The 57,087-nt window shown below is 29.9% G+C and carries 41 protein-coding genes and 1 riboswitch; of the genes, 18 read left to right on the forward strand and 23 right to left on the reverse strand.

Going from position 1 to position 57,087, the window contains the following annotated elements:
• Positions 1–223: 223 nt before the first annotated feature.
• The 6 genes from ABNK64_RS06050 to ABNK64_RS06075 all read right to left on the reverse strand — a co-directional run bounded on the left by ABNK64_RS06050 (position 224) and on the right by ABNK64_RS06075 (position 5,427).
• Entirely contained in the window at positions 224–1,132 is a 909-nt protein-coding gene (locus tag ABNK64_RS06050; protein WP_349763805.1) for an autotransporter outer membrane beta-barrel domain-containing protein, read from the reverse strand.
• Between the two features lie 9 nt (positions 1,133–1,141).
• Positions 1,142–1,855 carry a Bax inhibitor-1/YccA family protein gene (locus tag ABNK64_RS06055; RefSeq protein WP_349763806.1) on the reverse strand — a complete coding sequence of 238 codons (714 nt, stop codon included), beginning with the start codon at positions 1,853–1,855 and terminating at the stop codon, positions 1,142–1,144.
• A 21-nt stretch (positions 1,856–1,876) separates the two neighbouring features.
• Entirely contained in the window at positions 1,877–3,478 is a 1,602-nt protein-coding gene (locus ABNK64_RS06060; RefSeq protein ID WP_349763807.1) for an NAD(P)/FAD-dependent oxidoreductase, read from the reverse strand.
• Positions 3,479–3,587: 109 nt separating this feature from the next.
• Positions 3,588–3,860, reverse strand: a complete 273-nt coding sequence (locus ABNK64_RS06065; RefSeq protein WP_349763808.1) for an HU family DNA-binding protein — start codon at positions 3,858–3,860, stop codon at positions 3,588–3,590.
• 70 nt (positions 3,861–3,930) lie between these two features.
• Positions 3,931–4,362 carry a tyrosine-type recombinase/integrase gene (locus tag ABNK64_RS06070; RefSeq protein WP_300389521.1) on the reverse strand — a complete coding sequence of 144 codons (432 nt, stop codon included), beginning with the start codon at positions 4,360–4,362 and terminating at the stop codon, positions 3,931–3,933.
• 207 nt (positions 4,363–4,569) lie between these two features.
• Positions 4,570–5,427, reverse strand: a complete 858-nt coding sequence (locus ABNK64_RS06075; protein ID WP_349763809.1) for a putative outer membrane beta-barrel protein — start codon at positions 5,425–5,427, stop codon at positions 4,570–4,572.
• Positions 5,428–5,527: 100 nt separating this feature from the next.
• Here ABNK64_RS06075 and eutH point away from each other — a divergent pair, with 100 nt between their 5' ends.
• Together eutH and ABNK64_RS06085 are read left to right on the forward strand one after the other, a co-directional pair.
• Positions 5,528–6,625, forward strand: a complete 1,098-nt coding sequence (eutH, locus tag ABNK64_RS06080; protein WP_349763810.1) for an ethanolamine utilization protein EutH — start codon at positions 5,528–5,530, stop codon at positions 6,623–6,625.
• Between the two features lie 272 nt (positions 6,626–6,897).
• The gene (locus ABNK64_RS06085) at positions 6,898–7,818 is read left to right on the forward strand and encodes a homoserine kinase (RefSeq protein ID WP_349763811.1); all 921 of its coding nucleotides are present in this window, start codon (positions 6,898–6,900) and stop codon (positions 7,816–7,818) included.
• A gap of 41 nt (positions 7,819–7,859) precedes the next feature.
• Here ABNK64_RS06085 and pcp read toward each other — a convergent pair whose 3' ends face one another.
• Genes pcp through ABNK64_RS06100 form a run of 3 tightly spaced genes read right to left on the reverse strand, consistent with a single transcriptional unit; the run spans position 7,860 to position 10,104 of the window.
• Positions 7,860–8,501 carry a pyroglutamyl-peptidase I gene (pcp, locus tag ABNK64_RS06090; protein ID WP_300343084.1) on the reverse strand — a complete coding sequence of 214 codons (642 nt, stop codon included), beginning with the start codon at positions 8,499–8,501 and terminating at the stop codon, positions 7,860–7,862.
• A 21-nt stretch (positions 8,502–8,522) separates the two neighbouring features.
• The gene (locus ABNK64_RS06095) at positions 8,523–9,437 is read right to left on the reverse strand and encodes a DUF979 domain-containing protein (RefSeq protein WP_349763812.1); all 915 of its coding nucleotides are present in this window, start codon (positions 9,435–9,437) and stop codon (positions 8,523–8,525) included.
• Positions 9,430–10,104, reverse strand: a complete 675-nt coding sequence (locus ABNK64_RS06100) for a DUF969 domain-containing protein (protein WP_349763813.1) — start codon at positions 10,102–10,104, stop codon at positions 9,430–9,432. Before ABNK64_RS06100 ends, ABNK64_RS06095 begins: the two co-directional genes overlap by 8 nt.
• Positions 10,105–10,274: 170 nt before the next feature.
• On the opposite strand from ABNK64_RS06100, the gene ABNK64_RS06105 reads away from it, so the two are divergent.
• Positions 10,275–11,219: a hypothetical protein gene (locus tag ABNK64_RS06105; protein WP_349763814.1), complete on the forward strand. Its 945-nt coding sequence runs from the start codon at positions 10,275–10,277 to the stop codon at positions 11,217–11,219.
• Between the two features lie 70 nt (positions 11,220–11,289).
• Here ABNK64_RS06105 and fusA read toward each other — a convergent pair whose 3' ends face one another.
• Complete coding sequence (gene fusA, locus ABNK64_RS06110; RefSeq protein WP_349763815.1) at positions 11,290–13,350, reverse strand: elongation factor G; 2,061 nt, start codon at positions 13,348–13,350, stop codon at positions 11,290–11,292.
• Between the two features lie 96 nt (positions 13,351–13,446).
• On the reverse strand, positions 13,447–14,661 hold the full coding sequence (locus tag ABNK64_RS06115) for a class I SAM-dependent methyltransferase (protein WP_291255180.1): 1,215 nt from the start codon (positions 14,659–14,661) through the stop codon (positions 13,447–13,449).
• 158 nt (positions 14,662–14,819) lie between these two features.
• Between ABNK64_RS06115 and ABNK64_RS06120 the strand changes: the two genes are divergently transcribed.
• Positions 14,820–16,949 (forward strand): heavy metal translocating P-type ATPase, encoded by a 2,130-nt coding sequence (locus tag ABNK64_RS06120; RefSeq protein WP_349763816.1) that lies wholly within the window; start codon positions 14,820–14,822, stop codon positions 16,947–16,949.
• A gap of 41 nt (positions 16,950–16,990) precedes the next feature.
• On the opposite strand, the gene ABNK64_RS06125 is transcribed toward ABNK64_RS06120, so the two are convergent.
• The 7 genes from ABNK64_RS06125 to ABNK64_RS06155 form a co-directional block, all read right to left on the reverse strand.
• Entirely contained in the window at positions 16,991–18,163 is a 1,173-nt protein-coding gene (locus ABNK64_RS06125; protein WP_349763817.1) for a dicarboxylate/amino acid:cation symporter, read from the reverse strand.
• 240 nt (positions 18,164–18,403) lie between these two features.
• A complete protein-coding gene (locus ABNK64_RS06130) occupies positions 18,404–19,126 on the reverse strand; it encodes an ABC transporter ATP-binding protein (protein WP_349763818.1) in 723 nt (240 codons plus the stop codon).
• Positions 19,126–19,917 carry an ABC transporter ATP-binding protein gene (locus ABNK64_RS06135; RefSeq protein WP_300343101.1) on the reverse strand — a complete coding sequence of 264 codons (792 nt, stop codon included), beginning with the start codon at positions 19,915–19,917 and terminating at the stop codon, positions 19,126–19,128. Before ABNK64_RS06135 ends, ABNK64_RS06130 begins: the two co-directional genes overlap by 1 nt.
• The gene (locus ABNK64_RS06140) at positions 19,907–20,881 is read right to left on the reverse strand and encodes a branched-chain amino acid ABC transporter permease (protein ID WP_349763819.1); all 975 of its coding nucleotides are present in this window, start codon (positions 20,879–20,881) and stop codon (positions 19,907–19,909) included. Before ABNK64_RS06140 ends, ABNK64_RS06135 begins: the two co-directional genes overlap by 11 nt.
• Positions 20,882–20,891: 10 nt before the next feature.
• The gene (locus ABNK64_RS06145; RefSeq protein WP_300389542.1) at positions 20,892–21,776 is read right to left on the reverse strand and encodes a branched-chain amino acid ABC transporter permease; all 885 of its coding nucleotides are present in this window, start codon (positions 21,774–21,776) and stop codon (positions 20,892–20,894) included.
• Between the two features lie 72 nt (positions 21,777–21,848).
• Positions 21,849–23,000 (reverse strand): ABC transporter substrate-binding protein, encoded by a 1,152-nt coding sequence (locus ABNK64_RS06150; protein ID WP_349763820.1) that lies wholly within the window; start codon positions 22,998–23,000, stop codon positions 21,849–21,851.
• Positions 23,001–23,488: 488 nt separating this feature from the next.
• Entirely contained in the window at positions 23,489–23,971 is a 483-nt protein-coding gene (locus ABNK64_RS06155; RefSeq protein ID WP_349763821.1) for a toxin-antitoxin system YwqK family antitoxin, read from the reverse strand.
• Positions 23,972–24,263: 292 nt separating this feature from the next.
• On the opposite strand from ABNK64_RS06155, the gene ABNK64_RS06160 reads away from it, so the two are divergent.
• Both ABNK64_RS06160 and ABNK64_RS06165 read left to right on the forward strand, forming a co-directional pair.
• The gene (locus ABNK64_RS06160; protein ID WP_349763822.1) at positions 24,264–25,781 is read left to right on the forward strand and encodes an ABC transporter substrate-binding protein; all 1,518 of its coding nucleotides are present in this window, start codon (positions 24,264–24,266) and stop codon (positions 25,779–25,781) included.
• A 24-nt stretch (positions 25,782–25,805) separates the two neighbouring features.
• A complete protein-coding gene (locus ABNK64_RS06165; protein WP_291255223.1) occupies positions 25,806–26,834 on the forward strand; it encodes a M42 family metallopeptidase in 1,029 nt (342 codons plus the stop codon).
• A 58-nt stretch (positions 26,835–26,892) separates the two neighbouring features.
• Here ABNK64_RS06165 and ABNK64_RS06170 read toward each other — a convergent pair whose 3' ends face one another.
• The 4 genes from ABNK64_RS06170 to ABNK64_RS06185 form a co-directional block, all read right to left on the reverse strand.
• Positions 26,893–38,700 (reverse strand): autotransporter domain-containing protein, encoded by an 11,808-nt coding sequence (locus ABNK64_RS06170; protein ID WP_349763823.1) that lies wholly within the window; start codon positions 38,698–38,700, stop codon positions 26,893–26,895.
• A gap of 19 nt (positions 38,701–38,719) precedes the next feature.
• A complete protein-coding gene (locus ABNK64_RS06175; protein ID WP_349763824.1) occupies positions 38,720–39,106 on the reverse strand; it encodes a hypothetical protein in 387 nt (128 codons plus the stop codon).
• Between the two features lie 105 nt (positions 39,107–39,211).
• Positions 39,212–39,287, reverse strand: a riboswitch (cyclic di-GMP riboswitch).
• Between the two features lie 121 nt (positions 39,288–39,408).
• A complete protein-coding gene (locus ABNK64_RS06180) occupies positions 39,409–40,143 on the reverse strand; it encodes a toxin-antitoxin system YwqK family antitoxin (RefSeq protein WP_300389264.1) in 735 nt (244 codons plus the stop codon).
• Between the two features lie 3 nt (positions 40,144–40,146).
• Entirely contained in the window at positions 40,147–40,383 is a 237-nt protein-coding gene (locus tag ABNK64_RS06185) for a hypothetical protein (RefSeq protein WP_349763825.1), read from the reverse strand.
• A 216-nt stretch (positions 40,384–40,599) separates the two neighbouring features.
• On the opposite strand from ABNK64_RS06185, the gene ABNK64_RS06190 reads away from it, so the two are divergent.
• The 9 genes from ABNK64_RS06190 (at position 40,600) to ABNK64_RS06230 (ending at position 49,084) form a co-directional block, all read left to right on the forward strand.
• Positions 40,600–41,742 carry an aminotransferase class V-fold PLP-dependent enzyme gene (locus ABNK64_RS06190; protein WP_349763826.1) on the forward strand — a complete coding sequence of 381 codons (1,143 nt, stop codon included), beginning with the start codon at positions 40,600–40,602 and terminating at the stop codon, positions 41,740–41,742.
• 138 nt (positions 41,743–41,880) lie between these two features.
• Positions 41,881–42,861, forward strand: coding sequence for an AAA family ATPase (locus ABNK64_RS06195; RefSeq protein WP_349763837.1), 981 nt, complete (start codon positions 41,881–41,883; stop codon positions 42,859–42,861).
• Positions 42,862–42,870: 9 nt separating this feature from the next.
• Positions 42,871–43,677 carry a DUF58 domain-containing protein gene (locus ABNK64_RS06200; protein ID WP_349763827.1) on the forward strand — a complete coding sequence of 269 codons (807 nt, stop codon included), beginning with the start codon at positions 42,871–42,873 and terminating at the stop codon, positions 43,675–43,677.
• A 1-nt stretch (position 43,678) separates the two neighbouring features.
• Positions 43,679–44,392, forward strand: coding sequence for a hypothetical protein (locus ABNK64_RS06205; RefSeq protein WP_349763828.1), 714 nt, complete (start codon positions 43,679–43,681; stop codon positions 44,390–44,392).
• On the forward strand, positions 44,385–45,344 hold the full coding sequence (locus ABNK64_RS06210; protein WP_349763829.1) for a VWA domain-containing protein: 960 nt from the start codon (positions 44,385–44,387) through the stop codon (positions 45,342–45,344). The genes ABNK64_RS06205 and ABNK64_RS06210 overlap by 8 nt, the downstream gene beginning before the upstream one ends.
• Positions 45,345–45,358: 14 nt before the next feature.
• A complete protein-coding gene (locus ABNK64_RS06215) occupies positions 45,359–46,327 on the forward strand; it encodes a vWA domain-containing protein (protein ID WP_349763830.1) in 969 nt (322 codons plus the stop codon).
• Positions 46,317–47,270: a hypothetical protein gene (locus ABNK64_RS06220; RefSeq protein WP_349763831.1), complete on the forward strand. Its 954-nt coding sequence runs from the start codon at positions 46,317–46,319 to the stop codon at positions 47,268–47,270. The genes ABNK64_RS06215 and ABNK64_RS06220 overlap by 11 nt, the downstream gene beginning before the upstream one ends.
• A gap of 13 nt (positions 47,271–47,283) precedes the next feature.
• Complete coding sequence (locus ABNK64_RS06225) at positions 47,284–48,903, forward strand: BatD family protein (protein WP_349763832.1); 1,620 nt, start codon at positions 47,284–47,286, stop codon at positions 48,901–48,903.
• On the forward strand, positions 48,893–49,084 hold the full coding sequence (locus ABNK64_RS06230) for a DUF4250 domain-containing protein (protein WP_291255202.1): 192 nt from the start codon (positions 48,893–48,895) through the stop codon (positions 49,082–49,084). Before ABNK64_RS06225 ends, ABNK64_RS06230 begins: the two co-directional genes overlap by 11 nt.
• Positions 49,085–49,163: 79 nt before the next feature.
• On the opposite strand, the gene ABNK64_RS06235 is transcribed toward ABNK64_RS06230, so the two are convergent.
• The gene (locus ABNK64_RS06235) at positions 49,164–50,297 is read right to left on the reverse strand and encodes a helix-turn-helix domain-containing protein (RefSeq protein ID WP_349763833.1); all 1,134 of its coding nucleotides are present in this window, start codon (positions 50,295–50,297) and stop codon (positions 49,164–49,166) included.
• Positions 50,298–50,466: 169 nt separating this feature from the next.
• Between ABNK64_RS06235 and ptsG the strand changes: the two genes are divergently transcribed.
• The 3 genes from ptsG to ABNK64_RS06250 all read left to right on the forward strand — a co-directional run bounded on the left by ptsG (position 50,467) and on the right by ABNK64_RS06250 (position 56,990).
• On the forward strand, positions 50,467–51,954 hold the full coding sequence (gene ptsG, locus ABNK64_RS06240; protein WP_349763834.1) for a glucose-specific PTS transporter subunit IIBC: 1,488 nt from the start codon (positions 50,467–50,469) through the stop codon (positions 51,952–51,954).
• 280 nt (positions 51,955–52,234) lie between these two features.
• A complete protein-coding gene (locus tag ABNK64_RS06245; protein ID WP_349763835.1) occupies positions 52,235–54,055 on the forward strand; it encodes a DUF2207 family protein in 1,821 nt (606 codons plus the stop codon).
• A gap of 298 nt (positions 54,056–54,353) precedes the next feature.
• Positions 54,354–56,990 carry an autotransporter family protein gene (locus tag ABNK64_RS06250; RefSeq protein ID WP_349763836.1) on the forward strand — a complete coding sequence of 879 codons (2,637 nt, stop codon included), beginning with the start codon at positions 54,354–54,356 and terminating at the stop codon, positions 56,988–56,990.
• Positions 56,991–57,087: the final 97 nt, after the last annotated feature.

Consider the following 57,087-nt stretch of genomic DNA (forward strand, 5'->3'; position numbering starts at 1 on the left):
ATTTACAATGGATTTTTTTATTTAAAACAGTAACTTTTTAAACGACAACTTCTTCATTTTTATTATACATCAAACAAAAAGCCACCTAGTCCATATAGGTAGCTTCCCAAGGGTTGTTTGAACAACATATTATAGCAAAACATAGTGTTATTGTCAAGAAAATAGTAAAAAAAGAGATGATTATAGTAAAATAAAGTTACTAAAGTCATCTCTTTTTTAATTCTTAAAAATTATGTGATAGAGTTATAGAGAACATGTCATAGTAATAGTTTTTATTTAGAAAACTACTATAGCCTACACCTATTAAGAAATCTGGCTTAAGAAAATATCCAAGTTTTATGTTAAAGGCTCCAGTATCTCTTCCTAGATCTAAGCTTTTAACTCTATAATTAGTATCATTAAGTTTTATATCACTTCTATTGGCAAAATCATATATCCATTCACCTGACATAGTTAGTAAAAACTTTTCTTTTATCTCTTGTGTGTAAGAAATTCCCAAAGTGCTACTTCCTATGTATTCATTACTATTTTTAATATTGTTATGAGCCTTCATTGTATATTGATTCCAATCAAAAGCTACATATGGATATAGTATAGATTTTTCATTAATAGAGTAAAAATATCCACTCTCTATTCCCAAAGAGTAATTTTTATCTCTATATTTATAGTTATTATAGATATTCTTACTCTCATTATATCCAGCCCTACCAATAATTAACCAATTATCAATATTTTTTCCAACATAATAATCTATTCCATAAGTTCTCACTTTACTATTTTCTCTATCATATTCTAATTTAGATTTTAAATAGTCAAGATTTACTCCTAAATATACATCTGGATTTGAAATAAGATTACTATTTGTTCCCATAGAAAATCCTTTTGTTTTAGAATTGAAAGAGGTATTATCACTCTCATATTTATTCTCTATTTCACCAATATACTCTAGGTATTGATTGCTTCCACTATATCCAGCTCTATCAAGTTTTTTAAAAATTATACTCTTTCTAAACTGCTCTTTTCCTCTATTACTTAAAATTTTACTATGAATCTCACTCATATTATTGAGATTCTCTTGAGAAAAACTCAAAGATTGCAATAGGAGAAAAGAGAAAACTAAACTTTTTTTCATAAACAACTCCTAATTTCTTTTCTTACCGAAGATTCTTAATAGATATAGGAATAGATTTATAAAGTCTAGATATAGATTTAAAGCTCCAATTATTCCCATTTTTTCAACCATCTCATCATCATTATTTCCAGCAATCTCATAAGCTATATATTTTATTCTGTTGATGTCAAAAGCAATTAGACCAGAAAATATAACAACTCCAAGTATTGTTCCTGCCCAATAAAGAAGTGGAGCACCTATAAATAAATTAATTAATGAGATAATAATAATAGTTATAAGTCCTGTCATTAAAAATTTACTATATTTAGTTAGATCCTCTTTTGTTGTATAACCATATATTCCAATTACAACAAACATTATTACAGTTACTCCAAGAGTATAAAGTATTGATATTGGATGAAAAACAAAAGCTAAACTTGAAAATAGAATTCCATTCATCAATGAATAAATAAAAAATACAAGTCTTGCAGTTGTAGATGACATCTTATTAATTCCAAGACTTAAGAAGAATACAAGTGCCATTTCAGCTATTGCTATCACTTTAAAATATGATGCTAGTGTGTATACTAATTCTTGATTAAAAAAGAATACATAGATAGGAACTAATGTAGTTATAACTAACCCTCCTATCATATTCAAAAATACCTTTCTTATAAATGAGTTACTAACTTCTGTATCCATCTCATTATAAGATACTCTTCCTTCATAATTGTTCAAGTTCATTTGAATCAACTCCTTTATTGTTTAAAAATATATTATACTACTATCTTTAGGTTTTGTAAAAGCTAAATCTATGATTTTTAGTCCATCTACAGCAGCACTAACTATTCCACCAGCATATCCAGCTCCTTCTCCAATGGGATATAATCCATCTATATTAACTGATCTTCCAATAACATCTCTAACTATTCTAACAGGAGCAGAAGTTCTTGTTTCAGGAGCTATAAGATTAGCACGCTCTGAAATAAATAGTGGATTTTTACTCCAATACTCAAATGCCCCCCTCATATTTTCAACTATTACCTCTGGGAAAAGATTATTTAAGTTGTATGAAGTTTTTTTCATTTCAAAACTACTTTCAATTTGGTGTGAAGTTTTTCTATTATTCATAAAGTCCATTACATTTTGATAAAGTGCACCATATCCTTGTCCAAGTTCATATGTCTTTCTTTCTAATTGCTCTTGGAATTCCATTCCGGAAAATAGGTGACCTCCAAAATCATTTTCTTTTATTCCAACTACAATTGCTGAGTTAGAAAATTTACCATCTCTTTGAGAGTAGCTCATTCCATTTACAAGTGAACTATTTTCTTCTGAAGCTGCATTGACAATAACACCACCAGGACACATACAGAAAGAGAATACTCCTCTCTCGTCAGCTCTATTATTATATGTAACGTTGTAAGTTGCCGCTCCTAAAAGTTCATTCCCAGCAAATTTACCATATTGCATCTTATCAATATCTTCTCTCAAGTGCTCAATTCTAGCACCAATAGCAAAAGGCTTACTCTCCATATGGACTCCGATTTGATTTAACATTCTATATGTATCTCTAGCAGAGTGTCCAGTAGCCAAGATAATATTATTGAAGTTATAAAACTCCTTCTCTCCAACCTCATTTATTACATCAGCACCACATACTCTTCCATCTTTAAGATGTATTTTTTCCAGCTTGCAATTAAAGTAGAAATCTCCACCCATAGCCTTTATTTTATTTCTAAGAGTTTTAACTATTTCTTTTAAAATATCTGTTCCCACGTGAGGCTTATAATCCCAAAGTATATTCTCAGGGGCACCACACTCTACAAAAGTTTCAAAAACTTTATCCATATATTCACTTTTTATTCTAGTGTTAAGCTTTCCATCAGAGTATGTTCCAGCTCCACCCTCTCCAAATTGTATATTAGAATTTTGATTAAAAATTGATGAATGTACGAATTTAGCAGTAGTTATATCTCTTTTATCAACCTCTTCTCCTCTTTCAAATACCATTGGAGTATATCCATATTCAGCTAATCTCAATGCTGCAAATAATCCAGCAGGACCAGCTCCTATAACAGCTACAGTTGTTCCTTTGCTATACAATGGTTCTCTATCCTGTTTTACAATCTCCTGTGCATAGCTTACATTTTTTAAATTTGAGATATCTATAGCTTTTTTTAATTCCACCTCTAAGTTATAGATAAGCTTGATATCACTTTTTTTTCTACTATCTATTGATCTTTTATTCCAAATAATCCCTTTTATATTCTCCCTTTTTATACCTCTTTTAATAATCTCTTTCATTATCTCTTTATCTTGATCCTTCACTAAAGAAATAATTATATTATTAACATTTACTCTCAACTTATCACCTCTTACTAAATTTTTACTAGGTTTTATATGTAGAAATTATAGCATAAAAAAAGAAAATACTAAAGAAAAAACCTGCTAAAAAACAGGCTTTTTCAAAATTCTATTTAATTTTATCAGCTAATAATTTTCCAACTTTAAATTTAACAACTTTTTTACCTTCAATTTTCATTAACTCTTGAGTTTGAGGGTTTCTAACATCTCTAGGTGCTCTATCTACAACCTCCCATTTACCCCAACCTACAAACAATACATCCTCTCCTTTAACCAGTGAATCTTCAACACTGTCAAGAAATAAATTTATATATTTCTCAGCCTCTTTTTTAGATATATCCCCTTTTGCAGCATATAATTCAATAAATTCTTTTTTAGTCATAGTAATTCCTCCTTAATAGGTATCTGTTAATATTATATATACTACTTAAATGCTATTTTGTAAATAGATTTTAAAAAATTATTTTAAAAGAACTTGATGCCATATTGACTTCATTATCTGATATTCCTAAATATCTCTGTGTAACCGAGATTGAAGAGTGATTTAATAATCTTCTAACCAATTCTATATTGTAATTATTATTTACATATTGTAAATGAGCATAGGTTTTTCTAAAACTATGAGTTGATAGTCCATAAATTTTTAAAATCCTTCCTATTTTATTGAGATATCCTTGAATCCATCTAACACCTAAAGTAAATATCTTATCTTCATGGTCTATATTATTTTCAATACAGTAAGACTCTATTATTTGATAGACATCTATATTTATCTGTCTATGCTGAATTTTATTGGTTTTCTGCTCTCTTATATTCAGGTAGCTATGGTTTATGTTTTTTCTTTTTAAAGAGAGTACATCTCCTATTCTTAATCCTGTATTCAATTGAATTAAAATTATCAGTTGTATCTTAGGATTGGGACGAATTTTTATCTCCTTACTCCTATATCCATTTCTGCATAAAAAAAAATCTGTTCTAATTCCTCATTACTCAATGATCTTGTTGTCATATTTCTATTTCTCCTTATAAATTATAAATGATATTTATATCATACATCATTTTCTAAAAAATGTATACTATAAAAGTCAAAATTATATATCCAATTTATAATCTACAGAAAAAGTTATTCTCGAATCATCTTGAGTAGAGTCTTTTTTCTCATATGCATCTTTGTTTACTTGATACATTAGATCTAAAGAGAATTTATCAAACTCCATTCCTCCACCTATACCGTAATAAAGACCATTTTGAGTTTTATTTTCATATTCTCTATTTTGAGTATAATCACCTATGGCATAACCTAAATTCAACTTTAAATATTTAACACTCTCCTCATCTTTAGCAATCTTATATTTTCCTATAGCATATACAGGAGTGTGTGACAATACTTCAGTATTTTGTTTTCTCTCATCACCATTATAGTATTCATCATTTTCATAGGCAACTCCCACTCCAAACTCTAAATTATCTATTAACTTATCAGATGTTATCTCTGTTGAAGTTACCTTTCCTCCATAACTATCATTACTTTTATCTGAAAACTCATATTTATCTAAAGTTTCTTCTAAACTTTGAAAAACTCCATCACCTGAGTTTTTTTCGGCATTGATTGAATATAGAGTATTGCTATTTATTTCAACTTCATTTTGTGGGAGAGGTGAGTCTTTGGATTCTGAGATTATCTCCTTTAATCTAGCTTCACTAATTATTGGAACACTCTCATTTGATATACTATCTTCCGATTCTTCCTCCTCTATAACCTGCACTATATCTTCATCTCTTTTTTCCTCTTCTATCTTTTTTATCTTTCTATTTTCTAAAGGTTGCTTTTTTATCACTTTAGTCATCTTAAAATCACTAGAAGCTTCTAAAGGTACAACCTCTTTAAATTCCCCGTAACTATTTTTTACTACTAAAACATATAGATATAGTATAATTAGATTAATCATATTATCACCATCTTGTTTTGTAATTCTCCTAATTTGATTATAGCATTTTTTTTTAAAATATTATATAATGAATAGAAAATATTTTTAGGAGGATTGATTTGTGAGTGTTAATAACATAATAATTTATATTATGGTCTTTTTTATGTTTGTTGGAGCCATAGACAGAGTTTTTGGAAATAAACTTGGATATGGACAAAAATTTGAAGATGGAATTATGACAATGGGGACATTAGCATTAGCTATGCTGGGAATAATCTCCTTTTCTCCTGTGATAGCATCTTTTTTAAAACCAATTATTACCCCTTTTTATAAAATAATTGGAGCTGATCCAGCTATGTTTGCTGGAACTATCTTAGCGAGTGATATGGGAGGATATATTCTTTCACAAGAGTTGGCTACTTCTCTTGAAGGAGGGCTATTATCAGGGCTATTTCTTAGTGCTACAATGGGAACAACTCTCTCTTTTACTATTCCTATAGCCTTAAATCTAGTGGAAAAAAGTGATGAGAAATATCTATCAAAGGGGATTCTTGCTGGAATATCAACAATTCCATTAGGATGTCTTATAGGGGGAATCGTTGCAGGATTTTCATTAAAACTTCTATTTTTTAATTTGATTCCTATTATCTCATTTACTATTGCTATATGTTGGGCTTTAATGAAATTTCCTAAAGGAGTTGCAAAAGGATTCTTTATTTTTGGGAAGTTTATGTTTATCTTAACAACTTTTGGACTAGCAATTCAGATTTTAGAAACTTTAACTGGAGTTGTTTTAATAAGAGGAATGCTTCCTATAATGAGTGGAATAGAAACTGTAGGAAGTATTGCAATAACTTTAGCTGGGGCTTTTCCCATGTTATATTTTATAACTACAGTATTTACTAAACCACTAATGGCTATTGGTAAGATATTTAAAATCAATGAAAAATCCACTGCTGGTTTGATAGCTTGTTTAGCCCACAATATTCCAATGTTTAAGATTTTAAAAGATATGGATGAAAGAGGAAAATTGCTAAATATAGCCTTTTCTGTAAGTGGAGCTTTTGTTTTGGGAAGTCACTTAGGGTTTACAGCTGGGATCGACAAAGATTTGGTATTTCCAGTTATGATTTCTAAATTAGTTGGGGGTATATCTTCAATGTTTGTAGCTAATTATATATATAATAAAGAGTTTAAATATAAAAAACATCTAAATTAAAAATATTGATTAAAGAATAAGCAATATTAGGGTATAATATTATCATAAATATTTAAATATACATTGACAATTGTATAATTGTATGATAGGATAATATCGTAGAACAATGACAGTTTGTTTCTAATACCCATGATTCACAGACGTGAATAAAACCCATATGACCCTAACTTACCCATGGTTAGGGTTTCCCTATTTTTTGGAGAAAATATTTTTGAGTAATTAATAACCTTAAAAATGATAAGATAGTAGTGAGTATATTATTGGAGGATAAAATGGCAGTTTATACAAAATTTTCATTAGAGGATATAGAGGATATATTAATTAATTATAGATTAACCCTTAGAAATTATCATATGATAAAAAATGGAATACTCAATACCAACTACTATTTGGAGTGTTTAGAGGGTAGGTTTATTTTGAGAATCTTTGAAGGTGGTAGGAAGTTTGAACAGGAGGAAAAAGAGTTAGAATTTCTTTTGGATATAAAAGAGATTATTCCATGTTGTGTTCCAATAAAAACTGTTGAAAATAAAAATTATATAGTGAAAGCTAATAAAATGGTAGCCATCTTTAAGTTTATAGAGGGAGAACCAATTAAGATAGTTAATGAAAAATTATTAGTGGAGATTGGAGAGTATTTAGGAAAATTACACAGATATTCATATGGAAAACTTTTGATTAGAAAATCAAGAATAGATATGGAGAATTACTATAATAAGATTGATTTTAATTTCATTCCTATTTCAGCAATGGAAAAAATTAAAATTAGATCACTCTATGAAGAGGTTAAACACTTTGATTTTTCCAAGCTTCCAAGTGGAGTTATCCACAATGATATCTTTCCAGATAATGTATTTATTAAAAATGGAAGTATAGTAGGAATTTTAGATTTTAATGAATCACAAACAGCTCCGTTTATCTATGATCTAGCTATCGTTATCAATTATTGGATCAGAATAAATAATTTTAATAAACAAACAGAGGAAAGATATATAGAGGTTTTTATAAATTCATATGAAAAATATAGAAGGTTGGAGTTACAGGAGAAAAGAGCATTGAATAAAGCCTTAAAAAAAATGGCAATAACTTTTATTCTTTTAAGATTTGACAAATTTATTATACAAAATTTAGAAGGAGTTTTAATTGAGGATAAAAACTATACTCAATTACTACCACTCTTAAAATATTATTAATAACTAAGAAAAAAGGAGAGCAAGGCTCTCCTTTATGTTTACTAGAACTCTTTTCCACCAGATATTTTAAGGTCAGTTTCATTGTTTATAACTGCTTTTATACAAGCTTCAAGTCCTCTAGTTATTGTATTTAAATCCATATACGGGGTATTTTTCTTATCTAACACTTGCTCTGTTATGTAAGGAACGTGTATAAATCCACCTCTTGTAGCTAAGTTCTTTTTATTTATATAGTAAAGTAATGAGTACATAATGTGGTTACATACATAAGTTCCAGCTGTATTAGAGATAGCAGAAGGAATTCCAACTTTCTTTACCTCTTCTACCATTGCTTTTATAGGTAGTGTTGAGAAATAAGCGTTCTCTCCATCTTCAAATACCTTTACATCAACAGGTTGATATCCGTTATTATCTGGGATTCTTCCATCATCTAAGTTGATAGCTACTCTCTCTATTGAAAGCTCAAATCTTCCTCCAGCTTGTCCTACACAAATAACAACATCAGGGTTAATTGCATCTATATTTTCAAATAGTTTTTCAGCTGATTTTTTAAAGACTGTAGGTATTTGTAATTTAATTATCTCTGCTCCTTCAATCTCATCTTTTAAACCTTTTACAGCTTCCCAAGCTGGATTTATCTTCTCTCCTCCAAATGGATCAAAACCAGTTATTAATACTTTCATCTATTTCCTCCTCGTAATATATTAAAAAGCTAGTAAGTACATCAAAATAATATGTAAAATTAAAAGTGTTCCAGCTATTGGAGCTTGTACTAAGATAACCCCATTTTTATTCTCCATCTCTAGAATAGAGGCAGGAACAACGTTAAAGTTTGCTGCCATTGGAGTCATAAGTGTTCCACAATAACCAGCTGTCAATCCTAGAGCTCCTACAACTGCTGGATCAGCACCTAGATTAATAACAAAAGGGATTCCAATTCCAGCTGTAATTACAGCAAAAGCGGCAAAGGCATTTCCCATTATTATAGTAAATATTGCCATAGCTAGACAGTATCCTATTACACCAAATAATCTATTTCCATCTGGGATAATTCCACCCATAATTCCTGCAACTACCTCTCCTACCCCTGCTTTAGCAAATAGAGCACCTAAAGCACCTAAAAGCTGTGGAAGAATTACACTTGGTCCCATCTGTTGTAACATTCTAGCTGAATCATAAGGAATATTTGTTACTTTCTCTTTTGTAAAAATAATAGTTAATATCAATGAGATAATAGCTCCAATTCCCAATCCAATTATACCACCAAGAGTTGTAAACTGTGCTATTGAGAAAGCTATAACCCCTATAGAAAGAGCTGGTATAAATATCTTATTTCCGATTTTTTTCTCTTGAGCTACTCTATACTCATCACTACTATTTTTCAAACTTCCCAAACTTACATTTTTAGTAGCTGTAAGAGCTCCCATTACCAATAGTGATGCCCCTACTAGAGTTGGATTCATATATGGACCAGCCATAAAAATTACTCCAAATATAGTCCAAAAGATGAAACTTCCAATTTTTTTAGGATTTCCAGGATCTTTTATAGCATAGATTCCACAAGTTATTAAAACTATTCCACATAAAACATACATTAATTCAAGAAGTACATTATTCATTAGCATTCACCTGCTTTTTTGCAATTTTTTTATCAAACATATAGTTTCTTATCCCTGCTAAAACTATAGCCATTATAGCCATAGGAAAACTTGCCTTAGCAATGTTATAAGCCTCTAAACCATTAATTCCTAACTCTTGGAATGTTCCCATAATCAATAAAACTCCTGAAGAAGCAATGAATACATTCTGTCCATAGAAGTTACTATAGTTTTCCATACTATTGGCTAAACTTTTTAACTCCTCATCTAACTCTTTACTAAGTTTACCATTTTTCTCAGCAGCTCCTTTTGCCATTGGATAAACAAGTGGTCTTATAAACTGAACATGTCCTCCCAATCTTAAAGATAGTGCAGCAGCTATAGTTCTGATAATAACATAAACTGTTAATACCTTTCCACAAGTAGCCCCTTGTAACATAGCTATACACTTAGCAGCTCTCTCTCTTAAACCATTTCTTTCTAGTAATCCTACTGTTGCTAGAGTTAAAAGTAAGATAGTCATATATCTAGTAGATATAAATGCATTCCCTAAAATACTTAAAATTTCTAAAAAATCAATAGATGACACTAATCCTGTAGCTATTCCAGCTAGTAAAACAACCATAATAGTATCTAATTTTAAACTAAACCCTATTATAATTAATAGAATACCTATTAATTTAATCATATTAAACCCTCCTAATCATTTATTTAGTAAATATCAATTACAATTATATAATAAAACTTTAAAATAGTAAATAGTTGAAATTATAGAAAAATTCATATTTTAATTTTTTCAAAAAGATGTTAGAATGTTATAGTAGGTGATTTTAATTATATTTATAGAGGTTAATTGGAATGAATGGTAAAAAATTAAAAAAAATAGCTTTGTTAACTTATGAAAATTTTGAAAGTGAAATTCAAAATATACTACTAAATAGCAATGTAGAATATTTAGTTATGCTTTATTTTACTTCTAATATGGCTAAGAATACTATCTTGTTGGAGAATACCAAAAAATATTTTTTTAATAGTTTAAAGGATATCTATATGAAAAATATTGTGATTATCTCACAAAAAGAGTATTTGGCAAATGATATCTGTGTAAAAGGGATAATTGTTCCAAAGGATATGCTGAGCTTTGATTATTTTAAGTTTACTTTAGTCTATGAAAATACAGATTATAACAGCATAGATGACTTTTTAAAAGAGAATGCTTCTAAATTTAATTACAATTTAGATCTATATAATGAAAACTCCTCTTGGATATATTTTCAAAATAAAACAGGTATTCTAATTATAAATAAAGATACGAAAAATGAGATTTTAAAAAATTATCATAAGGTTAAATTTTTTACTCCAGAGATCATATTAGCTGTACTTGGTGAGGGATATGATGAAGAGATAATAAAATTATTAAAATTAATTGGTGCAGATGCCCATATAACTATAGGCTTTATCAATAAAATGGCAATTCCCTATACAAAAAGAACAGATAGTTACTTCTTTATTGAAGATAGTAACTTTGAGCAATTAGGTAGGGAGTTTATCAATGAGTTTCTAAATTTAAAGAGCTATCCCAATGGTATAGTGGAGTTAAAAAACTTTTTAAATATTCCAGATAAAAATTTTGAAGCTGATATGAACTATGATGAAGAGAGAGAGATCAATAAAAAAGAGATAAAATATTATAGCTTAAAATTAAAAAATGGTGACTCATTAAAGAAAGAGTTACTCTTAAATAATAATGAATTAATTTTTAATACAGGATTGGCAAAAAAATATCTATTAAAAAAATTATAGATAAAATAACTGTATTATATATAAAAAAACTTCAAGAGTTAAATAAATAACCCTTGAAGTTTTTTATCAATTAATCTTTTTTTCTATTGGCAATAATTTTTTGTGCTAAAACATCAGGCACTTCTTCATATCTAGAGAATTCAAATGAAAACTCTCCTCTTCCCTGTGTCATAGCTCTTAAATCCAAAGCATAGTTTAATACTTCAACTTGAGGAGCTTCAACATTCAATATGTGTTCTCCATAGCTATTGTGATCCATTCCTAGTATTCTACCTCTACGTTTATTCATATCTCCCATTACATCTCCAAGATAGATCTCTGGAATAGTAATCTTCATTGAGATAATAGGTTCTAATAACACTGGTTTAGCCTCTTCAATTCCCTTTTTAAAAGCTAAAATTGCAGCTTGTTTAAATGAAATCTCATTGGAATCAACTGGGTGATAAGAACCATCATAAAGAGTAGCCTTAAAGTTAATTACTGGATAACCAGCAAGAGTTCCCTTCTCTTTGGCTTCTAACAATCCTTTTTCAACTGCAGGAATAAATGATTTAGGAACAACTCCACCATGAATATCATCTATAAACTCAAACTCTTTATCACAGTGTTCAAACTTGATAAATACATCTCCATACTGTCCAGCTCCACCAGATTGTTTTTTATGTTTTCCTTGGACAGATGAGCTTCCTTTTATAGTCTCTCTATATGATACGATAGGATCATTTAGTACAGCATGTACACCAAACTTATTTTTTATTTTACATATGATTATGTATAGATGCTTTTCTCCTTGTCCACCAATTAGTAGTTGTTTAGTTTCGTGGTTTCTATATACTTTAAATGTAGGGTCTTCTTCCATCATTTTTTGTAAACAAGTACTTAATTTCTCATCATCTGCTTTTTCAGCAGGTTCAACTCCAGAGTAGAAACAAGCTTTTGGAAAATCAATCTGTGGATACTCAATAGGGTTATCCTTGTCACATAGAGTATCTCCTGTTTGTGTATATTGAAGTTTTGTAGTAGCTCCAATATCTCCAGCTGTAATTTCAAGAGCATCTTCCTGTTTATTTCCTCTTAAGAAAAATATTTGAGATATCTTCTCTTTCTTATTCTTATTGATATTTAGAACTTCCATATCTTTCTTCAATACACCAGAATTAACTTTAAATAGAGTGATCTTTCCAATAAATGGGTCCACTAATGTTTTGAAAACAGTGGCAGAGAATGGCTCAGCTTTATCAACCTTTCTAAAGCACTCTTCTCCTGCTGGATTTTTACCTACTCTTACTCCATCAAACATCTCATTAGGTAGTGGCATATAGTCATTTATCATTTTGAAAAGGGTATGTATTCCTATTCCTTGCATAGCAGATCCAACTATTACAGGAACAACATCTCCATTTACAACTCCTTTATGTAATCCTCTTTTGATCTCTTCTATAGTAAACTCTTCTCCATTGAAGTATTTTTCCATCAACTCTTCATCAGTTTCAGCAACAGCCTCCATCAAAAGATTTCTAACTTCAGAAACATCCATAAAATCAGGGATAGGTCTATCTTCGCACTCTCTTCCATTAAATATTCTGCTCTTCATTTCTATAATATTAACAAAACCTTTAAACTCCTCTTTCTCTCCTATTGGAACACAGAAAGGAGCTATTTTCTTTCCAAACTTCTCTTTTAATTCGTAAAGTAATTTTTCATAGTTGATATGTCCTTTATCCATCTTGTTTAGATAGATAATTCTTGGTTGTTTTTTCTCTTCTAAAATTCTCCAAGCTTTTTCAGCACCAACTTCAACTCCTGATGTAGCATCTAAAACAATAACAGAACTACCAGATACTCTAACAGCAGATTCAACCTCTCCAACAAAATCGAAATATCCTGGAGTATCTAAAAAATTATATTTTCCCTCTCCATACTCAATAGGGATAACAGAAGTATTGATAGAAAAGACTCTTCTAATTTCCTCTTTATCATAATCAGACACAGTATTTCCATCTTCAACACTACCCATCTTATTGATAGTCTTTGAGATGTATAGTAGAGCTTCAGTAAGAGTAGTTTTACCACTACCTCTATGTCCTAAAAGTGAGATATTTCTTATCTTTGCAATTTCATAATTCTTCATAGTAACGCCCTCCTGATTTTATTGTAGTTGAGTTCTGTATCTCAATACTTGTATATAGCTGATAAAGTGCAATAAGTCAAGAGGGGAAATTAAAAATTAATTATATTTTATTAAAAAATATGGAGATAACAACTCATCAAGAATTGGTTCAATACCTAGATACTCTTTAAATGTTCTATATTCATTATATTTTTTCTCTAGGCTCTCCTTCGATACCTTCTCCTTTATGGCTTTTATCAATATATTTTTAGGAGTATGCTCCATATCTATAAACTCCATAACTTGAGTTCTAAATCCACAAAGCTCTAAAGCTTGGGCTCTAAAGGCATCAGTAGCTAGAGAGGTAAACTTTTCAAATAGTATACCATGTTTACCTATTGTATTCTCCTTTAGGAAGAAATTTGAGTTTTTATTTTTACTCATCTTCTCATTAAATTCATGTTGGCAACAAGGTACAGCAAGAATTGCCTTTGCTCCCAATTCTAACCCCTTTAATAGAGCGTAATCAGTAGCATTATTACAAGCGTGTAATGAGAATATTAGATCAACATTTTGAAGTTTGTCAAAGTCCTTAATATTTCCTGTTAAAAACTCTAAATTATCACACTCTAATTCGTTAGCAATTCTATTACACTTGTCCATTACATCTTTTTTTAGATCTAACCCTATGATCTCATATGTAAAATCCTTAATATTTTTTAGATAATGATGTAGAGCAAATGTCAAATAAGATTTCCCACAACCAAAATCTACTACTTTGATATGTGTATCAATTAATTTTTTTGACTGCATCTCTCTTATTGTATCATCAATAAATTCAAGATATTTATTGATCTGTCTAAATTTATCATATGAGTTTTTAAATACCTTTCCATCTTCCCCCATTACACCTAGTTTTATAAGGAAAGGAACTGGCTTCCCATCTTCAATTATATATTGTTTCTTTTTATTGTGCTCCAAAGATACAAGGTTTTTACTGTTTTTACTCTCTTTTATATTGTAGTCACTCTTTCCTTTTAGGATTTGGTAATCTGCACCTTGTGAAACAATTAGAATTTGTTTAAATTCTTCCAATATTTGAGAGAATTTAGGTAAAAATTCGCAATAACAGATATTTTCGTGATAAGCTTTATTATCTTTAAAACTTTCTAGTTGTATAAATATCTCATCTTTTATGAGAATAGGTTTTAAATTTATTTTTTTAATTTTATATTTTTTATCCACAGGATTTGAAACTGTAGCTTTTATAAAACTATTTTTTTCTACTAAATCCTTTAATAGATTTTCAATATATGCTCTATCTTTTTTCATTCTTCTACCACCTCAATTATGCTTATATTATATCTTAACATAGGGAATAAAAGTTGTCTATGTTTTATAGAAAATTTCTTGACAAACTAAGTAATCTATGATAAATTTTAAATATAGGGTATAGGGGTATAAAGTATAGAGAAGAGAGGACGATAATAATGACAAAAGTAGAATATGAAGTTAAGAATCTTGATTGTGCTGGTTGTGCAGGTAAGATTCAGCATAAAGCTAGTACAATGGCTGGTGTTTTAAATGCTAATTTAGATCTTTATAAAAAAAGATTTGTATTGGAGATTGATGATCTCTTTGAAGAAGAATTATTTCTACATCAGATCAATTACTTTGCCGATTCAATAGAACCGGGAACAGAGATATTAAAAATGGCAGAGTATGATGAGGAAGAGGATCTAAAGAGAAGAAAAGAGGAAGAAAGAAAAGCAGAGCTACAGGAGAAAAGAGAGAAGATAGCTCTAATTGCTGGAGGAACTCTTTTTATTGGAGCTATACTTTTAGGTAATCTATCAATACAGTTAAAACTAATACTATCTATTATAGCCTATATAATTTTAGGTGGAGATGTAGTTTTAAAATCTTTTAAGAATATAACTAAAGGAAACCTAATGGATGAAAACTTCTTGATGACAATAGCCACATTTGGAGCTTTCTATATAGGAGAGCATACAGAGGCTGTTGGAGTTATGCTTTTTTACAAGATAGGGGAATATTTCCAAGATAAAGCTGTTGCAAATTCAAGAAAATCAATTGAAAAATTATTGGATATAAGACCAGATTATGCAAACCTTAAAAACGAAAAGGGTGAAGTTGTAGTAATCTCACCTAAGAAATTAAAAAAAGGTGATATTATAGTTATAAAAGCTGGGGAAAAAATCCCTGTTGATGGAGTTGTCATAAAAGGAGAGAGCACACTTAATACTTCAGCTCTTACTGGGGAATCACTTCCAGTAGAGGTGGGAGTAAATAGTGAAATCTTAAGTGGTAGTATCAATGGTTCAGGTGTATTAGAAGTAAGAGTAAGTAAGATATTTGCTGATTCAACTATCAGTAAAATTATCTCAATGGTAGAAGATGCAAGTAATAAGAAGGCTGAATCAGAGAAGTTTATTACAAAGTTTGCTAGATATTACACTCCAATTGTTGTTATCTCTGCTATTGTAGTAGGAGCTATTCTTCCACTATTTTTAGGAAACTTTAATACTTGGTTTGGAAGAGCCTTAATATTTTTAGTTATCTCTTGTCCATGTGCATTGGTATTATCTGTACCACTTACTTTCTTTAGTAGTATTGGTCTAGCTTCAAAATATGGTATCCTAGTAAAGGGAGGAAACTATTTAGAGGCACTTACAGATGTAGAAGCTATTGTATTTGATAAGACAGGAACTTTAACAAAGGGAAAATTCAAAATAGATAAAATTGAGAGTGAAAATTATTCAGAAAAAGAGTTGTTAAAAGTAGCACAAATTGGGGAGTATTATTCAACACACCCAATAGGAAAAACTATTCTAGCACAACTAGATGATGATATTGATGAAGCATATATTGAAGGATATAAAGAGATGAGTGGTTTCGGTGTAATTGCTTACTATGATGGTAAAGAGATATTAGTTGGAAATCATAAGTTGATGAGAGAGTATAATATTAAAGCTGATGAGAGAGAGTATCCAGGTACTGTTATCTATATAGCACAAGATGGAGAGTTTTTAGGATATATCTATATCTCTGATGAGATAAAAGAGGATTCTGAAAAGACTATTAAAGAGCTTTCTAGATTAAAAATAGATAGCTATATGTTAACTGGTGATAGTAAAAAGATTGGTGAAATGGTTGGAGAAAAGATAGGAATGAAGAGAGAAAATATTTTCACACATCTTTTACCACAGGATAAGGTAAGTAAACTTCAAGAGATCATAAAGAGATCTAAGAAGAAAGTTATATTTGTTGGGGATGGAATAAATGATGCACCTGTTCTTTCAATAGCTGATATAGGAGTAGCTATGGGAGGAGTTGGAAGTGATCTAGCTGTAGAGACTGCAGATGTTGTTATAATGAAAGATGAACCTTCTAAAATAGTAGAGCTTTTAAAGATTGCCAATATTAATAAAAAGGTAGTTATTCAAAATATAGTTTTTGCACTTGGAATAAAAATCTTAGTTATGATATTAGGTGTTTTAGGATTTGCTAATATGTGGATGGCTATATTCTCAGATGTAGGTGTTTCTCTTCTAGCTGTATTAAATGCTTCTTTGGGAGTAAAGAGATATATGAAATAAAAAAAAGCTGATAGAAAATTTTCTATCAGCTTTTTAAATATCTATTTTCTTTCTAATTTAAATCCAGCTAATTTATTAACTATTATTGCAATAGCACCATCACCAGTAACATTACAAGCAGTACCAAAACTATCTTGAGTTAGATATAGAGCTATCATAAGAGAAGTCAACTCTGGACCAAATCCTAACATACTCTCTAACAATCCAAGAGCAGCCATTACAGCTCCACCAGGAACTCCAGGGGCAGCTACCATTGTAACACCTAACATTAGAATAAATCCAAACATTCCAGAGAAAGTTATTGGCATACCATTTAACATCATTACTGCCATAGAACAACTTACTAAAGTGATAGTACTTCCTGATAGGTGTATAGTAGCACATAGTGGAATAGTGAAATCTGCTATACCATCATTTACTCCATTAGCTTTTGTTTGATTTAAAGTAACAGGAATAGTTGCTGCAGATGATTGAGTACCAATAGCTGTAAAGTATGCTGGTAACATTCTTCTTATTAGTGCAATTGGATTTCCTCCTGCCAAGCTTCCAGCTATTGTATATTGTACTAATAGAATTACATAGTGAAGTACGATTATAATACCAAATACTTTTGCAAATACAGACATTATTTTTACAATCTCACCAGCATATGTCATATTAGCAAATATACCAGCTATATATAGTGGTAAGAATGGAATTATTATCTTAGTAATTATCCCTTCTACTATTGTTTGTATCTCATTCATAAAGTTTTTAATAGTGTTTCCCTCAACTATTGCTATACCAATTCCTAAAATAAATGCCATTAAAAGAGCTGTCATAACTCCCATAATAGGTGGCATATCTACACTTATATATCCTTTTAATAGTCCAGCTTCTGGGTTATTTCCAGATATCATATCTCCAGCTTTAGGTAAAATTTTTGTCAATAAAACAGAGTTAGTAAAATATGCTAAGCTTCCAGCTATAATTGTAGATCCATAAGCAAGAACTGTAGTAATTCCTAATAGTTTTCCAGCTTTTTTCCCTAAATCTCCAATTCCTGGGGCAACAAATCCTAAGATAATTAATGGAATTACAAATTGTAAGAAGTTACCAAAAATACCATTAAAAGTTACCATAATTCTCAAAAGAGGAACGTTACCAACTTTTCCTAAAATAATACCAACTATTAACCCTAATATAAGTCTTGGTAGTAAACCTAATTTTTTCATACCCTTCCACTCCTTCTTATTACGTTGTGTACAAATAATAGTTTAACTTATTTGAGATCATAATATTCAATTTCTAGAAATTTAGTCTGTAATTATAACATCCGATCGAGTAAGCTAATTATACTATTATTTTTTTATTAAGTCAACTACTAGACCTATAATTTTTTAAAAAAATTTACTTTTATATAAATAAATTCATTTTTTTAGAATCTAATCATCAAATTTTTGGTACTTTTTTACCTAAGCTCCTAGATAAGCTTTCTTTACATTGACATCATTCAATAGATCTTCTGATTTTCCCTCTATTGTAATTTTTCCTGTTTCAATAACATAGGCATAGTCAGCTACAGATAAAGCCATTTTAGCATTTTGCTCTACCAATAATATAGTTACTCCAGCTTCTTTTAATTTTTTTATTACAGAGAAGATCTCTTTAACAAATAGAGGGGAAAGTCCCATAGAGGGTTCATCTAAAATTAGTAGTTTGGGTCTGCTCATAAGAGCTCTTCCCATAGCTAACATCTGTTGTTCTCCACCAGATAGTGTTCCAGCTAGTTGATTTTTTCTCTCTGCCATTCTTGGAAATACCTCATAAAATTTAGCTCTATCTCTCTCAAGATTCTCTGGGGTGTCATTAACTGTAAAGGCTCCCAATTTTAAATTATCTTTAACAGGAAGTTTTGCAAAGACTCTTCTCCCTTCAGGCACTTGTGCAATTCCCATTTGACAAATTTTATGACACTCTACCTTAGTTATCTCCTTCCCTTCAAACTTGATTTTTCCCTCTCTTGATTGAATAAGAGCAGATATAGTTTGTAGAGTAGTTGTTTTCCCAGCTCCATTTGCTCCTATAAGAGAAACAACCTCTCCCTTTTTAACTTTTAACGAGATTCCTTTTAAAGCGTGAATATTATCATAATAAACATGTAAATTTTCAACTTCAAGCATTAAATCTTTCTCCATTATACTTCCTCCTCAAATTCATCACTATCTTTTCCTAAGTATGCAGTTACAACTGCTGGATCATTTACAACTGTCTGTGGATCTCCACTTGCTATGATTGTTCCATGATCTAGAACTATCAATCTTTCACAGATTCCCAATACCAACTTCATATCGTGTTCAATTAAAAGAATAGCAATTCCAAACTTATCTCTTATCAATTTAATTGTATTCATAAGCTCATCTGTTTCTGTTGGATTCATCCCAGCAGCTGGTTCATCTAAAAGTAAGACCTTTGGATTTGTAGCCATAGCACGAGCTATCTCTAATTTTCTCTGTTGTCCATATGGAAGGCTTCCTGCAGGATGGTCTGCATACTTATCTAAATCAAAAATCTTTAAAAGTTTAAGAGCTTTTTTCTTAGCTATTTTCTCTTCTCTCCAAAATCTCATTAGACGAAAGATTCCTGTAAATACTCCGTATTTCATATTGAAATTATTAGCAACTAAAACATTTTCTAGCACACTCATATTTTTAAAAAGTCTGATATTTTGGAATGTTCTAGCTAACCCTTTTCTCACTAATTTATGAGTAGGTGTTTTCTTAACTATCTCTCCATTAAAAGTATATGTTCCAGAAGTAGCTGAATACACTCCTGTCAAAATATTAAAAACTGTTGTCTTTCCAGCTCCATTTGGACCAATAAGTCCAACTAGCTCCTTCTCTCTCAACTCTAAATTAAAATCACTTACAGCTCTTAAAGCTCCAAAATTTATGTTAATATCTTTAGCATGTAGAATTCTATTTTTCATTTGTTGTCCCCCTTCTAGTAATAAATCTCTCAACAAACTTTGAAATTCTAAACTCCTTACGTCCCAATAATCCAGTTGGACGGAAAATCATTGTCAATATCAATAGTAGAGAGTAAACAATCATACGATAATCTGAAAACTCTCTTAAAGCTTCTGGCAATATAGTTAAGACAATAGCTGAAAGAATAGATCCTGTAAAGCTTCCCATTCCTCCCAATACCACCATAACCAATATATTTATAGAGTAGTTAAAATCAAACTGTCTAGCTCCTAAGATTCCAAGGTTATGAGCATATATTCCACCAGCAACTCCAGCGAAAACAGCTGAAACTGTAAAAGCAAACGTCTTATAATAAGTTGTGTTAATTCCTGAAGCTCCACTGGCAATCTCATCATCTCTAATAGCAAGTATAGCTCTTCCGTGACGACTTGTCATCAATGAGAACATCATCATTACACAGATAACCATAACAATGTAGATGATACCAAATTTATTAAAACGAGGGATTCCTCTAAGTCCCTGTGCTCCACCAGTAAAATTAAAATACTCTATTAAAACTCTGATAATCTCTCCAAAAGCAAGTGTTATAATTGCAAGATAGTCACCATTAAGTCTCAAAGCTGGGATTCCAATTATAATTCCAACTATACCTGCTACAATACCACCAAGTATTAGAGCTACCAAATACCCAGGTAATCCGTCTAACAATCCTGTCTTAGCAAAAAGAGCTGCTGCATAAGCACCTATTGACATAAATCCAGCATGTCCAATTGTAATCTGTCCAAGACAACCAACTGTTATATTCAAACTAACTGCTAAAATTATATTTATACAAATGAAAATCATAACTGTACTTTGATATCTCGAGATAACTCCATTACTTATTAATGTAGTTAGAAAAAAATATCCAATTACTACCAATACTAAAGTTAAGATATAACTCCATTTTTTTGTTCTATCCATTGTTCTCCCCCTAAACTTTCTCTTTTAAATTCTTTCCAAACAATCCTGTAGGCTTAACTAATAAAACAACAATTAAGATCATAAATACAAAGGCATCAGCTAATTGAGATGATAGATAAGCTCTTGTTAGACTTTCTACTACTCCCAAAATGAATCCTCCTACAACAGCTCCAGGAAGAATTCCAATACCACCAAGAACAGCAGCAATAAAAGCTTTTATTCCAAGCATTGATCCCATAAGTGGCTGAACTTGTGGATAAGCTGATACATATAGTACTGAAGCAATAGCAGCTAGTCCACTACCAATAGCAAAAGTAAGTTGGATAGTACTATTTACATTTATTCCTACAAGTTTAGCTGCTCCATAATCCTCACTAGTAGCTAACATTGCCTTTCCATATTTTGTTTTTTTCATAAAATACTGTAATCCAATAGATAGAATTAGAGTTACTACAATTGTGACAACTGTACCATAGTTTAGATAAAGTTCTCCAAATCTAATAGGTTCCTGTGTAAAAACTTTAGGGAAAGCTCTAGTATTTGGAGTGAAGATCTTCATAAAAAGATTTTCTAATAATAGGCTTACTCCTATGGCTGTGATTAAGTTAGAGATTCTTGGTGAATTTCTAAGTGGTCTATAAGCAATTCTCTCTGTTAACATTCCCAATACAACACATATAACAATAGCAGGTACTACTGTAAGCCACACGGGTAATCCCATTCTTGTAAAAACTGGAATACTAAATAGAGAAACATATGCTCCTACCATAATGATATCACCATGGGCAAAGTTGATAAGTTGTGCTATTCCATAAACCATAGTATAACCAAGTGATACTAGTGCATAAATACTTCCTATTTGTAAACCGTTGATAATTTGCATCATAAATTCCATTTTTTCTCTCCTCTCAAGATCTACTTGGGGAACTTGGAGTTAAACTCCAGTTCCCTCAAGCTTTTTTTATTTTTAGTTTGGTTGAATTACAGAATCAAAAGTGTATTTACCATTAACAATTTTTAAAACTGTAACTGCTTTAACTGGGTTATTTTTATCATCAAATTTAAGGTGTCCTGTAACTCCATCAAAGTCACTCTCTTTAATTGCTTTTACAATAGCATCTTTATCAGTTGATCCAGCTTTTTCAATTGCATCTTTCATTAGATAAGCAGCATCATATGATAAGGCAGAGAAAGATGATGGATCTTCATTGTACTTCTCTCTATATGCTTTTAAGAATTTTTGTACTTTTTCACTAGGATCATCTAATGAGTAATGGTTAGTGAAGTAACTGTTCTCAATAGCTCCATATGCTGATGGATCCAATGCCTTTGCTACACCATCCCAACCATCTGGTCCAATTAGAGTTGCTGTAAGTCCAACCTCTCTAGCCTGTGTTGAGATAAGTGCTGCCTGTTCATAGTAATCTGGAATAAGTAGTACATCTGGATTTGTTGCTGCAACTTTAGTAAGTTGTGCTCTAAAATCTTTATCTCCCTCTGCATATCCCTCTTTAGCAACAATGTTTAATCCCAATCTATTAGCCTCTTCAACAAAAGCTTTTGTTACTCCATCTGAGTGGTCACTAGAGTTATTTACTAAGATAGCTACTGCTTTAGCACCTAAATTATTTTTAGCTAAGTTTGCTAAGATAACTCCTTGATATGGGTCAGTAAAGCAGATACGAAATACATTAGGACCAGCTTCTGTAATATTGAATTGTGTTCCTGTTGGTGTGATCATTGGCATATTATCTTGAGCAGCAACTTCTGCAATTGCAAGTGTAGGTTTTGATGGAGCATCTCCAATAAAAGCTACAATTCCTTCATCAACTAATCTATTATAAGCTGTAATCGCTTCTGTTGAATCTCCCTTTGAATCTAAAACTGTAAATTCTACTTGCTTACCTAAAATTCCTCCATTTTTATTGATCTCTTCCATAGCTAACTTTGCACCGTTTGTTGCTGTTACTCCATAGATAGCTAATGGTCCTGTCAATGGTGATGTAGAACCAATTTTTAATGTTTCACTCTCTTTTGGAGCTGTAGTTGTCTCCTTTTCTCCTCCACAAGCTGTGATCAGTAGTGATAGTCCTAGAAGCATTGTTGTTAATTTTTTCATTTTGAATCCCCCTTATAATCTTAATTAATTTTTATTTTTGTTTGTTAAAAAAGTATCTTTGTTATTAATAATTGTACAATTTTTTTAGTTATAAAAAAAACAGCCTAATTAGGCTGTTATTAATCAATGAAATATAGATTCACTCTATCAATTAATTTATATAGTAATGGATATAACTATACTATTAGCCTAACATAATTTTTTGTATATGAAAATAAACTCATTATTATTTGTATGAGTGATATTATACATATGACAAATATTATTATGTTAAGTGTAAACATAGTTATTTCCTCCTTCTTCAATTACTTTTTTAACTTGTTGTAATGAAGTATACTCCTAAACTAAAAAAAAATCAAGCTATTTTTTAATTTTTTTTTATGAAGGAAAAAAATACTTCTTATACCTATATTTTTTTATAATAGTACTAAATTTTTAATACTCAATTTTCTATAATTGAACACTGTTTCAAAAGTTACTACTGTAATTTAGTTAAAAAGATTATTTATTTTATTTTTTAATTTTTCAGTATCAACTAGATATTGTTTTACATCTTTTAACTCTCCATTCTCATATACCTCAGTAAGAATAAGCTTTTTATCCTCTGTGTATCTATCCCAATTTCCATTTTTCTTACCATTTAAAAACTCTCCAGTATATGCTATCTCTCCATTTCTGTGATAAGAGTAATATTTACCAATAGGCTCTCCTAATTTATAATCAATCTTATCCTCTATTTGTCCATTTTCATAATAATATACCTGCTCTCCATCAAACTTTCCATCTTTGAATTTCTCTACAAGTTTCTTTTGTCCATTACTGTATTTGTCAACAACTTTTCCAGTGAATGGAGTATCTGCGTTTACTGTATATACAATTCCATTTCTTACCTGTTTTTGAGAGTAATCTATCTCCTTAGCACAACCTGTTAAAGCTAATATAATAAGTGATGCAATAGCTAATTTTTTCATAATATAACCTCCAACTATTTATGTAACAACTTATTGTAACATATTTTTTTAGATATAGTATATTAAAACTTGATAATTTGGCAAAAGTTTTATAAAATAGGTATTATACAGTGTTGTAATATCTTGATAGTTGAGATATTCTCTTCTTACTTTTTCATAATTAATACTAAAATTACAATACTTTTGTACTTATATATATTCAGTAAAAAAAAGATATATATTTTTTATATTTTTAAAAATTAATTTTCAAGAGTAGTATATATCTAAGATGCATATGTAAGGGGGTATTTTTATGAAAAAGTTTGTATTATTTATGTTAGGGCTCTCTATTTTTATTACTGGTTGTGGAAGTGATAAAGATAAAACAGAGGAAAAATTGACTAAAGAAGTTATTGTCTCACAGGGATCAAAGCCTAAAAGTCTAGATCCTAATATGTATAATGAGATTCCTGCATTAACTATTACAGAACAAATTTTTAACACATTACTTAGGGTTGATGAGAATGGAAATATTGTTCCAGAGTTAGCAGAGTCTTATGAGTATATCACACCTACTGAACTTGTTATTAAATTAAAACAGGGGATAAAATTTCATAACGGGGATACTTTAACAGCTAAAGATGTTGTTTTCAGTATCAATAGAATGTTGAGTAAACCTGCTAGTAAAATAATGATTGATGCTATTTCAAAGGTAGAAGCAGTAGATGATAATACTGTTAAGATAACTCTATCAAAAACATCATCACCACTACTATTTGGATTGGCACACCCATTAACTGCTATCTTAAATGAGAGAGATACAGTTGCCAAAAATGACACTATTGCTACTGCACCAGTAGGAACAGGGCCATATAAGTTTATAGAATGGGGTAGTGGAGAAAAGATAGAATTAGTAGCTTTTGATGAGTATTTTGAAGGAAGACCTAAAATAGATTCCTTAGTGTATAGAGCTATTACAGAAAATAGTAGTAGATTAGCTGCTCTAGAAACTGGTGAAATAGATATTGCTTACAATATGGATGCCATTGATGGTGATATTGTTGAAAAGAACAAGGATCTTCATTTAATTTCTCAGCCAACTACATCAACAGAGTATATTACTTTTAATACAACTGTTGCTCCTTTTGATAATAAGGACTTTAGAAAAGCTGTAAACTATGCTCTTAATAAACAAAGTATGTCAGATTCAATATATATGGGAAAAGCTAAACCAGCTAACTCTATAATCAATCCAAATGTATTTGGATATACTGATACTGTTGAAGGTTATCCTTACAATGTAGAAAAAGCTAAGGAGTATCTAGAAAAATCTGGTGTTACTGATAGAAGTTTTACACTATTTGTAAATGATAATCCTACTAGAGTTCAATTAGCTCAAATCATTCAAGCTAACTTAAAAGATATTGGTATAGATATGAAAATTGAGATTTTAGAGTGGGGAGCTTATCTTCAAAGATCTGCTCAAGGTGAACACCAAGCTCTATTAGGTGGTTGGGTTTCTGGTACATCAGATGCTGACATTGTTCTATATCCTCTACTACATAGTGCTTCACATGGTGGTGCTGGAAATAGATCTTTCTATACTAACAAAGAGTTTGACAGTATAGTTGATAAAGCTAGACTTGTCTCTTCTCCTGAAGAGAGAAAGGAATTGTTTGTAAAAGCTCAAGAGATTTTACAAGAGGATTCTCCATTAGGTATTTTACTATATAAAAATGAAAATATAGGTGTTAATAACAAGGTAAAAGGATTTAAGTTTGATCCTACAACAATGCATAATTTAAAAGATTTAGACATAGAAAACAAATAACAAAGGGAGTGGAAAGATATGGATATCAATTTAGATGTTGAGTACGTACTAGATATGACAATGGAGCTACTAAATATTCCAAGTCCAGTAGGTTATACTGATGATGCTATGGAAAGAATAGGAACTGAATTAGATGATCTAGGAGTTTCTTATAGCCTAACTAGAAAGGGAGCTATATTAGGATTTATTCCTGGTGAGGATAATAACTATAAGAAGATGATCTCAGCTCATGTGGATACACTTGGAGCTATGGTTAAAAGAATAAAGCCAAATGGTAGATTAGAGCTTGTAAACCTAGGAGGAGTAAACTGGGGAGGAGTAGAGGGAGAGAATATCCTTGTACACACTTTAGATGGTGACGTGATTGAGGGAACTATAGTGCCTGTTAAAAGCTCTGTTCATATCTATGGAGATGAGGCTAGAGAACTTCCAAGAAACTCTACTACTATGGAAGTAAGATTAGATGAGGAGATCTACAATAAAGAGGACACTGAACAACTTGGAGTAAGAGTAGGAGATTTTGTTTCATTTGATCCTCGTACAGTTATAACTGAGAGTGGTTATATTAAATCAAGATTTATTGATGATAAGATCTGTATTGCTCAAGTATTGGGATATATCAAATATCTAAAGGATAATAATTTAAAACCTAAAAATGGTCTTTACATATATATCTCTAACTATGAAGAGATTGGACATGGAGTTTCTATAGTTCCTGATGATATGGACGAGTTTATAGCTTTAGATATCGGACTTGTAGGAGAAGATGCTCTAGGTGATGAGAAAAAAGTAAGTATTGCTGCTAAAGATTTTAAAACTCCATATGATCTAAGTGTAAGACTTGGTCTAACTGAAGCAGCAGAGTTAAATAATATAGGATATACAGTAGATGTGTATAATAGATATGGTTCAGATGCAAGTGCTGCAATTTTACAGGGATTTGATTTCAAATGTGGTTGTATAGGACCAAGTGTTGAATCTTCTCACCACTATGAGAGAACTCATATTGATGGTGTGCTTGAAACAATAAAACTATTAGTTGCTTATCTATAAAAAGAAAGAGGCTGTTGCGTTTGTTTTGCAACAGCCCTTATTTATTGTATTAAAAATCTTACTTCTCTATAAACTTAACTTCAACTCTTCTGTTATTAGCTCTTCCCTCTTTAGTTTTATTTGTATCTACAGGTCTTAATTCACTATAACCTTGAGTTTCATATTTTATATTTTCTGATTTTTTAATATCTTTTATAAATTCTCTCTTAACAGTTTCAGCTCTTCTTTCAGAAAGTCCTTGGTTGTACTCTACTGATCCACAACTATCTGTATGTCCCTCTAATCTTAGAGTTCCTTTTAGATTATAAGTATCTATAATCTTACTTCCAGCTGCAACTATCTTTTGCTCTCTAGGTTTTAAGTTATCTTTATCAAAGTCAAAGTGGTTATCCATTAAATGGAATACATTTCTTAATGTTGTTACAGCATCTTCTTGGTTAAATTTGTAGTTAAATCTTAGTCCTACTCTCCAGTAATCCTCATCTCTAGCAATATCTCTTGATACCTCTCCTTCAAGAGTTACTCCTAAGTGATTTAATCTCTCAAATCCTATTCCTATTTTTCCTGTAACTTTTCCTTTACTATCAACTTCATCTAAGATACTTGTATATCCTGAGTTTGATTTTCTTAATTTTACTTTGTTTTCATCATACTTAGCAAAGTCATATGAGTAACCAACATCTCCAGTTATCTTAGCTGTCCAGTCATTTCCTAGATATTTTCTTCCAGTTCCTGAGAATCCAGCCATTCCTTTAGCTATATAGTAATCATTTGATTTTACTTTTAATGCTAGAGTTCCATTCTCTTTGATGTTAGTAAATCTTCCATACTCTAACTCTGCTCCTGCATATGCTCCAAATTCATTTTGGTAATTTTTAAATATAGTCTTTCTAAACTTGTTATCAAATCCTACATAGTAAGAGTAGTAATCAGAATCATTTTTATAACTTACTGGTCCAAAAGCTAATTTTCTAGTCATATCATGGTAGTTTAATCCTACATCTAATTTAGTTAATAGGTCTAAATCTTTATTAAATGATTTAACATTGTGTACTCCACCTTTTAATGAGTAGATATTCTCTTTTGATCTTCCATTATCTCTAAATTTGAATCTGCTTCCTGTAAATCCGAAAGTATATCCATACTTATTATCATAATTTACATCTTCAAACTCTTTCATATATTGAAGTCCCATTATATTATATTTATAATCTGGTATCTCAACTTTTCCTGATTTATAATCTCCACCTGTGTAGATTACACTATACTTATCTGTATCTTTAGAAAGGTTGTATGATTGCTCCATTTCATCAAATGAATTATCAAAGCTTCTATTGATGTCAAACATTCTTGATTGAACATTTGAATAGATACTTCCTCTTACTTCACCCATTGTTCTTGCATATTCTTCATAGAAGTTTCCTGTTTGTCCAAAACTTTCTAGGTATGAGTTCATTTGTTTAATAGCATCTATATCAGAAGCTATTCCATCTCTTAAAGTATTATCTAATGAGTTATAGAAAGTTTCATATTTATAGTCTTTCATAACATCTTTATAATCTACTTTATTAACTATTAAGTCTTTACCTTCAAATTTAGAATCAAATAGTGGTGAAGTGCCTACATTAATATCTGTATTTTCTCCAATGAAATCTTTTATTTCATATTTAAATCCATTTCCTGATGAAGGGAAGTTTGGTGCTAATGCAATTCCACCTTTTATATTTGGTGCTTTAAATCCAAGCCCTTTTCCAGTAGTAATATCAATTACAGGATTTTCTAAGATCATATCTAATTTAGAATCAATTGTTCCACCTATTCCAGTATAGTGAGATCCAATATGAGTAATATCATCTTTAATATATATTGTTTCATTTACTGAAGTGTTTTCTTTACCTTCTCTATCAATAGAAGTTCCAAAGTATCCATTTTCTATATTAATATGTCCTGCATTAGTTAAATATCCATTTCCTTTAATACCAACACCATTTTTAACATTGATAACTCCACCTTTATTATTTGTTAAAGTTGCTCCATCTTCAACATACATTCCAACACCATAGTTAGCATTGATTGTACCATCATTTATTATTGAAGAACCTTCTCCTTTAGCAAACATTCCTATTGAGTGAGTATCTCCAGCTCCACCATTAAGATCTATTATTCCCTCTTTATCATTGTAAATTTTTGCTTTGTTAGTTGCAAATACTCCAATTCCAGAGTTTTTAACTTCTATCTTACCTTTATTATGGAATTCTACATTTCCAACAGCTTGAACTCCTACAGCATTTTTACCATCAACAGTAATTGTTCCTTTATTAGTTCCAACAGATTTATTTGCTTCTCCTTCTTTAGAGTTACCCATATAGATACCAACTGAACTATCTTTATCATCAGCACCTGATACTGTGATATTTCCTGTGTTAGTTAAAGTATTATTTCCAACTGAATAGATTCCAAGAGAGTTTTTACCAACAGTCATATTAGCAGAGTTATTAATAGTTATTCCTTTTTCTTCTGTAATATTACCATTATCATCTTTAACTTCACTATTAGCAACTATACCTATAGAGTTTGAACCAATAGTCCAATCTCCAGTATTTACAGTTATATTTCCTGTACCATATTTATATATTCCTTTAGAAGAAGATAATCCTTTATCAAAGTCTTTATCTTTATATACTCCAGCAATATTTACATTACCTGTATATGTTACATCTCCTTCTCCAATACTTAATATACCTGTATTTCTTTTATTTGAAAGAAGATTCATTCCATCTTTTGCATTAAATGTTATATCAGTATCTTTACCATAAATTCCTGCTGATTTTTCTAAATCAGGTCTTGAATTATCTCCAAGAGTTAATCCACCAGTTACATTAATATGGTTACCTTTAGAATATTCTCCATTTTCAGCAAAGATTCCAACTGCTCCAACACCAGCTGTGATAGTTCCTGTATAGTCAATATTATAGTTTTTAGCAAGTATTCCTGTTCCAGAGTTAGCAATATTAAGGTTTCCTTCTCCAGTATAATTTAATTGTTTTTCTGTATTATTTGTAGCAAATATTCCTATTGGATAACTGTTTTTAAAACTATTTCCTTCTCCTACTTTTACATCTCCAATTGTTTTTAAACTAGAGTTATTAACTTCAATACCAATATTTCTATCTCCTGAAACTGAAACATTTCCTGTTATTTTTGTTGAATTAGATCCATTATCACTTATAACCATACCAACACTATTATAAGCTTTATCTGTTAAGTCAATATTAGTTTTTAACTCTCCATAAGTTTTTCTTACAACTACTCCAACAGTATTAGCTCCCACTTGTTTTAAATTAGTTCCAAAGTTTTCTATTATACTTCCTAAGTTGTTAAAGTATACACCTCTTGTATATTTGTTACTGTTAGTCTTTGTATCCTTTTTTTCATCTCCTTGAACAAGAATTGTTTCTACATCTAAATCCATAGTTGGTTTAAATACATCTTTATCGTCTATTTTTTCATGTTCTGTAAATACTACTCCAGTTCCACCCTCTGATACTTTTAATGTTAAATCTTTTTTCTTTAATTCTTCTGTTGCTGAAACTGTTGCTCCATTTCCTAAGATAAATCCATTAGTACCTTTGACATCAATTGTTAATTTATCACCAGTACTTTGAGTATCAAAAGTAATATTTCCTCCGTTACTATGAACTAAAGATCCTGTTCCTTTTCCAACTTCTAGTTTTTCAATAGCATTAATATTTACATTTCCACCTTTATTAAATATAGCAGTACCATTAACTCCTGCACTGATTTTTTCTTTAATATTTAACTTTGTAGTAGAACCCATTGTATCATCTATAATAACTCCAACTGATTGATTTTCTTTTCCATCAGTTGTTCCAACTATTATTGAATCAACATTTATTGTATTTTCTTTAAGTATTTTAGAAGGTTCATTTTGATTTTCTGGTGCTTTATTTTCTACATAAAGTCCTAAACTTTCATTGTTTAATTCTATTTTCCCTATATTAACAGAATTTTTATCTTTAGATTCATAATTTTTTAAAGCAACTCCAATACTTCTACTAGAAGTTGAATCACCAAAAACATCTTTTACTGTTGCTCCAGATCCTTTACCTTCTAAATAAACTCCTATTCCTTCTTTACCTAAAAGTGTAATATTTCCTGTAGAGTTTAAAGAATATCCCTCTTCAGCATTTATTGATGCAATTCCTATTGCTTTTCCAGCAATTTGCATATTACCAGTATTATTAATATTAGCATTTTCTCCAAAAATTCCAATACTTCTTTGCCCTTTTTTATTTTCTATATTAGAATTTTCATCTATTGGTAATTCTACATCAAACTCTTGTATTCTTATATTACCACTATTTTCTATTGTATTATCTTTCCCTTTTCCTTTTAAAGCTATTGCTATATTGTCATTTCCTGTTAATGTTATTGTTCCACTATTTTTTATAGTGCTTTGCTTTTTCTCATTAGAACTATCAATAAATAATCCATAGAAAGTATCAGACTCTCCAATTATTGAAGCATGATTCTCTATATCACCATTTTCAACAAAAACAGCTCCATGTCCTTTTACATTTTTTTTAGTATTAACATTTCCTATTGTAGTGTTTTTATCTAAAGTTACTTTTCCACCTTTAGAATAAATTCCAGTTGATTCTCCTTTTAGATTTACAAAAGTTTCTGTTAAATTTATATTAGAGTTTTCTTGTCCATAGATAGCAACTCCATCTTCTATTGTGAAAATATTTTTATTAGAATTTAAGTGGTTATTTTTTCCTAAATATATTCCTTTACCTTTTATATCTCTTTTATCAGTACTATCTTTTACTCTTATTGTAGTATTACTTAAGTTTACAGTTTTAGAATCTTTAGAATTTTCTATATCAGTAGTTAAAATTCCATAACCTTCTTTTAGATTGATTTCAGCTTTATTTATATTAAAATTACCTTCTGAACCATCTTTATTACTTAAATATATACCTGTAGTATTAGCATTTGTAGAATTTGATGTAATTTTAACATTATCAATAGAAGTATTATTATCTAAAGCAACTATACCCATTATATTTTTAGACTCTCCAAAAACTAAATCTAAGTTGCTTACTGTTGTTTTTCCATCTACAACAATTCCTTTAATACCATCACCAGAAGATGATAAATCTATTTTTCCTCTTCCTTCTTTATCTTTAAGTTTTTTATCAAAACTTGATCCATCAACAATGGTATTTTCACCATAAATACCAATATCATTTTTACCTAATTCTAATTTTCCAGTTCCATTTCCTAATTTTGCACCATCAATTAAATAAATTGCTGTTTCTACATCTTCACTTTGGGAGTTTGCTGTAATTTTTCCTCCAATAAGAGAATATCCATTAAAAATTGAATTTTCTCCTTTTAATACAACACCTATTCCTTTATTTACTAAAATTTTCCCTTTATTAGTAATATTACTATATTTAGCAAATATTCCTGCATCTCTGTTATTATTTACTGTAATTCCAGCATTATCAAGGACTATATTATTTAATTTTTCTTTTTCTCCATCAGAATATATCCCAGCTGATGCTTCTCCTGGATTTGTTCCACCTTTTATACTAATATTTCCACTCTTAAAGACTAAGTTCTTATTTGTATAAATACCTATTGAATTGTTTGCTTTAATTTCTATTCCCTGGGTTCCAAATTTTCCATTATACTCTAAATTTTCCTTATTATTGTATATCCCTATACTGTTATCTTTCTCTATTTTAATATTAGTTTTCATACTTGAAGAAGCTTTATCATTTACATATACTCCTATACTATATGGAGTATCTTTCCCTACAGATAAACCAGTTCCTGTAATACTAATTTCTCCTTCAGAAATAGAAGCATTATCTTTTAAATATATTCCTATTCCATTATTTGAATCATAATTTAAATTTAATTTACCCAACACTAATTTAACATCTCTTGCTGCTATTCCTATTGCTTTTTTTGAAGACTCTTCCGTATTTTTTGAATTTGTATTTTTAAGATTTATACTTGTATTTCCATATATAGTTTTTAAGATTGCTCTTGAATTTTCATCATTCCCTTTTATAGCTAATCCTATTGTTTCTTCATCTTGAGAATCTACTGTCATTTTTAAATTAGATATAATTTTATCTTTAGATCCAACTTTAGAATAAATTCCTATGGCTCCATTTTTCACTTCTAATGTTCCTAATTTATTATTATATTCTTTTCCTTGATATGAACTAGTTTCATCTAAAAGAATTCCTATATTTCTATTTACTCCATTATTATATAACACTTGAGAACTTGGTGCTTCGTCATTCTTTATTATTAGATGTCCTTCATTTGTAATAGTTGTATTTTCATCTCCTCTTATAAATACATTTCCTTTGTCTTTAGCACCTAAAGATTTTTCTAATGTTGCTCCTAGAGATAATTTTATTGTAGAACCTTTTACATATATTCCTGTTGAAGATTCAGCTTTTTGTCCAAAGTTTATGCCCTTTAAATCTTCTTGAGATACAATTCCATCAGCTTTTGAAGATGCAACATATACACCTTTATTATTTTTTCCATTAATATTAATTGTTCCTATTTTTTCTATTGTATTTGCATTTTCTTTTGTGTTGTTGTTATTACTAATATAAAGTCCTACTGAATCATCACCATTAAGATTAATAGTTCCCTCATTATAGATATGTCCATTTTTATTAATAGCAAGCATTCCTACTGAAATTCCACCTTTTTCAACATTAGGTTTTGATTTTTCAATATTTATTGTTCCATTATTATGAACTTCTGCTCTTTTTCCATCTGTTGAACTTTCTACAATAACACCTACTGAATGGTTATCACTGATATTAATATTAGATTCTTTAGATATTTCTAAATTTCCACCTCTTGAAGCAATAGCATTTATCTCTGTTACATTTGTAGCATCAATATTAAAATCATGTTTTCTTATATTTCTTAAATCTGAACTATTATTATATGCTATTCCAACCTTATTGATTGCTTCATTATCAACTTTACCTCTTGTAGTTGGATTATTTTTAGCTACTTCTTCAAATTTAACAGTTTCATTTTTATTTAGTTCTATCTTGCTTGTATCATCTACTATCATTCCCATAGAGTTTTTACCAAGTTTTATAGTTCCTATATTTTTAACAACTGAACCTTTAGTGGCTTTTATCCCAACAGAACCATAATTTTTACCATCTATTTCTGATCCATGAGCAACTTCTATTACTCCATTATTAGAAATTTCTGTTTTTATTCCATGTATTCCTGTACTTGAAACTGTATTACTTGTTATTCCTGTTTTAATAGTTCCATTATTAACAACTTTAGAATTTGAAGTTCCTGTATCTGGACTGTCATTATTGTTATTAGCATAGATTCCAACTGTTCCAACACCATTAGAAACATCAATAATACCATTATTTTCTATATTGATTTTTCCTTGTCCTTTAGCTTCTTTTCCATACTCATCTTTTACTATAATTTCTTTTCCATCTTTTATTTCACTTCTATATGCTTTAGCATAAATTCCAACAGCATTATCTCCATGAACTGAAATTTCAGCTTTTTTAGGGGCTTGTGAATCTTTTCCACCAACAACTATATTACTTCCATTTACAGCAAATATTCCTACTCCATTGAAAGATTTATCATTTGTATTTTTGTCATCTTTTTTCTCAACAATAATAGAACTTCCATCTTCCATTGTTATATTTGCATAATCTGAGAATACTCCAACTGTATTTTTTTCTTCTGCTTTTTCTCCATCTAGTATATTTATTCTATTAGCTATAACAGAAGATCCTGTTTTTAAAGTAAGAGATGTTTCACCAACAGATTTAGCATTTTTACTTGATACTATTTCTAATCCTGTTGCTTTTCCATTATAGTAATCTTTTGAGTCTTGTCCAGTTACTGTTGCATCTATTATTACATCTTTATTTACAGTTGTATTTAATCTTTGTCCTAAGAATCTTTTAAAATAGAAATATCCTGCTGTATTTCCCTCTTTTATATCAGATTTAGATATATCTTTATCAATAGTTAAAGTTCCTCCATCAACTATTGCAGTTTTATATGAAGTTACTCCATCAGCAGCTGTTATTTTACCTAATAACTGTTTATTATTTCCTAATGCTTCACCTATTTTATCTTGTAAGTTTGATAAATTTGAGCTAAATTTATTATCTTTAGAAACTATATTAAATATAGTAACATCATTTGATTTTACATGAATATTATTGTTATCTCCTTCAAATGTTATAGGTTTATCTGTTGCACCCAGTTCAACATTCATTCCAAAAGCTTGTCCATCAAGATTAATCGTACTATCTTTTATCTTTATCTTACCATTTCCTTGAGTAAATAAAGCAAATCCTCTTCCTGTATAATTAAGAGTTGAATTTTCAAAGTTAATAGTTGTATTTCCTGGTGCTACTACATCTTTTGTATTTGGATTTACTTTTTCTTTTCCAATAGCAACTAATCCAGCCTCTCCATTATTATCTATATCTCCAACTGTTATAGTTGCACCAGAAAGATTTATATTAGCATTTTTAGTTGCATCATTAGTTGAATCTTCTTTTACTATTGCATAAACACCAATACCAGTATCAGTAGTAACGTTTAGGTTTCCATTTGAAGTAATAGTTCCACCTTTACTATATATTCCAATAGCTCCATTAGTAGCTTTTATTTCATTTTTTCCATCTACACTTCTATCAGTTCTTAGTTCTATATTTCCTTCATTATTATATAAAGCTATACTTCCTTTTCCTGATGTTTCAATAGTTGAATTCATTATATTAAAGTTACCATTATTGTAAATACTTACATTGTAATCTGTAATTTCTTGATTTTCAGCTACTGTTCCTGGTAATTCTGTTGTAGTAGTACTAACTTTTCCATTATCAAGGAATCCTTCATTTCCATCAAGAACTGCCATTCCTATTACATTTTTACCAGTTAATTCTATTGTATTTGTATTAATAATTTCAGCATTTTCTTTATTATAATCTTTATCTAGTTTTTCAGCATTATTTTCTTTTTCTGCAAATTCTTCAGGTTTAGCTGTACTAGCCATCATACCAATTATATTATCTTGTGAACTTCTCATTATTCCACTATTAATAATATGTCCTACTGACTTTACATTTTTTGTTTCTATTTCTACTTTTCCCGTTGCTTTATCTAAAGTTTTTGTTGTCTTTTCCCAAATAGATTTAGTAGCTTGAAGAACTATATTTTTCCCTGGATTTTGAACAATTCCTGTATCTATCATATCCTGTGCTTTTTCTCCAGTAGTTCCCTCACCTTTAATCTCTAAATCTTTCTCTACATTTATTCCATACATATCACTTCTTATTAATACTGAAGACTGTGCATCTTTTCCAAAGTCTATCTCTTTTATTGCTCCAGTTTTATCATTTGTGATAATCATATCATTTTTATTATTATTAGAATAATCTTTATATCTTAAAAATCCAACACTATGACTTCCGTTTACTTCTATATTAAGTCCATGAATATTAGCTATAGGGTTTACTTTTCCATAATCAAAACCTGCAAAATTCTCTCCTAAATCTTTATTAAATTTACCAATATAACTTGTATTGATGTCAATTTTATTTTCTCCTTTTTTTTCTAAATCTTTATTGACATCATCTAAAGTGTGTTCATCTCTAATATTATTTTTATTAGCATCAATATTTTCTTGTTTAGTACCATCTAAATATCTTTCAGCACCATCACTTAAACTTTTAGCCACTACAAATCCAGCATTATTTGTTCCTGACAAAGCTATCTTTTTTACTTTTGTAGCATCTTTTTCTTTTAAATCTTTTATATTTTCTTTTTCATTACCTTGATTATCTTTAAGAGAGCCAAAAACTCTAGTATTATCATATAAATGCCTATTAGTAAAAGCTACCCATTTTTCATATGTCTCTTGTCTTTTTTTCTTTTTTTCAGGTGTATCAAATAGCGAATCATTTATATATGCATTTTTATCTGCAATATAATGAACATTTTGTAATCTCACACCATAGTTTCCATTACTATTTGAGTTTAAATTAATATTTCCTACATATAAGTCATCACTAAGAACAACTCCTATGTGAGTATTTAAATTACGAGTTCCTGAATATACTCCCCAACCATATTCATATGATATTCCTAAACTACTCTGTCCATTTATATTTATAACTCCATCATTAAGAGTAACATTGTTATTTAATTTTTGTAATGCAGAAGTTTCTCTTTCTTCTTCTATCATTATTCCTATTAAATTTCTATCTTGTCCATCTGCATTTCCAAGATTTATAGTTCCAGTATTTTTTAATATTGAATACCATTCTAATTGATCTTTACTACTTGCATAATTTTCGTGATCTGTTGCCTGTGGGTCACTATCCTTTTCTTTTTTTAGATACTCGTCCCATAGTTGGTGATCTAACCCTGCTACTGCACCAAACTCTGTTTTATTAGTTAAAAGAAGTTCCCCTTTAAAGTCATTAGTGGCTCCTTTTGGTTTTATAAGATCTTTATTTGAATCTTCTATCCCTACTCTTCCACCATCTTTATCTCCGTAATTATTATAAGTATTTCCACCTAATCCAGCTGGGTTAAATGATAAAAATACTCTAGTTACATTTTCATTATACTTAGTTGCTTTATAATCTAAATGATACTTACCATCAATAGTGCTATCTTGGCTCATAGTATTACTAATAAATACTGCTGTTTTTTCATCTGTCCCTCTTGTATAACTGTTTCTAAATTTTTCGACTAGATCATTCCTATCTTTTAAATTAACTTTATCTCCTACTAATGTTCCCAATTCAAATTTTTTTAATTCCTCTTTATTATTACCATAACTAATAGTATTTGCATCTTTAGTATCTTCAAAAGTAATCTTTAAAGTTTCTCCATCTTTTACATTATACTCTTTATAATTTTCTATTATAGTTTGATTTAAAATATATGCACCATCGGTAGGACGATAATATCCTTTATCTCTTATTATTCCAGCAGCTCCTTGTGGAGATGCCTCTGTATTTATTTTTATATCTGCTAGAATAATATCTTTTGGTCTTTCTATGTCATTTACCTTAAATATATCTGGATTTTTTGCATATGTTGGATCATATGAATAGTGCTTTTCTGGAGTATTTACCACCCCACCATATTGTCCCATATTAATTTCTGTAAAATTATTTTCATCTACATTTACTTTTGGAACTTCTATTATTCCCAAATCTTTATCTATTTCTGTAATATGATTTCTATCAAAATTAACAGTTGGCTTCTTTTCATTTAAAGCAAGTTCAGGAATTTTTACTTCTATTTTTCCAATTCCTTCTATTTCAATTGGTTTATCTGATGGTGGTACTGGTATTCCATCAGGAGCATTTGGTGTTTCTGGTTTTCCACCCTCTATTATATCTGGTATCTCCGGATTTAAATCTGGTTTTGATGGAAATATCGGAAACATTGGTCCTTGTGTATTTGATACAGCAAAATGTTGATGCCCTCTTGAATGTCTATGCTCTATATCTAAAGGAAAGAAATATTGATTATTATCTTCTAATGTCTTAGCATAATAATCTCCTTCCTTTATTAATTCCATTATTCTTTTTTCTATCTCTTCAATTCTTTGGTTATTCTCTGCTATTTTTGCCTTTAATTGACTAGAACTTAGTTCCTGTCCATACATTATACTTCCTGTAATTAAAAAACTTACTAAAAGAGATATTGAATATCCAATTTTTTTACTTTTTATATATCTTTTTAAACTTTTTTCTATGTATATATTATCTCTCACTTCTTCCTCCCAAATCAGTTTACTTAGCTTTTAGTTTACTCTCATACTGTTTATTTTCTTTAATTAATTTCTCTTTCTCTTTAGAAAGTTCTTCAACCTCTTTTAGAATTTCATCATATTTTTTTTCTAAAATCTCTACAGTTTCCAATCTTTCATCTGACTTTTTCCCTTCAGATATTAGCTCTTGCAATAGATTCTTTTTCAAATCACTTATTCTTGTCTTTCCGTGTGAAAAAGCTTCTTTTATTTTTTTCTCTTGTACTTCATCATCTTCAATTTCAAATACTCTCTCTTCCAATTGTTGATGATACTTTCTAATATCTCTTGTCTCCTCTACTTCATCTTTCTCCCTAGAAAAAGTAATTAAGTTAAGAACAACAAATGATAATAAAACTAATTTTTTCATTTCCTCTCCTTTTTAGTATCTCCTAATTACAGTATTATAATAATTTTAAAAAATAAATAAAAAAAGCAACCAAAAAAACCAATTAGAATTTCTAATTAGATCTTTGATTGCAACTGGCTGCCAGTTTAAAGGCCCTATAGCTTTGCGTCATAACGTTTCCATTACTTTGCCATTAAATTGTCATTTTTGTAAAATACCATATCATTCTATCATCTTATACTTACTATGTCAAGTAAAAAAGGCAAAAAAAAATAGAGAAAAACATTTTCTCACCTGTTTTCTCTCTATTTTTGTAGCTTTTATCACTTTTTTATTTTTCCATCTTTGAAGGATACAGTACCTAATAATTTTCCATTTTCATAAAACATGCTCCATTCTCCGTTCATCTGTCCCTCTTTAAAATTACCCATAGCATTTATAATTCCATTCTCATAGTATCTGACGAACTTTCCATTTTTCATCTGCTTACGATACTCTTCTCGAATTTTTATCTCACCATTTTCATAATAATACACAGCTTCTCCATCTAATAATCCATTAACAAAGTACTCATCTGCCATAATTTCGCCATTTTCATAATAAGCAATATACTCTCCATCCAGTACATTATTCTTAAATGATATTATCTCCTGTATCTGTCCATTGGGATAGTAATTAATCTTTTTCCCATTGAGTTTTCCCTTTTCAAAATAGCCTCTAGATTTAATAGTACCATCTTCAAAGAATTTTATCCAATCCCCATTCATTCTATCATCTTTGAATACTACTGTCTCTTTCATCTGTCCATTCTCATAGTATTGTACAGAATCTCCGTTGAGCTTTCCTTTTGCAAATTCACAGCTCTCCTTTATCTGCCCATTCTCGTAGTATTTGATATTCTCTCCATCTTTTATTCCTTTTTTGAATCTCTCCTTCTCTTTGATAGCACCACTCTTATATCTAAAGTTTATTATCCCTGAATATGGAGTTGTTTCTGAAGATATATATACCAATCCATTCTTTATCTCTTTTTTATAGAACTCTTCCTCTCTTATCATAGACTACTCTCTCTCTTTTTTATCATTTTCTTTATTTCCATCTCTTCCAATATTTTTTAAAAATATATCCTTAGCTTTCATTATCAATACCATAAAGATAAAGTAATGTATAAATCTCATATCTTCAAAAGTTTTTCCAAAATACTTATCACAGATAAATATAAATGCAACCCAGATACCAAGTATTCCAAGTAACATTAAAACTAATTTAATCCATTCTTTCCAAAAATTATTTTCCATTGTAGTTAACTCCTTATCTTTTCTCTTACTAAAATTATATCATAGAAATAGAGAGATTTAAAGAGTCAAAACCTTATTAAAAATATTTTTATAAATATATAATTATAGGACAAATTAACTTCTTTACTATTTTTTACCTTTGTGCTAAACTCTATATTATATATAATGTAGTTTTTAAGTATTTTAAGATATAATTAGCAAGTATGGGAGGAAAAAATGATATACTTTGACAATGCTGCAACAACACTTCAAAAACCTAAAGAGGTAATTGATGCTGTAATTGAAGCTATGACTTCAGTTGGTAACGCTGGTAGAGGAAATACCAATGCCTCAATGGCAGCCAACCATATAATATTTGATGCAAGAGAGAATTTAGCTCACTTCTTTAATGTAGAAGACTCTAGTAATATCGCTTTTACACTAAACTCTACTGAGGCTCTAAATACAGCTATAAAAGGGAGTTTAAAAAAAGGTGATCATATAATTACTACTGAATTGGAGCATAACTCTGTACTACGTCCTATCTATGAGATGGTAGAAAGAGGGGTAGAACTATCTATAACCAAATCAGATCTATTAGGTAATATTTCCTATGATGAGATGGAATCTCTTATTAAAGAGAATACCAAAGCTATTATCTGTACACATGCATCTAATCTTACAGGTAACCTCATAGATATAGCTAGAGTGGGAGAGATTTGCAAAAGACACAATTTACTCTTCATAGTAGATGTGTCACAAACAGCAGGAGTATTTCCTATAGATGTAAAAAAAATGGGTATAGATATACTATGTTTTACTGGACACAAGAGTCTTTTTGGTCCTCAAGGAACAGGTGGTATCTATGTAAGAGATGGTATCACTATTACACCACTAAAATCTGGTGGAACTGGTATATTGACTTATGATCAAATACAACCTGAAAAGATGCCTACACACTTGGAGGCTGGTACTTTGAATGGACATGGAATAGCTGGTCTAAATGCAGGAATAAAGTTTATAAATAGAGTAGGATTAGATGAGATCAGAAAAAAAGAGGAGGAGCTAATGTGTAGATTCTACACAAAAGTTAAAGAGCTTCCTCAAGTAAAGATCTATGGTGATTTCTCTACAAGAGAGAGATGCCCTATTGTTACATTAAATATTGGTGACTTTGACTCTGATGATGTAGCTGAAGAGTTACTATCTCACGGTGTATCTACAAGAGCTGGAGGTCACTGTGCACCACTTATGCATAAGGCTCTTGGAACTACAGAGCAGGGAGCTGTAAGATTTAGCTTTTCATATTTCAATACTATCCAAGAGGTAGATGAGGTTGTTGAGATTCTAAAAAAACTTATTTTAGCCTCTCTTTCCTAAAAAAATTTAAAGGACTGGTGAAAATCAGTCCTTATTTATATTGTATAAATTTCTAATTTTTTATTATTTTTAATAATTTTAAAACTTTTTTCGTCTAAATTACTACTTCTTTCGTCTAATATTATTGTAAAAAAACTAATTAGGAGGATCACTTTTATGGATAACTTAAAAGAAACTATTATAAAAGAGAGAGAAAGCATATTGCTTGTGAAAAATGAGATTCAAAAGAAAATTGTAGGTCAAGAGGATATGATCAATAAGATATTGATTGGGATACTTACTGGTAATCACATCTTACTTGAAGGATTACCTGGACTTGCCAAGTCTTTAACTGTAAATACCCTAGCTCAAACTTTGGGATTAAAGTTCTCAAGAATACAGTTTACTCCCGATCTACTACCAAGTGATATAATTGGTACTGAGATATACAATGAAAAAACTGGGGAGTTCTATATTAAAAAAGGTCCATTATTTGCCAATATTGTCTTGGCAGATGAGATCAACAGAGCTCCAGCTAAGGTACAATCAGCTCTTTTAGAAGCTATGCAGGAGAAACAGATAACAATTGCCCATGAGACATTTAAATTGGAATCTCCTTTCATTGTACTTGCCACACAAAACCCTATTGAACAAGATGGAACATACCCACTTCCAGAGGCACAACAGGATAGATTTTTGATGAAGGTAAAGATCGAATATCCAAATAGAGATGAAGAGAGAGAGATGTTAAGACTTCTTACATCACCAAATGACTTTGAATATATTGAGATAAATACAATATTGAATAAGGAGAAGATCGAAAATCTGAAAAAGATAATAAAACATATACATATAGATGATAAACTTATGGACTATATTCTTAATATCATCTTTAAAACAAGAGAGAGTAATGAGTATATTGAGTGTGGAGCTTCCCCAAGAGCCTCTATCGCCCTTGTAGTATCTGCAAAAGCAAGTGCATTCTTAGAGGGTAGAGAGTATGTTACTCCAACTGATATAAAAAAAGTTATATTTGATGTATTACGTCATAGAATAATCTTAAACTATGAAGCTGAAGCAGATGGAAAGAGTATTGAAGATATTATAGTAGATATAATGGAGCAAGTGGAGCTTCCTTAGGAGTTTTATATGAAAAAAGAGGATATATTAAAGAAAATAAAAAAAATAGAGATAGCTTCATCAATTATAGCTAGTGAGATATTTTCTGGAAGTTACCGTTCTTACTTCAAGGGAAATGGTATGGAGTTTTCTGATATTAGAAGGTATTCACTAGGTGATGATGTAAAAAAAATAGATTGGAAAGTTAGTGCTAGACAGAGAAAAACCTATGTAAAAGAGTTTATAGAGGAGAGGGAGATCAATATATATCTTTTAATTGATATATCTCCTTCTAACAATTTTCCAGCTAAGCAGGATTTGATCTCACAATTAATAGGAAGCTTAGCTTTTAGTGCTATCAAAAATAATGATAAGGTCGGAGCTATCTTCTTTAGTGATGAGGTAGAAAAAATAATACCTCTAAAAAAAGGTAAAAAACAGGGATTGGTTATACTTGAAAACTTTCTAACTCTTGTCCCAAAGGGAAAGGGAACAGATATTTCAAAGGTTCTTACCTCTTTTTATAATTTCTGTAAAAAGAGAACTGTTGTATTTTTAATAAGTGATTTTATTGATGAAAATTATGAGAAAGCTTTGAAATTAGTAAACAAAAGACATGATCTAATCCCAATTAGAGTAGCAAATAGAAGATTTGATTCCCTACCTCAAGGTGCTATATTTACACTTATGGACTCTGAAACTGGAGAGGAGATTACAGTTGAAAATCTCTCTAAAAATGAGTCTTTTGATGAGGAGCTACCAAAGAACATTCTGACACTCTATACAGATGAAAACTATGTTGCTAAATTAACTAATTATTTTAAAAGAAGGAGATAGTATGAAAAAACTTATTTTTACTTTTATTTTTATCTCCTCTATAATTTTTGCAAAGGATATATATGTAGGAGATACAGTTAAATTACAGGTAAGTGGAATACCTGAAGAGAGGATAGTAGAAAGTTTTAAAAATTCCAACTTAGAACTTGAAAAGATAGAGAAAGATAGAGATGGATATGTTTTAAGTATCAGAGGTTTTGAGGTAGGAAAGAGTACAGTAACTCTAGGAGATAAGAGAATTGTCCTTGAGATAAAGTCCTCTCTTGATGAGAAGGATAAGGAGATATATCCACATCTTAGTGATAACAGTGATACTCAATTGTACTCTGGCAGATTTCCCTATACATTTGTTTTAGCTATAATTTCAGGTATATTATCCACTCTTTACCTGCTCAAAAATTTCAAATTTAGGAGAAAAGAGAGCCATATATCTCCTGAAGCTAAATTTGAAAATATAGTGGCTAACTTGAGTGATGACTCTTGGGATTTTGATTTAAGTATGGGAATTAGAGAGTATATTGATAGTAAGTATCAATCACACTTTACCAATGGAATCTACTCAATTGTAGGTGTGCTTACTCCAGAGGATATTGATACTATCTACAATCTAGATAACTATAAGTTCTCAAATAACAACGAAGATCTAAAGGAGAGATTTGTAGAGCAAATTCTTGAAATTTTTAATAAAGTAAGGAGGGATACAACAGATGTTTAGATTTACAAGTCCCTATTTTTTACTGCTTATCCCTATCCTCATATTTCTATTTTTTAGAAAACGTCAGGTAAAAGGGATAGCCGTTCCTGGTATAAAGCCATTAAAATCTTTTAGATTAAAAAGCAAAAAGTATTTGATCGGAAAATTTCTGATCCTTTCCTCACTTATTCTAATGTGTATAGCCTTGGCTCGTCCACAGCTACTATCTGAGAATAGAATAGTAAAAAAAGATGGAATAGATATAGTTATAGCTTTGGATCTATCACAATCTATGTTACAAAATGACTTTAAACCCAACAGATTGGAGAAGGCAAAAAAACTTCTAGTGGACTTTATAAATAAGAGGGGGAATGATAGAATCTCTCTAGTAATCTTTGGTGGAGATGCCTATACTAAAGTACCACTTACATTTGATCACAGCATTGTCAATGACACTGTTTCTAAAATAACAGTTGACGATATTACAAGCAACAATAGAACTGCTATTGGAATGGGATTAGGAGTAGCTCTAAATAGGTTAAAATCCTCTGATTCTAAATCTAAAGTTGTCATTCTAATGACTGATGGAGAGAATAACTCTGGAGAGATGAGTCCTATTGGTGCTAGTAAGATAGCTAAAGAATTGGGAATTAAAGTCTACACTATTGGAATTGGTGCTAAAGAGATTAGAGTACGTGTTCCTTTTGGATATACTACAGTTCAAAATAGAGAGTTAGATGAAAATCTATTGAAAACTATTGCTGATAACACTGATGGTAAGTACTTTAGAGCAAGTAATGAGAGTGAATTTCAAAATATCTTTGATGAGATAGATAAATTGGAAAAAACTAAAATAGATGGTCGTTCATACTATGAAGAGAGAGAACTTTATGAAAACATCTTAAAATTAGCTCTATTTCTATTGGTAATCGGTGCTTTTTTTGAATATAAAAAATATATAAAAATTCCATAAAAAGAGGTGAAACAATGCAATTTGGTAATTTAAACAACTTAGTATATATATTAATTCCCTCTCTTCTCCTCTTGATTATGATTTCAGGTATGAAAAAACGGATTGAGATTTTAAGATTTTTAAAATTGAGAATAAAGAGAAGAATCTCTACATTAAAGATATTTTTAATAGTTTCTGGAGCTGTATTGGTAGTCATTGCCCTATTATCTCCTCAAAAAGAGATTGCAGATAAAGAGATAGAGGTAAAAGGAATGAATATATATGCTCTTATTGATACTTCTAAATCAATGCTTACAGAAGATGTCTACCCAAATAGATTGGAAGCTAGTAAGAGAGTTTTAAAAAATCTGATACAATCTCTAAAAGGAGATAGAATTGGATTTATTCCCTTTTCAGATAGTGCATATATACAGATGCCACTTACTGATGATTACTCCATAACAGAAAACTATATAAATGCCTTGGACTCTTCTCTCATCTCTGGTGGTGGAACACAGCTATATCAAGCCTTAACCCTTGCTGAAAAATCTTTTTCAGAGATAGGAAGTGAGAATAAAACTGTAATTATTCTATCAGATGGTGGAGATTTTGATAAAAAATCCTTGGAGTTTGCTAAGAATAACAAGATTAATGTATACTCTATTGGAATTGGTACCCAAGCTGGAAATGTCATACCAAACTATGTGAATGGAGCTAAGAGAGGATTTATTAAAGATGATAAAGGTTCAGCTGTTATCAGTAAACTTAATTCAAGTTTTTTACAGCAGATAGCAGATGACAATGGTGGAAAATACTATGAGGTGAATAATTTTGTAGATAATTCTAAAAACTTTGTCCAAGATAGTGCTAATTTAGAGAGAAAAAGTCAGAGAAATGAGAAGAGTAAAGTCTATGAAAAGTATTTTCAATATCCACTTTTTTTAGGTATTCTACTCATACTCTTAGGTTATCTACTTAGAGAGGTGATAAAAGATGAGGAGTAAGATTGTAGCCACAGTGATTTTAATTCTCTCAATAGTTGCCCTATTCAACTACTATCCCTCTTTAAAAAACTATAACTATATAAAAAAAGGAAATAAGAATACTCTAGCTAAAGAATTTGATCTAGGTAGAGAGAACTATAAAAAATCCTTGGATATAGAGAAAAATAGTAGAGTGGATAGCAACATATTAAAATCATTCTATTTTGAAAAAAAATATGATGAGGTTGTTAAAGCTCCTGCTGATGAGAACTTTTTAAAAGGTAATTCATATGCCTATCTCGGCGATCAAGATGCTCAAAACAGTAAATCTTTTTATGAAAAAGCTCTAGCTGAGTATAAATTAGGTATGAAAAAGAGTGATGATATCAACATTAAAAAGAATTATGAATTAATACTACAAAAAATTAAAGAATCTGATAAAAAAGAGCAGAACAAGGATAATAAAGAGAATAAAGATCAGAAAGATAAAGAGAAAAATCAAGATAAGCAAGATCAAAATAATAAAAAGGATCAAAACAAAGATCAACAACAAGATCAGAATAATAAGCAAGAGCAAAACAGAGATCAAAATAACAATACAGAAAATCAATCTCAAAATCAGCAAAAGCAAGATGAGAAAGAGAATAAAAACAGTGAACAGAAACAGGATTCTCAAAAGAATGGAGATGAACAAAAGAATAGTAATTCTGATAATCAAAATGATAATGAGAATAAAAAACAAAACTCTCAACCTGAAAAAGATGATTCTAAAGATCCTCAAGAGCAAAAGGATAACTCAAAGGGAAATAGTGGTCAAACAGAGGGTGAGATGAGTGAAAAAGAGATTAAAGAACAGGAGATAAAAGCTATACTAAAAAGATTAGAGGGAAATGAGAAGCAATCTTTTAAAAACAATGAAAGAATGCTGAACATAAACAATAACACTCCTTCTAATAGATGGTAAAGGAGATGAACAGATGAAAAAATTAATTATCTATCTTTTTCTTATGTTACCTTTCCTATCTTTTTCAGAGGTGATTCTTGAAAGTTCCAATACTAAACCAGCAATAAACGAACCTTTTAATATAAGAGTCATCTTTTTAAATGAAGATAAGAAAGATTATAACATTGAAGGAGTTGAAAACTTACAAATTCTTTCTAAGAGTACAAGTTCAAAAACTTCTATTATAAATGGTAAGAAAACACAGGAGAAAATGGATATCTATACAGTGATGTCCAACGATATTAAAAGTTTTCCTCTAAAAGTAAGTGTTTCAGGGGGAAAGGCAGAGTCTAATCCCTTGAATATTGAGGTACAAAAAGAGGTGCAAGAGAGTATAAATGGGGATATGAGTTTTCAACCCTCAATTAAAAGTGGAGATTCATTCTACTTTGGTCAAAAGATTGTCTATGAAGAAAACTTTCTTACAACAGTTAGTATTAACTCAATTGGATATAGTAAGAAACCTCAATTTAATGATTTTTCTGAAAAGGATATGAGCCCTATTGCTCTAAATGGAAATTATGAACAGAGCTATTTCAGATCTTCTTCTGGTAGAGAGGGGTTGAAGATAAACACATATAGAGGTATCTTACAAGCTAACTCATCTGGAGAGAAAAAAATCAGCTCTGGACAGGTGGCAGTTACACAGAGTACAGGTAGAAGAGATTTCTTCTTTGAGGAATCAACTCCCCCTAAATATTTTGGTGGGAAACAACTAAATATAAATATACTTCCTCTTCCACAAAATAAACCTACAAACTTTCAAAACATTGTAGGAAAACCTACTCTTGATTACACTTGGAGTAGTGACAATATAGATGTTGGTGATTCTATACTTCTCACTGTTAAAATAAGTGGAGATGCCAATTTAGACTCATTGGAAAAAATTATTCCAAAAGAGTTTAGAGATTTTAATGTATTTGAAAGTTTAAAAAATAAATTTGAAACTATTAACAATGGAAATTACTATGCTGAAAAAACTTTTGAAGTGGCACTTATTCCTAAACAGGTTGGAGAGATAGATACTCCAGAAATAAAAATTCCATACTTTGATACTACTGTAAAAGCTTATAAATACCTAACTATTCCTAGTAAAAAGATTAAAGTAAATAAAAATGGAAATATTATTCCTAGCAACAGTGAAAAAAATTTCACTTCACCTACACCTATAAATAACCAAGTGGAAAATAAAATAGAAAATGTAGTTATCAATAGTGTTGGAAATGAAAAAATTTCTCAACATAAAAATTATAATTATTTAATTATAGGACTTATAGCTATTATTATAATTCAAGGTGCTACTATAATCTATCTTTTATTTAGAAAAAATGGTAATAGTTCCTCTGAAAATCTTGGTAATCTTGCTAAATGCAAAGATGATAAGGAGTTTTATAATGCCTATTGCGATTTTATGAAGAGTAGATATAACTTTAGCCCTAAGGTGCATCTTGAGGATAGACTTGTAAAATTGGGATTCTCTCCTGATTTTATTGAGATCAATAGAGAGCTAGAACAAGCTTATTATAACAATACACCTATTGATAGAAAAGAGATTTTAAAAAGAATTAAAAAGGAGTTGAAAAATGAAAAATAAATATCTAACTATGGACATAAATATAGCCTACAGTATGCTTAATATGAGATTGAGAGATAAATACTCATCTTTGAGTGAGCTATGTGAAGATGAGGATATTGATATGGAGGAGCTACTAGAGGGGTTAAAAGCTAAAGGAGTTTTATATAACGAGGACTCTAACCAATTTACTCAAATTTAACAAAATAAACTTTATACAAAAAAACAGCCTTTTAAAGCTGTTTTTTTTCTTTATATAAGCTAACAAATAATTTTTAATTTTAATCCTCTTTTAAAAACAGTGTACTGATATTAGCTAATCCTAAATATGTATTTTGTAGGAATAGATAGATAACATTGGGATTGATTGGTGAAAATTTTATTGATACATCTTTTCCATTTAATTCCTTAAAATCAGAAGATATGTATTGAAAATTTTTCACCCTAACCTTTGAATCATTTACCTTTCTCGAAATAAGCTGTAAAAATATATCCAACTCTCTTATATATTTCAATCTATTCACTGTATTATAATTTATACTGAAAGCATACTCTTTTCTCTCCAAATATATATATATGCTCAAAAACTCTGCCAACTCCAAAAATGACAGTTCATAATTGTGTTTTCTATAAAATTCCTCAATATCCTTTTTTATAAACTCAATAAACTTATGTACCTCTATATTTTCAGTGTAATGTTCACTTATCTTTACACCCAATCTATTATATATCTCTTTCAATATTTTTTTATTGTTGATATTTTTTGAAGCTACTAGTATCTCCTTAGGCAGAATAAATTTTCCACTTTTTAATGAAGCTTTTAAAATTCCCTCTCTTATAAAGCCCAATAGTGAATAGAAGTTTGCTGAATACATATCAATAGCAAAGTTAACTGGTTGTAAAGACGCTGTGTCCAGCATTATCAACAATCTAGGAACAATCTTTTTACTTGAAAATAGACTATCAACAAGTATATACAGAGGAATATCAAAAACTAAGTAACATTGATTCTCCTTTTTTATCTGCTCTAAATACTTATTTGTTGTCTTGTTGAAAAACTCATCTATATTGTTAACTATTCTATAAAATGTGGCATAGCTTATTGTAAAATTCTCATTAAACATCTCTTTACATTTATCATACAACAGTGTTATATTAGTCTCGTCAGAACTTCTACACACCTCTTTAATCCTATCTAAATCTCTCTCATCTATATTTCTAAAAGAGTTTTTATCCTCTCTAGCTTTTTTCTCTAAACCAATTATTCCATTTTTTTTATAGGCATTAACCCATCTTTTTAGAGTGGCATAGGATATATTCTCCTCATTCTCTATCTCTTTTAATTTCTTTTTCTTTTTTAAAAAAGGCTCAATTATTTTGAAACGAAATAGTTCTAATTCTTGATTATCTTTCACTACTCTTTTCTCCTTAATACTAATAATTATTATAATAAAATAATACAATACTTTTAAAAAAAAATCAATTCCTTTAATAAAAAGGCTCAATTATTTTGAAAAAAATATTGACTTTTTTAGAAAAATGAGATATATTTAATTTGTTATTACAAATATTATGGAGGTTATTATGAAAGTCTTTGCAGAAGTTCAAAAAATTGGTAAAGCTTTAATGACTCCAGTTGCTATATTACCAGCAGCAGGATTATTTTTAGCTTTTGGAAACAAACTACATTTTACACTTATGGAGCAAGCAGGTCAGGTAATTTTTAGTAACTTACCTCTTCTATTTGCCATTGGAGCAGCTATTGGTCTTGTAGGTGGAGATGGAATAGCAGCCTTAGCCGCAGTAGTGGCACTTTTAATTATGAATACTACAATGGGTATAATGACAGATGCAGCTGTTGGAGTAGCTAATGGAGATCTATCTTATGCTATGGTTTTAGGTATTCCTACTCTTCAAACAGGTGTTTTTGGTGGATTAATAGCTGGTATCATTGCAGCTATCTGTTATAAAAAATTCTATAAAACTGAATTACCAGCTTTCTTAGGATTCTTTGCTGGAAAGAGATTAGTTCCTATTATGACAGCTATTGTAGCTTTCTTAGTTGGATTAGCTATGCCTACTATTTGGCAACCTGTTCAAATAGGATTAGCAAAACTATCTTTCTTAGCTAATGATGTTAATACTAACATCTCTACTCTAATATTTGGTATCATAGAGAGATCTCTAATCCCATTCGGATTACACCACATCTTCTATGCACCTTTCTGGTATCAATTTGGAGAGTATACAACTCAAGCTGGACAAGTGGTACAAGGTGACCAAACTATATGGTTTGCTATGTTAAAAGATGGAGTTCATTCATTCTCATCAGCAACTTATCAAGGTGCAGGTAAATTCTTAACAGGTAAATTTGTATTTATGATGTTTGGATTACCAGCTGCTGCTTTAGCTATGTATCACGAAGCTAAGCCTCAAAATAAAAAGTTAGTAGGAGGAATTCTATTCTCTGCTGCACTAACATCTTTCCTAACAGGAATTACTGAGCCATTAGAGTTCTCATTCCTATTTGTTGCACCTATATTATATGGAATACACTGTATCTTTGCAGGTATCTCATTTATGTTAATGAATCTATTCAATGTTAGAATAGGTATGACATTCTCTGGAGGATTAATTGACTATATCGTATTTGGAGTTTTACCAGGAACTAGTGGATTTGAAACAAGATGGTATATGGTTATCATAGTTGGACTTTTCTTCTCTGTAATCTATTACTTTGGATTCAGATTTGCTATAAGAAAATTCAACCTTAAAACTCCTGGAAGAGATGATAGTACTTCTGAAGAGGCAGGTTCTGAAGCTATCGAAGGTGATGCTTTAGCTGTTGGTGTTTTACAAGCACTTGGTGGAAAAGAAAATATAATCTCTCTAGATTCTTGTATCACAAGATTAAGAGTTGAAGTTAAAGACAGTAGTCTTGTAGTTGATGATTCTCTTAAAAAATTAGGAACATCTGGAGTTTTAAAAGTTGGAGCTCATGGAGTTCAAGCTATATTTGGTTCAAAAGCACAATTTATCTGCAACGATTTAAGAAAAATGACTGGAATTTAAGATACTAAGTTTTGGTCATATGGGTTAAAAATAGGGTATTTATCATAGAGGAGAGAACATTTAGTTTCTCTCCTTTCAATTTTATTTTCAAATAAAAAAATAACAAAAAAATATTGTTAAAATTCTATTTACGTAGTATACTTATAGTGGGTTGATAGAAATAAATTTTAAACGCTATATAAGAGGGTGATGCTAATGGTATTAATTGTTTTTTGAAGTATAAAACAGTTTTTATCATTAGTATTTTTTATTTTATACTATAATTATCAGGGAGAGAAATATGGGAAAATTTAAAACTTATTTAAACAAATTACTGCCTATTTTATTTACTTTTGCTCTATTGTCTTTATATACCTTAGCTAGTCCAAAATATAGTGTTGTTAATCTCAATATAGAAGCTAAGATAAATAGAGATGGTAGTGTCAATATCACTGAATTGGTAGAGTACAATTCATATAATATAAATGGAATTCTCTATAATATTGATTATAGTGGATATGGAGAGTTGAAAGATCTACAGGTATTCTATGAACAAAATAGCGAGTTTTATCCAGCTAAAAACAGCAATAGTCACAATAAAGGTACTTATACAGTCAATAATAGTGATGAACTTATGAAAATAAAACTTTACTATCCTATGAGAAATCAAAATAAATGGTTTCTCTTTAATTACACACTCACTCAAGGAGTTACTGTATACAATGATATTGCTCAATTCAATAGAAAAATGGTGGGAAAGAGTTGGAAATCTAATATAGATAATATTAAAGTTAAGATTACTCTTCCTGAAAAAGTACCAACAAACAAGATAAAAGCTTTTGGACATGGACCACTTATAGGAGATGTTGATATAATAAATGGAAAAGAGATACTATATACTCTTCATAACTACTACTCTGGAGAGTTTGTAGAGGCAAATATACTCTTTCCTAAAGATATCCTATCTAACATAGATCCTTCACATATTAAAAATGAAGCTGGATATGATAAGATTTTAAAAATGGAAAATAAGTTAGCTGATAAAGCTGATCTTCATAGAAAATTTTTAGAGATGAAAGATATAATTGAAGACTTAATTTTTGTAGTTTTCCTAGCTTGGGTAGCTTTTGTACTGTTCTTTAACTATATACAAAACATAAGAAAACACAAAGTTAACATTGAGCATAGAGAGTATTTTAAAGAAGCTCCTAATAATTTTTCTCCAGCAGTTGGTGGAGCAATTGCTTGTGGTGGTATACTCCCTAATCATCTTCTTGCTACAGTTATAGATTTAGTTAGAAGAGATTATCTTGAGATATCAGAGGGAGAAGAGAGTATACTTAGAAAGAAAAACTTAGACTTAAAAGATCTGAAAGATTATGAAAAGTTTGTAATTGAATGGTATATTGATAAACTTGGTGATGGCTCTCAAATATCTATGGAAGAGATCGAAAGAGTTATAAAAGATAGAAAAAATGCTATTAATTTTGGACAGAAATATGAAAAATGGCAATCAATGGTAGCAATTGATCTTGAAAATGTTGGTTTTAAAAGAGAGAAAAAAAATAAACTTCCCATTATCCTAGCAATTTTAACAGCAGTTTTGGGACTACCTAGTGGTGTCTTTTTATCAGTATATTTTAATGATGGTAAATTTATATTTTTCCCTTTTATATCATTTTTTATTATTATGTTTTCTACATCTGGAAGAAGATATACATTGGAAGCTGAAAAATTGAGAGCAGAGTGGCTTGACTATAAAAAATTCTTAATTGATTACCGAAACTTTAAAGAAGCTAAGCTATCCCCTATATATATTTTGGAACAACACTTTATATATGCTATTGCATTGGGCGTAGCTGAAGAGGTGGCTAAGGGATATTCAGAAATATATGTAGAAAATAACGATATTGATAGAAGAAGACTTAACAGAATGCCTCTTATGGGTATGTATGATAGAAATTCTAGATTTAGAAATATAGAGAGAACTATTTCTAATTCTGTTATTCATAGTACAAGAGCTCTATCTAATTCTAGACCATCTTCAAGAGGAAGTGGCGGAGGATTTAGTGGTGGTTCTTCTGGTGGGGGAGGTAACCGTGGTGGCGGTGGTGCTTTTTAATTAAGCAACAAAAATAGTTTGCTAACTATTTATAATTTTTATAATGAAATCTAGTTTCTTATCTAATTTTATTTGTTCAATGTTACAAAAATATGTTTAATTAAAGTAAAAATTCTTGAAATTTTTGTGAAATTATGCTAAAATTTCATTGTAATTTATTGATAAGGATATTATTTTGTTATATTGTAACTATTATTTTTTAAACAATTTAAGTTTACTATAGTATAATTTTCAAAGTAAATTTATCTTTATTCTTAAATTATAAAATTCGGGAAAATTCTTTAGGGAGGAATGAGTGATGAATAATTTAATTAGCACAGAAAAAGCCTTAAAACACTGGCTTAAAAACAAAGTAGCTGTAACAACTGCAACTGTAGTTGGATTCTTAATAATGGGAAGTGTTTCTTTTGGAGCAAATTATACTAAAACACAAGAAATAAATAATGGGCAAAATTTCACTTTAAAAGAAAATGAAATTATAGAAATTAATGAGAAATTTGGAACTGGTATTTTTGCTAAAGATAGTTTTAAAATAACATTAGAAAAAGGTAGTAACATAAATGTCCAAGGTTTTGAGACAACAGATGGAATTTTTGTTAATAATGTAAATGCTGTTTCTTCTATTGAGAACTACGGAAATATAAAATCTACTGTAAGAGGTGGAGGGTCTGCAAGTGCTATTGCTGTACAAGGAAATATAACTGCAGATCTTACTATAACTAATAAAGAAGGAGCAACATTAGAAACTGACTATATTAAAGGAGACGGTATAGGAGCTAGAGCAGTTGTTGACTTAAATCCAAATAGAGAAAAAAATGCTTCTAAAGTTGAATTTATAAATGAAGGTACTATTATAGTTAGTAAAGGAACAGCAGTAGCTTTAACAGGAAATTCTATTGTTAAAAACTTTGGAACAATTATTTTAAATGATACAGAAAGTTCTGCTATAAAAAATAATACTGATAGCATAAAAAATGTTGAAAGTACAGGAACAATAATAGTCAAAGGTGCTGATAAAAACTTTGATGTAAATAGCTTATTCACTGGTAAAACTGGAGTTGAACATTTAGGTGCTATACAAGATGATAAAGGAAATTCTTTAGAAAATAAAAACAGTATTTATTTATCAGGAGAATTAAATACAAAAGTTATAAATGATAAAGGAAACTCTTTTAAATCTTCTGTTACTTTAGGAAAAGATAAAGCAACTAAAATAAATACAAGTTCTTCAGAAGCCATTAAATTAAAATCTCTAAATATTATAGGGAAAGTAGACTTAATCAAATCTACTATTACCCCTAATAATAATAATATTTCGATTGAAAATACTACTGTTAACATCGGTAAAGATGGATTATTAAATGCAAATGGAATAAATCTTTCTATAACAGGAAATAATGTAAATACATTTGAAAATGGAATTGCAGTTAATCTAACTAATAGTTCTACATTAAATTTAAAAGATGTTAGCTTTAATGGTGGAATATCAAGTGATAACAATGAAAATAAATTAAATGTATCTGGTAATACATATATTAATGGAGAAATAGGAGTTAAAAATATAAATGTAGGAACTGGAACTAAAGCAGTTGGTTCTGATAAATTAACTCTTTCTTCAGATTCATCATTTACAAAAGCAACAACATTAACTAATAATACTACAGGAACTACTATATTTATTATAGATAAAGATGGAAAGAATGCTCTTCAAAACTCAACAGATGCTGTAACTATAAATGGAAATATAGATTTTGATACAACTAACTTAACTACAGATCAAGATGTTCACTTAAATGGAAAAAATGACACTATAAAACATACAATAAATAAATATCAGGATAAAACAACTGGTGTTTATACTACTAAATTAGACACAGCAAATAACATCTTACATGTTACTTATAATAAATCTCTATTTGCTGATGCTAGATTAAACACAGTTAACAACGGAGCTCAAATGGTAAATGGAAACTTCTCTCAAGTTACATCAGAAAGAGAAGGACAAATGGATAAAATATACTCTGGATCTATCTATGCTGAAACTATTAGAGCAGCTTATGACAACTTAAAATTAAATGAAGGAACTATACTTTCATTATCTAACAATGTAAAAGCTGGAGAATTTACTGCTGAAGGTAGAGCAATCTACAATAAAGATGAGTATAAGAGAGATGGAATAGTTGGAAAATATGATGTTGAGAACGAAACTTCTGGATTATTAGCTTCTTTAGAGTATGGAGTAAATGACACTACAAAAACTGGTTTAGTATTTGCTGGTTCTAAACAAGATTTAGATGTAACAGGTGGAAAAGCTGATGGAGACCTATTCTACTTAGGATTCTATGGAGTAAAATCATTAGGAAACTATGATCTTACTGCTGGATTAGGATACCAATTAGGTAAATATGATGCAACTAATACAGCTGCTAATGTAGTAGGAAAAGATAAATATGATACAAAAGCTTTAAGTGGATATGTTCAAGCTAAATACTTAGGAGATTTAGGAGATGGATTATCAATTCAACCTAAAGTAAAATTAGGATATACTCACTTAAAACAAGATTCTGCTAAAGATTCATACTTCGGATTAACTGATACAGATGTAACAACATTTGATACTGAATTAGGAGCAGACTTAGTAAAAACTGTTCAACTTGAAAAATCTAAAGTAGATGTTAAATTTGGTACTGCTTTTGTTAAAACATTTGGAGATACTGACAAAGAGTTCAAAGGACAATTCTTTGGAGCTAATACAGCTAGTAACCAATTTGGAGTACACGGTGGAGAATTATCTGAAAATGTGCTTAAATTTAACTTAGGTGCAGAAGTTGCAAATGAAAATGGATTCTTCTATAATGGAGGATTTACTTATGAGTTTGGTTCAGAAGATATGAAATCATATGGTGTAAACGTTGGTGCTGGATATAGATTCTAATCAATTCAATAGATAATATTAGGGGCTGTTGCAAACTTAATAGCCATATGTTTTAAAATTAGCTAAAGAGATTTTTTAATCTCTTTGGCTTTTTTCT

The sequence above is a fragment of the Fusobacterium sp. SYSU M8D902 genome (assembly GCF_040199715.1).
GTDB lineage: Bacteria > Fusobacteriota > Fusobacteriia > Fusobacteriales > Fusobacteriaceae > Fusobacterium_A.

Excerpts from the sequence above, each read along its gene's own strand:
- ABNK64_RS06050 (WP_349763805.1), bottom strand. The coding sequence starts at position 1,132 with ATGAAAAAAAGTTTAGTTTTCTCTTTTCTCCTATTGCAATCTTTGAGT.
- ABNK64_RS06055 (WP_349763806.1), bottom strand. The coding sequence starts at position 1,855 with ATGAACTTGAACAATTATGAAGGAAGAGTATCTTATAATGAGATGGAT.
- ABNK64_RS06065 (WP_349763808.1), bottom strand. The coding sequence starts at position 3,860 with ATGACTAAAAAAGAATTTATTGAATTATATGCTGCAAAAGGGGATATA.
- ABNK64_RS06075 (WP_349763809.1), bottom strand. The coding sequence starts at position 5,427 with ATGATTAATCTAATTATACTATATCTATATGTTTTAGTAGTAAAAAAT.
- ABNK64_RS06085 (WP_349763811.1), top strand. The coding sequence starts at position 6,898 with ATGGCAGTTTATACAAAATTTTCATTAGAGGATATAGAGGATATATTA.
- pcp (WP_300343084.1), bottom strand. The coding sequence starts at position 8,501 with ATGAAAGTATTAATAACTGGTTTTGATCCATTTGGAGGAGAGAAGATA.
- ABNK64_RS06095 (WP_349763812.1), bottom strand. The coding sequence starts at position 9,437 with ATGAATAATGTACTTCTTGAATTAATGTATGTTTTATGTGGAATAGTT.
- ABNK64_RS06100 (WP_349763813.1), bottom strand. The coding sequence starts at position 10,104 with ATGATTAAATTAATAGGTATTCTATTAATTATAATAGGGTTTAGTTTA.
- ABNK64_RS06105 (WP_349763814.1), top strand. The coding sequence starts at position 10,275 with ATGAATGGTAAAAAATTAAAAAAAATAGCTTTGTTAACTTATGAAAAT.
- fusA (WP_349763815.1), bottom strand. The coding sequence starts at position 13,350 with ATGAAGAATTATGAAATTGCAAAGATAAGAAATATCTCACTTTTAGGA.
- ABNK64_RS06115 (WP_291255180.1), bottom strand. The coding sequence starts at position 14,661 with ATGAAAAAAGATAGAGCATATATTGAAAATCTATTAAAGGATTTAGTA.
- ABNK64_RS06120 (WP_349763816.1), top strand. The coding sequence starts at position 14,820 with ATGACAAAAGTAGAATATGAAGTTAAGAATCTTGATTGTGCTGGTTGT.
- ABNK64_RS06125 (WP_349763817.1), bottom strand. The coding sequence starts at position 18,163 with ATGAAAAAATTAGGTTTACTACCAAGACTTATATTAGGGTTAATAGTT.
- ABNK64_RS06130 (WP_349763818.1), bottom strand. The coding sequence starts at position 19,126 with ATGGAGAAAGATTTAATGCTTGAAGTTGAAAATTTACATGTTTATTAT.
- ABNK64_RS06135 (WP_300343101.1), bottom strand. The coding sequence starts at position 19,917 with ATGAAAAATAGAATTCTACATGCTAAAGATATTAACATAAATTTTGGA.
- ABNK64_RS06140 (WP_349763819.1), bottom strand. The coding sequence starts at position 20,881 with ATGGATAGAACAAAAAAATGGAGTTATATCTTAACTTTAGTATTGGTA.
- ABNK64_RS06145 (WP_300389542.1), bottom strand. The coding sequence starts at position 21,776 with ATGGAATTTATGATGCAAATTATCAACGGTTTACAAATAGGAAGTATT.
- ABNK64_RS06150 (WP_349763820.1), bottom strand. The coding sequence starts at position 23,000 with ATGAAAAAATTAACAACAATGCTTCTAGGACTATCACTACTGATCACA.
- ABNK64_RS06155 (WP_349763821.1), bottom strand. The coding sequence starts at position 23,971 with ATGAAAAAATTAGCTATTGCATCACTTATTATATTAGCTTTAACAGGT.
- ABNK64_RS06160 (WP_349763822.1), top strand. The coding sequence starts at position 24,264 with ATGAAAAAGTTTGTATTATTTATGTTAGGGCTCTCTATTTTTATTACT.
- ABNK64_RS06175 (WP_349763824.1), bottom strand. The coding sequence starts at position 39,106 with ATGAAAAAATTAGTTTTATTATCATTTGTTGTTCTTAACTTAATTACT.
- ABNK64_RS06180 (WP_300389264.1), bottom strand. The coding sequence starts at position 40,143 with ATGATAAGAGAGGAAGAGTTCTATAAAAAAGAGATAAAGAATGGATTG.
- ABNK64_RS06185 (WP_349763825.1), bottom strand. The coding sequence starts at position 40,383 with ATGGAAAATAATTTTTGGAAAGAATGGATTAAATTAGTTTTAATGTTA.
- ABNK64_RS06190 (WP_349763826.1), top strand. The coding sequence starts at position 40,600 with ATGATATACTTTGACAATGCTGCAACAACACTTCAAAAACCTAAAGAG.
- ABNK64_RS06200 (WP_349763827.1), top strand. The coding sequence starts at position 42,871 with ATGAAAAAAGAGGATATATTAAAGAAAATAAAAAAAATAGAGATAGCT.
- ABNK64_RS06205 (WP_349763828.1), top strand. The coding sequence starts at position 43,679 with ATGAAAAAACTTATTTTTACTTTTATTTTTATCTCCTCTATAATTTTT.
- ABNK64_RS06210 (WP_349763829.1), top strand. The coding sequence starts at position 44,385 with ATGTTTAGATTTACAAGTCCCTATTTTTTACTGCTTATCCCTATCCTC.
- ABNK64_RS06215 (WP_349763830.1), top strand. The coding sequence starts at position 45,359 with ATGCAATTTGGTAATTTAAACAACTTAGTATATATATTAATTCCCTCT.
- ABNK64_RS06220 (WP_349763831.1), top strand. The coding sequence starts at position 46,317 with ATGAGGAGTAAGATTGTAGCCACAGTGATTTTAATTCTCTCAATAGTT.
- ABNK64_RS06225 (WP_349763832.1), top strand. The coding sequence starts at position 47,284 with ATGAAAAAATTAATTATCTATCTTTTTCTTATGTTACCTTTCCTATCT.
- ABNK64_RS06230 (WP_291255202.1), top strand. The coding sequence starts at position 48,893 with ATGAAAAATAAATATCTAACTATGGACATAAATATAGCCTACAGTATG.
- ptsG (WP_349763834.1), top strand. The coding sequence starts at position 50,467 with ATGAAAGTCTTTGCAGAAGTTCAAAAAATTGGTAAAGCTTTAATGACT.
- ABNK64_RS06245 (WP_349763835.1), top strand. The coding sequence starts at position 52,235 with ATGGGAAAATTTAAAACTTATTTAAACAAATTACTGCCTATTTTATTT.
- ABNK64_RS06250 (WP_349763836.1), top strand. The coding sequence starts at position 54,354 with ATGAATAATTTAATTAGCACAGAAAAAGCCTTAAAACACTGGCTTAAA.